Source organism: Acinetobacter sp. PK01, from assembly GCF_022819285.1.
Lineage (GTDB): Bacteria > Pseudomonadota > Gammaproteobacteria > Pseudomonadales > Moraxellaceae > Acinetobacter > Acinetobacter tandoii.
The window spans coordinates 3,229,601-3,287,271 of the sequence record NZ_CP094643.1 but is presented as its reverse complement, the minus strand read 5'-3'; the positions used below and the strand labels follow the sequence as shown (position 1 = coordinate 3,287,271).

Annotated in this window: 44 protein-coding genes, 2 tRNA genes and 1 pseudogene (2 of these 47 running past the window's edge); 13 read left to right on the top strand and 34 right to left on the bottom strand. The window is 41.0% G+C overall.

What is annotated here, in order from left to right; translation table 11 throughout:
- On the top strand, window positions 1-863 hold the 3' portion of the coding sequence (locus MP622_RS15485) for a decaprenyl-phosphate phosphoribosyltransferase (protein WP_243791701.1). 16 nt of this gene lie to the left of the window's left edge; the window shows 863 of its 879 coding nt (coding positions 17-879); its start codon lies off the left edge, out of view; its stop codon occupies window positions 861-863.
- A 16-nt stretch (window positions 864-879) separates the two neighbouring features.
- A complete protein-coding gene (locus MP622_RS15480) occupies window positions 880-1,290 on the top strand; it encodes a divergent PAP2 family protein (RefSeq protein ID WP_243791699.1) in 411 nt (136 codons plus the stop codon).
- 1,000 nt (window positions 1,291-2,290) lie between these two features.
- On the opposite strand, the gene MP622_RS15475 is transcribed toward MP622_RS15480, so the two are convergent.
- The 18 genes from MP622_RS15475 to MP622_RS15390 form a co-directional block, all read right to left on the bottom strand.
- A complete protein-coding gene (locus tag MP622_RS15475) occupies window positions 2,291-2,728 on the bottom strand; it encodes a pilin (RefSeq protein ID WP_243791697.1) in 438 nt (145 codons plus the stop codon).
- A 133-nt stretch (window positions 2,729-2,861) separates the two neighbouring features.
- Window positions 2,862-3,653 (bottom strand): TfpX/TfpZ family type IV pilin accessory protein, encoded by a 792-nt coding sequence (gene tfpZ, locus MP622_RS15470; protein ID WP_243791695.1) that lies wholly within the window; start codon window positions 3,651-3,653, stop codon window positions 2,862-2,864.
- Between the two features lie 21 nt (window positions 3,654-3,674).
- Window positions 3,675-5,531, bottom strand: a complete 1,857-nt coding sequence (locus tag MP622_RS15465) for a hypothetical protein (protein WP_243791693.1) — start codon at window positions 5,529-5,531, stop codon at window positions 3,675-3,677.
- Between the two features lie 77 nt (window positions 5,532-5,608).
- Window positions 5,609-6,079: a pilin gene (locus tag MP622_RS15460; protein WP_243791691.1), complete on the bottom strand. Its 471-nt coding sequence runs from the start codon at window positions 6,077-6,079 to the stop codon at window positions 5,609-5,611.
- Between the two features lie 262 nt (window positions 6,080-6,341).
- A complete protein-coding gene (locus tag MP622_RS15455; protein WP_243791690.1) occupies window positions 6,342-6,902 on the bottom strand; it encodes a TPM domain-containing protein in 561 nt (186 codons plus the stop codon).
- Complete coding sequence (locus tag MP622_RS15450; RefSeq protein WP_243791688.1) at window positions 6,896-7,945, bottom strand: TPM domain-containing protein; 1,050 nt, start codon at window positions 7,943-7,945, stop codon at window positions 6,896-6,898. The genes MP622_RS15455 and MP622_RS15450 overlap by 7 nt, the downstream gene beginning before the upstream one ends.
- A gap of 26 nt (window positions 7,946-7,971) precedes the next feature.
- Window positions 7,972-8,562 (bottom strand): LemA family protein, encoded by a 591-nt coding sequence (locus MP622_RS15445; RefSeq protein WP_044739688.1) that lies wholly within the window; start codon window positions 8,560-8,562, stop codon window positions 7,972-7,974.
- A 142-nt stretch (window positions 8,563-8,704) separates the two neighbouring features.
- Entirely contained in the window at window positions 8,705-9,583 is an 879-nt protein-coding gene (locus MP622_RS15440; RefSeq protein ID WP_044739689.1) for a metal-dependent hydrolase, read from the bottom strand.
- A gap of 192 nt (window positions 9,584-9,775) precedes the next feature.
- Complete coding sequence (locus MP622_RS15435; protein ID WP_044739690.1) at window positions 9,776-11,197, bottom strand: FAD-dependent oxidoreductase; 1,422 nt, start codon at window positions 11,195-11,197, stop codon at window positions 9,776-9,778.
- 69 nt (window positions 11,198-11,266) lie between these two features.
- Complete coding sequence (gltB, locus tag MP622_RS15430) at window positions 11,267-15,742, bottom strand: glutamate synthase large subunit (RefSeq protein WP_243793562.1); 4,476 nt, start codon at window positions 15,740-15,742, stop codon at window positions 11,267-11,269.
- A gap of 446 nt (window positions 15,743-16,188) precedes the next feature.
- Window positions 16,189-17,061 (bottom strand): hypothetical protein, encoded by an 873-nt coding sequence (locus MP622_RS15425; RefSeq protein ID WP_243791687.1) that lies wholly within the window; start codon window positions 17,059-17,061, stop codon window positions 16,189-16,191.
- Between the two features lie 10 nt (window positions 17,062-17,071).
- Window positions 17,072-18,154: a 3-dehydroquinate synthase gene (gene aroB / locus MP622_RS15420; RefSeq protein WP_243791685.1), complete on the bottom strand. Its 1,083-nt coding sequence runs from the start codon at window positions 18,152-18,154 to the stop codon at window positions 17,072-17,074.
- 20 nt (window positions 18,155-18,174) lie between these two features.
- Window positions 18,175-18,717 (bottom strand): shikimate kinase AroK, encoded by a 543-nt coding sequence (gene aroK, locus MP622_RS15415; protein ID WP_016168704.1) that lies wholly within the window; start codon window positions 18,715-18,717, stop codon window positions 18,175-18,177.
- A gap of 37 nt (window positions 18,718-18,754) precedes the next feature.
- Window positions 18,755-20,869 carry a type IV pilus secretin PilQ family protein gene (locus MP622_RS15410; RefSeq protein ID WP_171284997.1) on the bottom strand — a complete coding sequence of 705 codons (2,115 nt, stop codon included), beginning with the start codon at window positions 20,867-20,869 and terminating at the stop codon, window positions 18,755-18,757.
- Window positions 20,870-20,929: 60 nt separating this feature from the next.
- On the bottom strand, window positions 20,930-21,457 hold the full coding sequence (locus tag MP622_RS15405; RefSeq protein ID WP_016168706.1) for a pilus assembly protein PilP: 528 nt from the start codon (window positions 21,455-21,457) through the stop codon (window positions 20,930-20,932).
- Entirely contained in the window at window positions 21,454-22,200 is a 747-nt protein-coding gene (locus MP622_RS15400; protein ID WP_243791683.1) for a type 4a pilus biogenesis protein PilO, read from the bottom strand. The genes MP622_RS15405 and MP622_RS15400 overlap by 4 nt, the downstream gene beginning before the upstream one ends.
- A complete protein-coding gene (locus MP622_RS15395) occupies window positions 22,197-22,874 on the bottom strand; it encodes a PilN domain-containing protein (protein WP_044739695.1) in 678 nt (225 codons plus the stop codon). The genes MP622_RS15400 and MP622_RS15395 overlap by 4 nt, the downstream gene beginning before the upstream one ends.
- Entirely contained in the window at window positions 22,874-23,932 is a 1,059-nt protein-coding gene (locus MP622_RS15390) for a pilus assembly protein PilM (RefSeq protein ID WP_243791682.1), read from the bottom strand. The genes MP622_RS15395 and MP622_RS15390 overlap by 1 nt, the downstream gene beginning before the upstream one ends.
- Before the next feature lie 165 nt (window positions 23,933-24,097).
- Between MP622_RS15390 and ponA the strand changes: the two genes are divergently transcribed.
- Window positions 24,098-26,623, top strand: a complete 2,526-nt coding sequence (gene ponA / locus MP622_RS15385; RefSeq protein WP_243791680.1) for a penicillin-binding protein PBP1a — start codon at window positions 24,098-24,100, stop codon at window positions 26,621-26,623.
- A gap of 50 nt (window positions 26,624-26,673) precedes the next feature.
- On the opposite strand, the gene MP622_RS15380 is transcribed toward ponA, so the two are convergent.
- From MP622_RS15380 to MP622_RS15345, 8 genes are all read right to left on the bottom strand, one after another.
- Window positions 26,674-27,477, bottom strand: a complete 804-nt coding sequence (locus tag MP622_RS15380; RefSeq protein WP_243791678.1) for a putative RNA methyltransferase — start codon at window positions 27,475-27,477, stop codon at window positions 26,674-26,676.
- A 72-nt stretch (window positions 27,478-27,549) separates the two neighbouring features.
- Window positions 27,550-28,668 (bottom strand): phospho-N-acetylmuramoyl-pentapeptide-transferase, encoded by a 1,119-nt coding sequence (mraY, locus tag MP622_RS15375; RefSeq protein WP_243791676.1) that lies wholly within the window; start codon window positions 28,666-28,668, stop codon window positions 27,550-27,552.
- Between the two features lies 1 nt (window position 28,669).
- Window positions 28,670-30,079 carry a UDP-N-acetylmuramoyl-tripeptide--D-alanyl-D-alanine ligase gene (gene murF / locus MP622_RS15370; RefSeq protein WP_044739700.1) on the bottom strand — a complete coding sequence of 470 codons (1,410 nt, stop codon included), beginning with the start codon at window positions 30,077-30,079 and terminating at the stop codon, window positions 28,670-28,672.
- A gap of 9 nt (window positions 30,080-30,088) precedes the next feature.
- Window positions 30,089-31,585 carry a UDP-N-acetylmuramoyl-L-alanyl-D-glutamate--2,6-diaminopimelate ligase gene (locus tag MP622_RS15365; RefSeq protein WP_044739701.1) on the bottom strand — a complete coding sequence of 499 codons (1,497 nt, stop codon included), beginning with the start codon at window positions 31,583-31,585 and terminating at the stop codon, window positions 30,089-30,091.
- Between the two features lie 10 nt (window positions 31,586-31,595).
- Entirely contained in the window at window positions 31,596-33,419 is a 1,824-nt protein-coding gene (gene ftsI, locus MP622_RS15360) for a penicillin-binding protein PBP3 (protein ID WP_044739702.1), read from the bottom strand.
- A gap of 12 nt (window positions 33,420-33,431) precedes the next feature.
- Window positions 33,432-33,764, bottom strand: a complete 333-nt coding sequence (gene ftsL, locus MP622_RS15355; RefSeq protein WP_016168716.1) for a cell division protein FtsL — start codon at window positions 33,762-33,764, stop codon at window positions 33,432-33,434.
- 10 nt (window positions 33,765-33,774) lie between these two features.
- Window positions 33,775-34,686, bottom strand: a complete 912-nt coding sequence (rsmH, locus tag MP622_RS15350; RefSeq protein WP_104441385.1) for a 16S rRNA (cytosine(1402)-N(4))-methyltransferase RsmH — start codon at window positions 34,684-34,686, stop codon at window positions 33,775-33,777.
- Window positions 34,687-34,861: 175 nt separating this feature from the next.
- A complete protein-coding gene (locus MP622_RS15345) occupies window positions 34,862-35,863 on the bottom strand; it encodes a sulfate ABC transporter substrate-binding protein (RefSeq protein ID WP_104441384.1) in 1,002 nt (333 codons plus the stop codon).
- A 401-nt stretch (window positions 35,864-36,264) separates the two neighbouring features.
- Here MP622_RS15345 and MP622_RS15340 point away from each other — a divergent pair, with 401 nt between their 5' ends.
- The 5 genes from MP622_RS15340 (at window position 36,265) to MP622_RS15320 (ending at window position 38,902) form a co-directional block, all read left to right on the top strand.
- Entirely contained in the window at window positions 36,265-36,561 is a 297-nt protein-coding gene (locus MP622_RS15340; protein ID WP_016168719.1) for a hypothetical protein, read from the top strand.
- A 124-nt stretch (window positions 36,562-36,685) separates the two neighbouring features.
- Window positions 36,686-38,194, top strand: coding sequence for a glutamate--tRNA ligase (gene gltX, locus MP622_RS15335; protein ID WP_104442317.1), 1,509 nt, complete (start codon window positions 36,686-36,688; stop codon window positions 38,192-38,194).
- 57 nt (window positions 38,195-38,251) lie between these two features.
- Window positions 38,252-38,327, top strand: a tRNA-Ala gene (locus tag MP622_RS15330).
- A gap of 29 nt (window positions 38,328-38,356) precedes the next feature.
- A tRNA-Glu gene (locus MP622_RS15325) sits at window positions 38,357-38,432 on the top strand.
- A gap of 128 nt (window positions 38,433-38,560) precedes the next feature.
- Complete coding sequence (locus MP622_RS15320) at window positions 38,561-38,902, top strand: hypothetical protein (protein ID WP_016168721.1); 342 nt, start codon at window positions 38,561-38,563, stop codon at window positions 38,900-38,902.
- Between the two features lie 28 nt (window positions 38,903-38,930).
- On the opposite strand, the gene MP622_RS15315 is transcribed toward MP622_RS15320, so the two are convergent.
- Window positions 38,931-39,902 carry a cation diffusion facilitator family transporter gene (locus MP622_RS15315; protein ID WP_243791674.1) on the bottom strand — a complete coding sequence of 324 codons (972 nt, stop codon included), beginning with the start codon at window positions 39,900-39,902 and terminating at the stop codon, window positions 38,931-38,933.
- A 166-nt stretch (window positions 39,903-40,068) separates the two neighbouring features.
- Between MP622_RS15315 and MP622_RS15310 the strand changes: the two genes are divergently transcribed.
- Window positions 40,069-40,872, top strand: coding sequence for a DUF4198 domain-containing protein (locus MP622_RS15310; RefSeq protein ID WP_243791673.1), 804 nt, complete (start codon window positions 40,069-40,071; stop codon window positions 40,870-40,872).
- A gap of 45 nt (window positions 40,873-40,917) precedes the next feature.
- Here MP622_RS15310 and MP622_RS15305 read toward each other — a convergent pair whose 3' ends face one another.
- From MP622_RS15305 to MP622_RS15285, 4 genes and pseudogenes are all read right to left on the bottom strand, one after another.
- Window positions 40,918-44,100 (bottom strand): CusA/CzcA family heavy metal efflux RND transporter, encoded by a 3,183-nt coding sequence (locus tag MP622_RS15305; RefSeq protein ID WP_279577665.1) that lies wholly within the window; start codon window positions 44,098-44,100, stop codon window positions 40,918-40,920.
- Window positions 44,090-45,337: an efflux RND transporter periplasmic adaptor subunit gene (locus MP622_RS15300; protein WP_104441380.1), complete on the bottom strand. Its 1,248-nt coding sequence runs from the start codon at window positions 45,335-45,337 to the stop codon at window positions 44,090-44,092. Before MP622_RS15300 ends, MP622_RS15305 begins: the two co-directional genes overlap by 11 nt.
- Window position 45,338: 1 nt before the next feature.
- A pseudogene (locus MP622_RS17435) lies at window positions 45,339-46,654 on the bottom strand (TolC family protein).
- Window positions 46,655-46,762: 108 nt separating this feature from the next.
- Window positions 46,763-47,125, bottom strand: a complete 363-nt coding sequence (locus MP622_RS15285; protein ID WP_044737334.1) for a cation efflux protein, CzcI-like — start codon at window positions 47,123-47,125, stop codon at window positions 46,763-46,765.
- Window positions 47,126-47,371: 246 nt separating this feature from the next.
- Here MP622_RS15285 and MP622_RS15280 point away from each other — a divergent pair, with 246 nt between their 5' ends.
- The gene (locus tag MP622_RS15280) at window positions 47,372-47,809 is read left to right on the top strand and encodes an SEL1-like repeat protein (RefSeq protein ID WP_044737335.1); all 438 of its coding nucleotides are present in this window, start codon (window positions 47,372-47,374) and stop codon (window positions 47,807-47,809) included.
- Window positions 47,810-47,860: 51 nt separating this feature from the next.
- On the opposite strand, the gene ettA is transcribed toward MP622_RS15280, so the two are convergent.
- Complete coding sequence (gene ettA / locus MP622_RS15275) at window positions 47,861-49,522, bottom strand: energy-dependent translational throttle protein EttA (RefSeq protein WP_044737336.1); 1,662 nt, start codon at window positions 49,520-49,522, stop codon at window positions 47,861-47,863.
- 293 nt (window positions 49,523-49,815) lie between these two features.
- Here ettA and MP622_RS15270 point away from each other — a divergent pair, with 293 nt between their 5' ends.
- Together MP622_RS15270 and MP622_RS15265 are read left to right on the top strand one after the other, a co-directional pair.
- Window positions 49,816-51,093 carry an aminotransferase class I/II-fold pyridoxal phosphate-dependent enzyme gene (locus MP622_RS15270; protein ID WP_243791669.1) on the top strand — a complete coding sequence of 426 codons (1,278 nt, stop codon included), beginning with the start codon at window positions 49,816-49,818 and terminating at the stop codon, window positions 51,091-51,093.
- Between the two features lie 284 nt (window positions 51,094-51,377).
- Window positions 51,378-52,265, top strand: coding sequence for an SDR family NAD(P)-dependent oxidoreductase (locus MP622_RS15265; RefSeq protein ID WP_044737338.1), 888 nt, complete (start codon window positions 51,378-51,380; stop codon window positions 52,263-52,265).
- A 109-nt stretch (window positions 52,266-52,374) separates the two neighbouring features.
- Here the strand turns inward: MP622_RS15265 and MP622_RS15260 are convergent, their stop codons facing one another.
- Both MP622_RS15260 and MP622_RS15255 read right to left on the bottom strand, forming a co-directional pair.
- Window positions 52,375-54,564: a SulP family inorganic anion transporter gene (locus MP622_RS15260; RefSeq protein ID WP_104441378.1), complete on the bottom strand. Its 2,190-nt coding sequence runs from the start codon at window positions 54,562-54,564 to the stop codon at window positions 52,375-52,377.
- A gap of 280 nt (window positions 54,565-54,844) precedes the next feature.
- Window positions 54,845-57,211, bottom strand: a complete 2,367-nt coding sequence (locus MP622_RS15255) for a Tex family protein (RefSeq protein ID WP_243791667.1) — start codon at window positions 57,209-57,211, stop codon at window positions 54,845-54,847.
- 337 nt (window positions 57,212-57,548) lie between these two features.
- On the opposite strand from MP622_RS15255, the gene ompR reads away from it, so the two are divergent.
- Window positions 57,549-57,671, top strand: the start of a protein-coding gene (gene ompR, locus MP622_RS15250) for a two-component system response regulator OmpR (RefSeq protein ID WP_016168735.1). It continues 642 nt past the right edge of the window; the window shows 123 of its 765 coding nt (coding positions 1-123); the start codon lies at window positions 57,549-57,551; the stop codon falls past the right edge of the window.

The following is a 57,671-nucleotide window of genomic DNA, read 5'->3' as shown; positions in this document are numbered from 1 at the left end:
AAAAAAGGACATTTCTAGGGGAAATGCAAGGACTGATTAAGCTAATCAGACCAAAGCAATGGGTTAAGAATAGTTTTGTTTTCGCACCATTAATTTTTGCGGGTGAGTTTTTACATCTTGATTCCATTTATTCTACTTTATTAGCAGCATTTTTATTTTGTTTAGCTTCATCTGCCGTCTATATTGTAAATGATCTTAAAGACATAGAAAAAGATCGAATACATCCAGAGAAATCAAAGAAACGACCTTTGGCTTCTAATCAAGTTAGTTCTCACAGTGCAATAATTTTACTCATATTACTTTACATTTTTCTTATCAGTTTTTGGTGCGTAGTTACAAATGTCATTTATGTGATTTTCATTTATTTAGGCTTAAATTGGGCCTATACATTCAAATTAAAACATGAACCAGTAATCGAAATTTTTATTGTAGCTTTTGGTTTTGTGCTGAGAGTTTATGCTGGTGCAGTCGCACTTACCGTTCCTGTTTCACATTGGATGTTTATTACAACACTAAGTATTTCATTATATTTAGCCTCTATTAAAAGGCGCCAAGAAATATTACAAAATGGATCACAAAGTCGAGGAGTTCTAGCCCATTATTCAGTAACGTTAATCGATCGCTTTGCTGAAATGTCAGCGGTCACAGCTGTAGTCTTTTATAGTCTATATGTAATGGAATTTCAACCCAAATTAGTTATAACCGTTCCATTGGTCATTTTTGGCTTATTCCGCTATTGGTATATTGTCGAAACACTGAAAGGTGGTGAATCACCAACAGATGTAATTATTCAAGATAAACAAATATTATTGACTATATTACTTTGGATAGGATTCTGCATCTGGGTTTTACTCCCAACTTGATTTTCGAAGGTTTCATATGCATTACTACATTTATTTAATTACCCCATTTTTCGCATGGTTAATATGTGGAATAACGAAATTTATAGTCAATTGCTTAAAAGAAAAACGATTAGCTTTTGATTTAATCGGTTACGGTGGAATGCCAAGTAATCATAGTGCCATCGTAAGTAGTATGGCAAGTTTGATCGCGCTTAAGGAAGGTATTAATACACCTTCATTCGGTGTTGCATTAACATTAGCTTTTATTGTTATATTAGATGCAAACGGTTTGCGAAAAAAAATGGGGCAACATGCTCAAGTGATTAATCAATTTTGTGGCTTTCAAGATCAAAAATTAAGAGAACGGGTTGGGCATAGTAAATTTGAAATCCTTATCGGAATCATATTAGGTTCTTGTATAGGATTAATATTTGGGTTATTAAAGTGAAATTTTTATAAAAATTACAATTACTTTAAATAATCAACTAAATTTATATAAAAATCCACTCACAACCATTTTATGCAATACCAATATTTTTTAATTAATCATATTCTTAATATAAACCCACAATTAAATTAAAAAACCACCCAGATAAGATTGATTAAATATATAGGAACCTCTAAATATTTTTATTTTATTATTCTACAAATCTAGTATAGTTTTATTGTACATTAAATTTAGATAAATATAAAAATACTAGCAATATATAAAAATCAGGTTATTCAAAATTATTCAATTTATTAATAGCTTTATAAAAAATATTCATAAATTCTTATTCTGTACAATAATTATCAAAATACTGAAAATTGAATCTATTTCAACAGCAATTGAACTTATTCTAATCAAACTCAGATCAATAAAAGGAAGCTCGCTATATAGTTTGATCAAAAAAACAAATAATATGTTAGAAAAGATGAATATTATTAAAATAAAAATTATTAATACATAAGCACTTAATTCCATTTGATAAATATTTATTCAAATTACCTTAAGTGCAATTATAGACTTCAATTAGTATATTATTTTTTGTATTAAATTGAATAGCTCAGATTTTAAAATTACTGTATTAAAAAAATAAAATATCAACTTAAATATTAAAGGTCATAGTGCACCTTGATGTTATTTTAGATTTTAAAAAAAACTTATAAGTATAAGCAGTTAAATTCATCACAAATAATATTAACGATTAAAAATATAACTAGTTCAACTCTTTGTATACTAATCAAGTTCATGCTAAAAAAGCAACTAACAAATTATATCAAACATGCTGATTCCGCAATTTTAGCTAGGAAAAATGTGAAGCTTTAGAAAGATATAAAAAATAGTTCGATAGAACAGAAAATGAATCGCCTCCAAAAATGGTTTCAACATTATCTTATTTCTAATAAAATATAATTCAAATCCAAATAATTGACAGTTCTCTAATATTTTTAGAAATCATCTACACTTAACGACAAGCGTTTGGTCTATATCTTGCATCCAAAGTGCCGGGAGTACAAGTCCAAGTAGATGCCCCATCCGTTGTTTCAAAAAAAATAGTCTGACCACTTGCTTTACCAGTAGTCATAGTCATAGTTAGAGAACCACTTGGATAAGTACCTATAATAGTCGATGACATTTGAGAATATTTACCTGTTAAATTCACACTAATTTCACCAGAACTTGGTATGGTAGTAGGCGACACCAATGCTGTAGGCCATGTTGCATGATTCCAACCATAATCACCTAATGCTGACTTCATACCTGATCCCAATATAATTGCTTCTGATACCTGAGCACGAGTAATATAGTCTTGATAAGCTGGCACAGCAATAACTGCTAACAATCCAATGATTGCCACCACTATCATCAATTCAACAAGGGAAAAACCTTTAGATATTTTCATAATTTTGTTCTCTACAGTTTAAATAGCGCAATATATTGATAATAGCAAAAATCACACCAATATTTTTATCAAATAAAAACAATTGTTTAAGCCGATATAAAAACAATATTATTTGTCACATTTTTACTATATTTCACAACCATGGTCTTAAATTGACAATTGCTATTGGTTCACCATCAGAATTAAAAAGAGCAACCATATCCACATTAAAAGCCTTTACAGGTAACCACCCATAAATGCCATTATAAGATTGTAATACTGACCGAATATTATTTTCAGAATTAAACTTTTTTAATTCCCCAATAGTTTTCAATTTTGCAACTATATATCTCCTACGATAATTAAGTAAATGATAGGTTTCTGGCCTAGTTGCCAAACTAACCCCTTCAAACATTTCATCTTCTTTTTGACTTTTACGGATTTCAGGGTCTTCTGAATAAACTGCTGACACCCACAGAGGACTACTAAAAAAACTACCTTTGAGTTTATGCTCATTAAGCCCTGCAATTGGTGTGTTAATATCAATAGGACTTACCAATTCAATATCATCAACTACAAAAACCTGCCATAGAGGTCTACCTTGAGCAACAATATATAAGCCAAAGGTATATGCACTTAATTGTAAAATTAATATTATTATTAGGTCAAATCTAAGTTTTCGTTTATTCTCTTTATATACAATAAATGTAAGTAAAGGCCCAATTATTAAATCCACTATCAATAGTAATACATATATATTATTAACTCCCATCGCAATATTTAAGGGGTATGGATACCAAAGCTTAAAAACAAGAAACAATGCTATACACAAAAGTACTACAGAAAATAAAAAGTGCAACAATGCAATTTTTAGACGAGGCTTGGTGGAGTTTATTAAGCTATAAAACACAAAACACCTAGATGACTTACCAATAAAAGAATTCACAACATTTTACCAATATGCTATTCATCTAATTAAATAATTTATAAAAGTAGCACGCTCCTTACTACAGGTATCACCACTATTTATTTTGCTATTTAAGCAAGCTATTTTAACAATATCAAGCATATTATAAATATAATGATCTTTATTATATGAATTTACTTCTAACAAATAATTATATATTTTTCTAGCCTCCTCTACTCTTCCACTCTGATATAAATATGCAATATTATTATAATCATAAGGTACTCTCTCATCAGCTTCTAGATACCACGATGCAATTTTATTTAATTCCAAAGATTTTTGGGGATTCTTATCAAAAACACTTACAGCTAAAGCATAAGCTCCATAAAAACTAGCAATGTTAGCATTTGGGATATCTCCCATTTTATATTCTGATTTGTTTTTATACAATAAATGATACTTAGGTAATGCCATTTCTACACCTTTAGCATATTCTAACGCCTCACTATTGTTTAATGATATAAGTGCATTTACATAAATTATCTGATCTTGCACAGTTAATCCAATATCATATTTATGTTGATAATTCTTTATAACATAAACAATTTCATTAAATTTCTTTTCCTGATATAAGCCATATAGATATGAGTTCCTTGCTAACTCATTATCTGGCTGCATAGTATAAGTCCATTTCCATAAAGTAAAATCTGATTTCCAAAATGGAACGATAGATTTAGTAACTAGAATAGAAGAAAACAACCATACTAAAATAATAGAACAGGCTAGTTTATAAAAAAAAGGGGAGAGTTTTTGATAGGGCAAAACACTTACTAATATTGAAAAAAAAGCAGCACCCAATGTCATGAATCTATTATGAGCTATATTATTGGATATAGTAATCGGGACAATATAAACAACCAGTGATATAGTTAAAAGCACACTAAAAACCAACCACACATATTTATTTTTTTTAACAACACCAAAAACTAAGAAAATAGAAAATAGAAATATAATAAAAAATTTAAATATTAATACATTAAAATTATCATTCAAATGATTATAAGACAATAAAGGAGTAAGAGACTGAAAAGGAAAAATAAACTGCTTTAAATAAAAATAAATACTATGGATTGGTAAATATTCTTGAAGGTAAGCAAATTTAATATACTCATCGTTAATTTTCTGATGATAAACCCCCCCCATAGCATCAATTCTAAGTATAAAATAAAAAACTAAAGTTGAAAAAAAACAAAAAATCAATCTAAAGTTATTATAAATAAAATTCTTGGTATTAATAATATAAGAATTCTCTTTTTCAATATTTAAGAACATATACATAAAATAAGTTAAGACAGGAATAATAATTCCTAATTCTTTACTTAATAAAGCCAGAAAGAAAAAAGAAGAAATAGCTATACTGCCATACCATGTATTAGGTTTTAATTTAATAAAAAGATAAATACTTATAAGCGTAAAAGTAGTAACCAATAAGTCAAATCTACCTGAAATCCAAGCAGTAGCTTCAACTAAAACAGGATTAACCACATATACTAAACCAGCAAGCAAACTCAACGAAAAAAAATTTTTCCTTTTATTTAATTTCAAAATAGAATATGTTATTAGACTAACCAAATATGAATTTATAATTAAAATTACTAAGTTAATAATATGCGAACTTACAGGTGTTTGACCAAATAAATTAAACTCCATATACATTGTTAAAAAAATTAAAGGCCTAAAGTATGTTGTGCCTGGCAACACTGGTTCTGTTAAGATATCCCAACTTAGAGGCTCATTAACTAATTTAATCTTCTGTACAAAAAGTAAATTATCATCCCACACATAGCCAGCATTAATGACTGGATAATAAAGAAATATTGCGACTAATGGAATTAAAAAATAATATATTCTTTTCATTTATAAACTCAATACAAATAAAAACAAGACCATAATTTATGATCTTGTTTTTATTTTAATAATAATTAGGTTATAAATTATGGTTTACATGCATTAGGCAAGTATTTTGCATCAATTGTAGTACCAGCACCTGTATAACCATCAACAGTCGTATTACCACATGACCATGCAGATCCACCATTATTAGTAGAATAAGTTAAAACACCACCAGATGCTTTACCTGTATTCATTGTAACTGTCACTCGACCTGTTGGGTAAGTGCCTGTTATTGTATTTGTTACTGTCGCATATTTACCAACTAATGTAGCATTTAACTGCCCAGAAGTCGGAGTAGCAGTAGGAGCAACCAATGTTGTAGGCCAAGCATTTTTATCAGCACCATACTCCGAAAGTGGAGACTTCAAACCACCACCTAAAGATACAGCTTCAGATACTTGACCACGTGTAATGTAATCTTGATAAGCAGGAATCGCGATTGCAGCCAAAATACCGATAATGGCAACTACGATCATTAATTCAATAAGAGTGAAACCCTTTTGAGCGTTCATAACATTCTCCACAAATGTTTGTTTAGTTTTTTTTAAGCTTTGTAAAGCAAGAAGCGCTTTTGTATGCTTTGTTTATAATGAGCACGGAATGTGCCAAGATTTATTATAGTTAAATCCAACAAAAAAACAGCATCTTAGCCATGTTTTTTTTAAATAAATTTCACTCATTATTCTTTCAAATTTGACACAAATTAAACATAAGTGACAATAATTGTTAACTAGTGGTTAAATAACAATCACATCCAAACTCCTGTTCTCATGCTCAATCTAAAATAATTGGTTCATTAGGTAATTCATTGCTTTGATCAATTTCCTTTTCAACATAAAATTGCTGTAGCAATTTTCCGATACTAGAAATTGCTTGTATAACAGCTTCATCATATTGATGTCGACTAAATTGCTGCACCAAGTTCTGACAAATTGAATTCCACACCTCTTGTCCCGTCATTTGCTGCAATCCACGATCAAAAACTAACTCCACCTTTCGTTCACACAAATTTAAGTAAAATAATACTCCACTGTTGTGTTCCGTATCCCAAACACCCAATTCCGCAAATAACTGCTCTGCACGTTTTCGTGTATTTTGCCGATAGGCTTGCAAACATGGTAAATGTCCTTCAATTACCACTTGAATCTCACCAACATGCCCCTGTTCTGCATGCTGTACAGCAACTGCTATTTTCTTCAAATCGGCAGATTTAAAATAGCGTCGTGTATTTGAAAAATAAAAACAATGCTTGAGCCAACGCTTAAAACTAGGTTGAACATGTTCTTGTAATTTCGGTGTCGTGACTATCTGAGTTGAATCTGTTTTTGTTACCATGAGCCTGAAGCACCTCCTCCACCAAAACCCCCACCACCGCCTCGATAGCCACCACCTCCACCAAAGCCGCCACCACCTGAACCTCGTCCAGAACCTGAAGCCAGTATTTGTAAGATCAACTGTGCCAATGAGGTCACGAGCAGTAAGAAAATACCCAATCCAACTAAGAGGCTGGTCAATAAACCCACACCACTGACCAAGCCCGCAACCACACCAGCTACACCCGCAGTCGCAGCACTAAGGCGTTTACCCATCATCATCGATGCAAAAGCCCCAACCACAATAATAATTAAGGCATAGGTCCAGAATTGTGATCGTGCGTTTTGTTCATGTAATGCCTGAGCTTGTTGCTCTTGTAATTCTTGCGCTGCTTGCTGGGCAATTTCAGGGTCTAGATTCAGAATTCGCTCAATCTCACTGAGTCCAGATTGAATACCTTGAGCATATTGGGCTTGTTTAAAATATGGCGTGATCTGATTACGAATAATGCGCCCAGCCACAATATCAGGTAATACCCCTTCTAAACCGTAACCCGTTAAGATCTGAATTTTACGATCATTGATCGCAATGACCATGAGTAAGCCATTATCGCGCTTGGCCGTTCCCAACTGCCATTGTTCAGCCACTCGCATCGCATAATCAAAAATAGCTTCCTGCCCTGTGGTCGGCACAATCACTACACCAATTTGTGCCTTACCTTGCTCATACAATTTTAAAATGTGTTGGCTTAAGACCTGTTTATCTAAATCAGACAAGATATTGGCTTGATCAATCACAGGTGTATTCAAGCTTGGCAATTGGCGCATTTGCCCATCAGCCAAATCATTTGCTACTTGTACTGAAGATGCTGCCATTTGTTCAGCATCTAAAGGTTGCATGCCTTTTTTTGCCTGCTGAATAACCTGACCAATCACCACAGCATCTTCTGCATCATTGACCGTGGAAGATGCTTCAGCCCAGCAGATTGAACAGAAAATTAAAGACAGCAAAGCACCTAACAGGAACCGTACAGCCTGTTGGATGGGGTACTTTAAGCAATACATTCACTTATTCCAGTTAAGTTAAATGTTTAATCAAAAGAAACTTTGGGGGCAGTTTGCGCACTTTGTTCCGCACTAAAGTTTGGCTTGGTGTGCATGCCAATGACTTTTGCAGTCATCACCTGCGGGAATTGTCGTACATAGGCATTGTAATCTTGCACCGTGGTGATATAGCGATTACGCGCCACAGCAATCCGATTTTCAGTACCTTCCAGTTGCACTTGTAAATCACGGAATTGCTCATTGGCTTTTAAATCAGGATAATTTTCGGATACCGCAATTAAACGTGATAATGCACCTGTTAGCTGACCTTGTGCTTCTTGATACTTTTGAAAGAGTGCTGGATCTTCCAAAACTTCTTTATCGACTTTTAAACCTGCCACGTTGGCTCTGGCTTGTGTGACTTCAGTGAGCACTTGCTCTTCATGTTTGGCGTAGCCCTTAACCACATTCACCAAATTCGGTACCAAGTCTGCACGACGTTGATACTGGTTTTGTACTTCTGACCAAGATGCAGTCACAGCTTCATCTTTAACTTGTAAAGTATTATAGCCACAGCCTGTCAACATCAAGCTCCCGCTCAACAACACAACTAGCGTACTCTTTTTAATCCACAGCATCGTTCAATCCTCATCTTTTTCTTGGCATGTCATTTCTTATTGAATGCAAATATTGTAGACCGAATTGATTTTCGTTGTGTTTGATTTATTTAATCGCCCATCGAACAAAAAAGTCGAGAAAATTCCCGACTTTGATCTTTAATCATGACACAGCTTCCGTCTCAATCAAGAATTCTTGCATCTGATAATCCTCTACCAAACGCTGCTTCCAGTAATTCACAATTTGACTATAGTCATGTGCCGCAGGATGGAATTCCTTTCGGTAATAGCTCAAATATTCAGGTGCTAATTGAATCAGCATTTTCAGTAACAAATAGCCGCCAAAAAGATTCCCTCTCAGTTTCAGTAAACTTTTATTACGATCTTGCCAAAACAAACGACTAGCCGAATAAAAAGTTAAACTGGCAAAACCTGTAGTGACACTGCGCATTATCATGCGACGGATTGCATCATCCCCATAAACATGCTGATAAACATCAAATGCTACTGACCGATGTTCAATTTCTTCTATGGCATGCCAGACCCATAATTTTTGCGCATCTTCCTCCAAAGTACTGAGAACTTCAGGATGACGTAAAATATATCCTCCCAATAGCGCGGTAAAATGCTCAAAGGCACAGGTAATTGCCAACTGGATTTTGGGATGTAAGTTTTTGACATGGTGATCTTTGCGTGCCAACCAATCTTGAAAACGATCTAAATTATAGTCTTCACGTCGCCACGCTTGATTAAACTCCATGTGTGCTTTGGAATGCATAGCTTCTTGTCCAATAAATGCAGCAATTTGGGCTTGCAACTGTGCATCGGTTACCTGATCCCTAACATTACGCACGCTATGTACAAAAAATTGCTCGCCTATTGGAAAGGTGGAAGACAACGCGGTCAGTAAATGCGACATGACGGGTGAGTTGGCAAAATAATGGCGACGAATGGCTTTGGGATTAAACTGCAATTTTCGAACAGTAATTCCGTGCGCTTTAGGACGATTTAAGTATGATTTTTCTGTCGTCTGTTTCAGCATGATGAATTCTCAACATTAGCAAAGTTCAGATACTCAGTATCTAAAGGTCATGTCCTTCACTAAATGGCAAAAATGCTTAGCTGATTAACCAAAAGAGTCAACCTGACCACTGGTAAGCGATTTATAAACCAACAAAAAACCCACCGAAGTGGGTTTTTATAAATCTAGAATGTTGAACGAAGTAAATCCTTCTTACACATCTAGGTAATCTAAAATACCTTCTGCGGCTTGACGACCTTCCCAGATAGCGGTTACAACCAAGTCAGAACCACGCACCATGTCGCCACCTGCGAAGATTTTCGGGTTAGACGTTTGGAATTTATATTGTTGTTTTTCAATAGCAACAACTCGACCCGAACCATCTAAACCAATATTCGCCCCTGCAAACCAGTCAGCAGGACTCGGACGGAAACCAAATGCAAGTAATACTGCATCTGCTGGTAAAATTTCTTCAGAACCTGGAACAGGTTCTGGGCTACGACGACCACGACTATCTGGCTCACCCATTTGTGTGGTTACAAATTTCACACCAGTCACTTTTCCATTTTCACCAACAATTTCAATTGGTTGACGGTTGAATAGGAACTTTACACCTTCTTCATAGGCATTTTTCACTTCACGCGCAGAACCTGGCATGTTGCTTTCGTCACGGCGGTATGCGCAGGTTACATCATGCGCGCCCTGACGCAATGAGGTACGGTTACAATCCATCGCAGTATCGCCACCACCCAGCACAACCACTTTTTTACCATCAACACTGATGTATTCGCTTGGATCTTTTTCCCAGCCTTGGCAACGGTTCACATTGGCAATCAGAAAGTCCAGAGCATCATAAACACCATCCAGATCTTCCCCTGGGAAGCCACCCTTCATGTAGGTATAAGTCCCCATACCCATGAACACAGCATCATAATCTGCAAGTAACTGTTCGATGGTAATGTCCGTACCAATTTCAGTATTTAAACGGAACTCAACGCCCATCCCCGTGAAAATTTCACGACGACGTTTCATCACGTCTTTTTCCATTTTAAATTCAGGAATACCAAAGGTTAATAAACCACCAATTTCAGGACGTTTATCAAATACTACTGGTTTTACCCCGTTACGCACCAAAATATCAGCACAACCTAAACCCGCAGGTCCAGCACCAATAATCGCAACTTTTTTGTTGGTCCATTTCACATGGGACATGTCTGGACGCCAGCCCAAAGCAAAAGCTGTATCATTGATATATTTTTCGGCATTACCAATCGTTACTGCACCAAAACCATCATTTAAGGTACATGCCCCTTCACACAAACGGTCTTGAGGACAAACTCGACCACACACCTCTGGTAAGGTATTGGTTTGATGGCAAAGCTCTGCTGCTTGGAAAATACGACCTTCAGCAATCAATTTTAACCAGTTTGGAATGTAGTTATGGACTGGACATTTCCATTCACAATATGGGTTACCACAGCCTAAACAACGGTGGGTCTGATTGGCAGCCACTTCCGCAGTAAAGGGTTTATAAATTTCCACAAACTCTGCTTTGCGGACAGTAATATCTTTTTTCTCTGGGTCTTGGCGTGCGACATCCAGGAATTGAAAGTCATTATTTAGGCGCTCTGCCATGTCTCTCTCCGTGGGTAGGTGCAGTCCTTTTTCTCTGCTGCACCTGCCTATATATCTGCAGTAGTGGAATTATTGTGGATCAGCTTTGGTCGTTTTCAAAAGCGTAAGCAAGTTAGCAGCTTTTGGTTTTACAAGCCAGAATTTACGGCTGTAAAAATCGAACTCGTTGCGGATCTTGTACGCCCACGCACTACCTGTTTCAGCAATATGCTCATCTAGAATACGCAATAAGAACTCTTTATGCTCTTCCATCGATTCTGTTGAGATACGGTTCAACTCAATTAACTCGTGGTTGTAGTAGTCGACAAAGTCATTATCCAAGTCAAGTACATAAGCAAAACCACCTGTCATACCCGCACCGAAATTGTGGCCAACTTTGCCCAGTACCGTCACTACACCGCCTGTCATATATTCACAGCAGTGGTCACCTGCACCTTCAATGACAGCAAAGGCACCTGAGTTGCGTACTGCGAAACGCTCGCCCGCAGTACCCGCAGCAAATAACTTACCGCCTGTCGCACCGTATAAACAAGTGTTACCAATAATCGCAGTTTCTTGCGTTTGGAACGGCGAACCTTTTGGTGGGAAAATCGATACGCGACCACCCGCCATGCCTTTACCGACATAGTCGTTCGCATCACCTTCAAGCTTGATATGCAAACCACCTGCGTTCCACACCCCTAAAGACTGACCCGCAGTACCTTTCAGGTTCATCACAACAGGATGCGCTTCCATATCTAAATTGCCGTAACGACGCGCAATTTCACCAGAGATACGTGCACCAATTGAACGGTCACAGTTACCAACCGTGAAGCTATATTCACCGCCCGTACCAGCTTCAATTGCTGGCAACATTTCTGTCACCATCTGCTCTGCTAACACACCTTTATCGAATGGTGCATTGCCTTCAACTTGACAATATTGTGCCTTACCTTCAGCCGCAGGATGTGACTCAAGCAGTGCACTTAAATCTAAGTGAGCGTGCTTTTCAGTTTCACCTGGCAATACTTCGAGCAAGTCAGTACGACCAATCAAATCTTTCAAGCTAGCTACACCCAATGCCGCTAACCATTCACGTGTTTCTTCCGCAATAAAGTGGAAGAAATTGATTAACATTTCAGGTTCACCAATGTAGTGTTCCTGACGTAAATGATCTTGTTGTGTTGCAACACCAGTTGCACAGTTGTTCAAGTGGCAAATACGTAGGTATTTACAACCTAAAGCAATCATTGGTGTTGAACCAAAGCCGAAGCTTTCCGCACCTAAAATCGCAGCTTTAACCACGTCTAAACCAGTTTTTAAACCACCATCGGTTTGTACACGAACTTTCCCACGCAGGTCATTCACACGAAGCGCTTGATGTGCTTCAGAAAGACCCAACTCCCATGGTGAACCCGCATGGTGAATTGATGAAAGTGGAGATGCTGCTGTACCGCCGTCATAACCTGAAATGGTAATGAAATCGGCATAGGCTTTTGCAACACCTGCGGCAATTGTACCTACACCTGGCTCAGAAACCAGTTTTACAGAAACCATCGCTTTTGGATTGACTTGTTTCAAGTCAAAGATCAATTGCGACAAGTCTTCAATCGAATAAATATCGTGGTGCGGAGGTGGTGAAATCAATGTCACACCTGGCACCGAGTAACGTAAACGTGCAATTAAGCCATTCACTTTACCACCTGGCAACTGACCACCTTCACCTGGTTTTGCACCTTGCGCCACTTTAATCTGCAACACTTCAGCAGAAGTTAAGTACGCTGGTGTTACACCAAAACGACCAGATGCAATCTGTTTGATTTTTGAGTTACGAATCGTACCGTAACGTGCAGGATCTTCACCGCCCTCACCTGAGTTCGAGCGACCACCAATCGTATTCATAGCAATTGCAATTGCTTCATGCGCTTCAGGAGACAATGCACCCAAAGACATACCCGCAGAGTCAAAACGTGGCAAAATTGATTCAACCGACTCAACTTGCTCTAAAGCAATCGAGTTATCTGTTTTTAACTTAAATAAGTCACGGATGGTTGCAATCGGGCGATGATTTACCAACTCAGCATATTCTTTAAAGTCAGCATAGTTACCTGAACGTACTGCTTTATGCAACGCATTAATCACATCAGGGTTAAATGCATGGTATTCCTTGTCGAATACAAACTTCAATAAACCGCCCTGATCGATTGGCTTACGTGATTTCCAAGCAGTATCAGCCAATTTTTTCTGATCATTTTCAAGGTCAACAAAAGTTGCACCTTTAATACGGCTTGGCACACCAGTAAAGCATTTGCCTACAACTTCTTCAGACAAACCTACTGCCTCAAACAACTGACCACCGCGGTAAGATGCTACTGTTGAAATCCCCATTTTTGATAGGACTTTAAGTAGACCTTTATCAATACCTTTACGGAAATTTGCTTGTGCATGAATTGGATCACCCAATAACTCGCCTTTTGCAATCAAGTCATTGATTACATCGTAAGCTAAATATGGATAAATTGCTGTTGCACCAAAACCTAAAATCACTGCAAATTGATGTGGGTCACGAGCAAAACCCGTTTCCACAATAATGTTGGCATCAGTACGTAAACCGACATTAATCAAGTGATGATGTACTGCCCCTGTTGCCATTACAGCATTTGCAGGTAAATAGCCTTCACGGATTTTCTTATCCGAAAGTAATAATAAAGTTTTGCCATCACGAATTGCTTGTGCAGATTCTTCACAGATACGCGTGATTGCTGCCTCTAAACCTTCACTCTCAGCGTAGTTCAAATCGATATCTGCAATTTCATAACCCTTACGACCTAAAGTACGGATTTGATGCATTTTCGAGTTTGACAGTACAGGACTTGAGACAATTAAACGATCTGCATGTTCTGGACCTTGTTCAAATACATTTTGCTCACGACCAAAGCATGTTTCCAATGACATCACAATTGATTCACGTAATGGATCGATTGGCGGATTTGTTACTTGCGCAAACTGTTGACGGAAGTAATCCGATACATGACGTACTTGACGCGACAACACCGCCATAGGGGTATCATCACCCATTGAACCTACAGCTTCCTGACCACTTTCAGCAATCGGACGCAGTAGTTGATCACGCTCTTCAAAGGTCACCATAAACATTTTTTGCGCTGCTTTCAGGTCATCACCTTTTAAGCCTTGCTCACACAAATATTCTTCAAGTTCTGGGCTGCCTTGCAGGCGAATTGAATTTTCACGCAACCATTCACGATATGGACGCATTTTTTTCAAGTGGTTGCTGACATCTTTAGTATCAAGCAATTTACCAGTAAAGGTATCTACTACAAGAATTTGACCAGGACCAACACGACCTTTAGAAATTACATCTTCAGGCTGATAATCCCAAACACCAATTTCAGAGGCTAAAGTAATGTAACCATTTTTGGTAATCACCCAACGCGCTGGACGTAAACCATTACGGTCTAGCATACAGATCGCATGACGACCATCTTGAATTACTAAACCAGCAGGGCCATCCCATGCTTCCATGTGCTTCGAGTTAAACTCATAGAATGCACGTAAGTCAGCATCTAAAGTTTCAACGTTTTGCCAAGCTGGTGGAACCAACATCCGTAGAGCACGGAATAGATCCATACCGCCACCGACCAGTATTTCAAGCATGTTATCCAAGCTTGAAGAGTCTGAACCTGTACGGTTTACAATCGGCTTAAGCTCAGTTAAACCTGGCAATAATGGATTTTCAAACTTCGGTGTACGCGCCATTGCCCAGTTACGGTTTGCCGTAATGGTATTGATCTCACCATTGTGTGCAAGGTAACGGAATGGTTGAGCCAATGGCCAACGCGGTAAAGTATTGGTTGAGAAACGTTGGTGGAATACCACGATATGTGATGCTAAACGCTCATCTGCAAGATCTGTATAGAAGTCTGCAATTGCAGCAGGCATCATCAAACCTTTATAACTGATGACTGTTGAACACAGTGTTGTTACATAGAATGATGGATCATTACTAAGTTGCTGCTCTGCACGACGACGTGCCAAGAATAACTTACGGTTAAATTCAACCTCAGTAACTCCCATAGGGCAGTTCACAATAATTTGTTCAAAGGCTGGCAAAGATTGCATCGCAATTTCACCGAGTGCTGCATTGTTTGTCGGCACTACACGCCAAGCAAGAACGCGCAAACCTTCGTCTTCAATTTCTTTGCTCAGAATTTGCTTTGAATACGCAGCGATTGCTGGGTCCAAGTTAAGGAAAACTGTACCAACAGCGAAAATTTCACTGAGAGTAATATCGCTCAGTTTTTTTGCTTCTTCGCGGAAGAACTGTTTCGGCATCGCCAATAATAAACCACACCCATCTCCGGTCTTACCATCGGCGGCAATACCACCACGGTGGGTCATACAGCTCAAGCTATGAATGGCGGTCTTGACCAGATCATGACTCTCGTCCCCTTGCATATGAGCAATAAGGCCGAAACCACAGTTATCTTTAAACTCATCCGGTTGGTATAAACCTTGAGCGGGAGCTACAGTATTAGGCGATGGCATGTGCATAGCGTACCCTTCTTTCTACTTGGCCCTGAATCGGGCGCTGACTATCTAACTTCTTTGCGACTTAGTCTAACTTTCTCACACTAAGATCAATTTAATGCAATGATCTTGCACTCTCATGTCAAAGATAGACTGATTTTATCTTTTGTACATGACCGAAATGCAAAAAACTATTGCGACTTTTGCGCACTCTTTTAAAGCAAGCAATCTTGATGTTTTCGCACACTCTTTGAATCTTTTCGCGCCAAAATAGTGACATCAACTCAAATCATGCACCATTTAAGCAAAAAATATGCCAACTTAAGATTATTAAATCTAATTCTTTTAAATACAGAAATATCAAGTGTTCGACCTGAATTAGAGCATTTGAAGTCTTATATTAATTGCACCATTTTTGCGCATTTAATTATTGGTATAGCACAATGTGCTCTATTTTAGAACGATTAATTAAATGGATCTGCAATTTCTTGGCGCACAGATGAATTTGAGTTGGTCGGTGAAGTGGCTGATTTGGTTCCTGTCTCTGCATGCGATTGAGATTTTTGCACATCAATCACATTGCCTTCAGCATCTCGACGAGTCACAGTTGTACTGGTAGATACATTACCTGTATCTGAGCTATTCACTGTTGTACCTGCAGCTTTCGGTTTACTTAAATCCATTAAAGCTGTATCTGGTTTTGGCAAAGCTGCAGGACTTAATTTAACTTGATACAAAACTGAGGAACCTTGTAACTCCTCCATCCCCATATCATTGACTTGTGATACATAATCTTCCAAGGCTATCACTTTAGGGTGGACAGAAGCAGGCAATTTAAAATTGAGTTGCTCGCGTGCTTGATTCGCTTCTCTTTCACTCGAATATAAACCGTAAAATAAAACATATCGCTCTTGTTGTTGATCCCCAGCCAATCGCAAATAAAAATAATTTTTTCGATCACCCTGTTTATTTAAAAAACTTTTAATAATGTCTTCTTCAGTCACACTAAATAATTCTAAGCTTGACTTATTTTTCTGTTCCTCAATGAATTTACTTCCTCGGAATTCATTCGCATGATTTCCCGTAGCAATAACTCGAGTAGTCTGTGTAATAGGGCGAACTTCTTCTTGTAAAGTGCCTAAATTGGTTGTGGCTGTGACACGGGCTGGTTGGATTTGCAGCTCAGCATCAGACTCCACCTTTTTATTGACTTCGACCAGCTCTTCACTACTGTCCGATCCCGCCCAAAATATCAATGCCACAAAAAGACATAACACTCCGCCCACAAGCCAGATATAACCCTGTGTATTTTTCCAATATTTGCGGAGTGTTGTCATAATTTCACCTTTATATTGTTTGATTGGCTAGAATCGCCTGTTTCATCAGTTCAACATCAAACTCTTTGGTAATGATTGCTTGACCCAACTGTTTTAACAGCACCAATCTAAGCTGACCATTCAGTACTTTCTTGTCATGTGCCATATAACCCAAGAAGTCATCCAATGGAATTGCCGGACATACTATCGGCAAACCTGCACGCTGTATGATTTTTTTTGTACGCTCTAAGTCTGCTACAGAAATCCAACCCATGCGTTGTGATAAATCTGCAGCCATGACCATTCCCGTTGCAACAGCTTCACCATGCAACCACACCCCATATCCTAGATAGGATTCAATCGCATGACCAAAGGTATGACCCAAATTCAACAATGCACGCTCGCCTTGCTCTTTTTCATCATTTGCCACTATACGTGCCTTATGTGCACAAGAACGATAGACTGCTTCAGCCAATAAATGAGGATCACGTGCGACCAAGCCATCCATATTTGTTTCAAGCCAGACTAAAAAATCCTCATCTCCGAGCAAGGCATACTTAATCACTTCAGCTAAACCAGCAGACAGTTCACGATCAGGCAAGCTTTTCAATTGAGACATATCTGCCAGTACCACTTGTGGTTGCTGAAATGCTCCAATCATATTTTTACCCAAAGGATGATTGATCCCTGTCTTGCCACCAACACTAGAATCTACTTGTGATAATAATGTCGTTGGGACTTGGATAAAATATACACCACGCTGGAAACATGCTGATGCAAAGCCCGCCATATCACCAATCACTCCACCACCCAAAGCCAATACTGTACAATCGCGGTTAAAACCTGCTTCAAGCAAAGCATCAAAAATCAAATTCAGATGTTGAATATCTTTATATTTTTCACCATCAGGCAAAACACAAGTAGCAACCTTTTTACCCAATGCGTCAACAGCTTTTACATAATGCTCTAAATACAAAGGCTGAACGGTGGTATTGGTCACAATCATGACTTGCTGCCCGAGAATATACGGCGCCAGTAAATCATGAGGGTTTAAATCACTACCAATGAAGATAGGGTAACGGCGTTCACCGAGTTCTACATATAAAGTTTGCATGAGTTCAATTACTTCGGTATTCAATCAATAGGTTGTGTGGTAATCATCGTTAAGATTTTATGTGCAAGATCTCGTGCGGCACCTTGATTGGTTTCAATAATATAATGAGCCACATCCCGATATAAAGGATCACGAATCGCAAGTAAATCACGCAGTTTTTGCTCAGGATTTTCAACCTGTAGGAGAGGACGGTTTTTATCGCGATAAGTACGCTGAAGTTGAATTTCAACAGGAGTATAGAGATAAACAACAATACCACGTTGTTTTAGAAAATTACGGTTAGGAGCCTGAGTCACTGCACCACCACCAGTCGCTAAGACTAAATGTGGTCGGGCAGTCAACTCATCAATCACAATAGTTTCACGAGTACGAAATCCTGTTTCACCTTCTTTCTCAAAGATCCAAGGAATGGTTGCACCTGTTTTTCGTTCAATCTCATGATCACTATCGAGAAATTCACGGCCCAACAATTCTGCCAAATGCCGTCCGACTGTTGTTTTTCCTGCCCCCATTGGCCCTACCAAATAGATATTTGGTAGGGAATTAAACTCTTTGCTTGGCAAGGAGTCACCTATTAATTTTGTTTAAATTGAAAATATATTAATGATTTCTTGAAACACTGTCATTAACAATTCGTGGTGTCACAAAAATCAACAGCTCTTGCTTGTCATCCGACTTGGTATCTTTTCTAAACAATCTTCCGATATAAGGAATATCCCCCAAGAACGGCACCTTAGTTTGCGAGTTACTGGTTGTCTGCTCAAATACACCACCCAAAATCACTGTTTCGCCATTATTGACCAAAACATTGGTCGTAATTGTGTTTTTGTTTAATATCAACTCACCATTTGGCGCTTCGCCTGCAATCGAGTCTTTCGCAATATCAAGCTGCATTTGCACTTTACCGTCTGGGGTAATACTTGGCGTAACTTCCAAACTGAGCAGCGCTTCTTTGAATGAGGTAGTTGCTGTTGAGCCAGAAGCAGAGTTCGTTGTGGTTTGATAAGGTACTTCTTGACCTGTCGCTACCTTGGCCTTTTGTTTATCTCCAGTCAAAACTTTTGGTGTTGAGATCACCTCGCCATAGCCATCTGCTTGTAAAGCTGAGAGTTCAAGATCCAACATAAAATCGGACAGGCTAATCAAGCTAAAGGCAATCTGACCCGCAGGATTGGTCACCCCCAAATCAACGTTTAAATTATCTGGACGCTGAATAGTGTATTTTCCATCATCATCTGGGGTTTTTAAATCCCATAAAGTTTGATCACTACCACCCACTAAGAGATCGTTATTGCTATTAATCCCTTGTGAAAGAATCCCCCACTTCACTCCCATCTCTTTAGTAAATGAAGTAGATGCTCGTACGATGCGTGCTTCAACCATAACCTGCTGTACTTGTACATCCAGCAAATCAACCATTTTTCTAATTTTGTCTATGTTTTGCGCTGTATCATTTACGATTAACGTATTCGTACGATCATCTGAAACAATACTTCCTCTTGAACTTAATAAACTTTCTAAAGCTAAAGAGTCTTGATTATTTACACCTGTATTTTTACCAGCTTCCTTTCTAGAATCTGTTACAAGTTTAAAAACATCCGCTGCTTTAGCATAACTTAAACGTAAATATTCAGTTTGAATTGGTGCTAACTTAACACTCTGCGCTATCGCTTTGGCTTCATCTTCTTCAGACTTGATCAATTCAGCAACTGGTGCAATCCAAATCACATTCCCATTACGACGCTTGTCTAAGTTTTTTGTTTTTAAAATAATATCAAGAGCTTGGTCCCATGGCACATCTTTCAGACGCAAGGTGATATTGCCTTGTACCGTATCGGCAGCCACCATATTAATACCAGTAAAATCTGCCAATAATTGCAATACACGACGTACCTCAATATCTTGGAAATCCAATGAAATCTTCTTACCCGTGTAGTTATTAGCTGTACGCGGTTTCATTGGATTCTTATCGACAGGACGCTTTAAGCTGATCGTTAACTTATTCTCAGCTTGGTAAGCCATGTACTCATAGCTACCAGAGGACTGAATAGTAATTACACCACTATTACCATCATTATAAGCATCTACTGTTGCTACAGGTGTTGCAAAATCATTGACATTGAGGCGGCGAGTCAAATGTGCCGGAATTTTACTTCCCAACATACGCACCACAATTTTACTCCCTTGTTGCTGCACATCTGCTGGCGTATTGCTGCCGAGCAAATCAATAACAACCTGACCTTCACCTTCTGAACCACGTTGAAAACCAATATTGGAAACACCTTGTGATGGCGCTTTAGCCGTTGTTGCTACAGGAGTCGCAAAACTATTATCAGTCGCATTTATTTTAAGAATAAAGGTATTACCTTCAACACGGGTAGTGAAAGCACCTGCATCTGCAAGATTAATAGTTAATCGAGAACGCTGCGCGTCTGAAGATACATCGACAGAACTGGCTTCTTTTGTCGCAACCTGAATATTATTTTGCTTTAGTGTTTGTTGCGCTTTATCAAAATCTAAAATCAGTCTTGATGGTTGTTCAAGTTGGTAAGCTTGAGGCTGTGGTGGTATTCCGTTAAACATCACACGAATTTCAGTCCCTTGTCCAGGTACTTGCATAGGTACGACATTCGTGATGCTAACTTGTGCACTGGCAGCTTGCATGACAGCCATGGCAACCGCACCCATAGAGAATTGACGGAAAATATGATTCATTGTATTACCATCCCCAAATATAAAATCTTGAATACTGTTTTTCATTTTTATTCCTTTGAATTAAGGCGCGGGTCCAATTAAGACAAGGCTACGCGGGCGCTCAACATACCCCTCTCGACCATCGGGAATAATTTCCACAAGATCAATCTGTGTAGGCGTAATTTTCACAATTCGCCCTTGATTCATCCCCATGTAATTTCCGACTTGCACACGCTCAATTTCACCATCAGGCGTTTGGATTAACCCCAAAATTTGCCCAGACTGATTACGCATACTCCCCTTCATATTTAAGGATTCTAAAGCATAACTTTCCAATGGCTGCGACTGACGCGAAAAATTCGGATACACTCGCTTACCCGACATAATTTTTAATTCTGCTGCCAAAGAACTTGGCATAAACGGACTTTTCAATTGATGCGCTGCATAATTGAATGTCGGTACAGGTGGGAAAACAGGCGCTGGTTCAATCGGCAAAGGTTGCTGATTACGAATATTTACCATTTCCATGTTTACCGCATCAATACGTGAATCACACCCCACCAAAACCAGCCCGAACATCAAAGCAAATGCTATTTTCTCAAATTTCATTTCTTCGCTCCTTCTGGAGTAACTTGAGCAGGAGGAGTTGTAGCATTCGCACCAGCTGCCACATTTTGATTCTCTGTATTACCGATATAGCGATAGGTACGTGCCTTCGCAACATAAGTCACTTGTGGAATTTCAGATTTTTTATCCGTACTAATTGAAGAACTGATATCAAAATCATGTAAGGTCACAATTCGAGGTAATGCTGCAATGCCACTCGCAAAAGAACCAAAGGCATGATAATCGCCTGTCGCTTCAATACTAATTGGCTGCTCAACAAAAAACTCTTGTTTGACTTCAGGCTCTAAACGAATATTTTTAAATTTAAGCCCAGAATTCACACCTGTCACGTTAATGTCTTCAACCAGACCTGGAATTTCAGTTTCCTTTGGCAATTGCTCCAATTGCTGATTAAAGTTCGCCTCCATTTCCTGCAACTGAGCTTGATATTGTTGCAAATTACGTAACTTAGAATCCTTTTCTCTGAATTCATTTAGCAAGTTTTGCTCTTGCGCATGTGCGCTAGAAATCGCATCTAATTGCGGCTTGATCACAACAAAATAGCCAACCGCACAAATTAAAAAGACAATAAAAATCCAGCAGGTAATTTTGACTGATAATGGCCAACTGCCGTAATTATTCGGGTCCAACGTGTTAAATTGTTGAAAAAACTTATCTACTGTCATTTTTTTCTTAGTTTTAACAACGGCTTCTTGATTTAGATCATCAAACTCATCACGACTCATTGTGCTGCCCCCGCTGTTGAACTAGCTGCTGCATTTGCATCATTTGCCGCTACCGCCATAGAACCTGCAGCTTCATTCGCTGCATCCGTCGGCATAGCAATCTCATCCAAATCTGCAGTTACCACAAAGCTGCCATAACTATCCTCAACACGAGGAACAATTGAACTCGGCGCTTTATTTTTATTATCTTCCACAGCCACGAAGGAATCCATAAAGGCATTACGATACCAAGCTGAAGCTTCTAAATTACGTAAAAATTCAGCTACTGCATTTGGACTTTCTGCCTTACCTTCAATAGTAAATTTATCGCCAATACGACTGAACTTAGTAATATATAAGTTCGCAGGGACGACACGCGCCATTTCATCAATTAAACGCACGGCAATTGGACGTTGACTTTGCAGACCCTGGATCAACTTCATACGTTCTACAATTGCATTACGTTGCTCTTGTAAACCTTCTAAAGATTTTAGTTGTACATCCAAGTTTTGATTGGTACTGATAATAAGCTGATTCGCTTGTTCTTGGTCTTCAAGCTTATAGTTGTAATAGAACCAGGCCCCTACAACCAATAACACCCCAATTAAAGCCGCCCCAATACAAATCGCAATAAATTCTTTTTTTCGTTTCTCTCTCAGCTCATCACGCCAAGGGAGCAGGTTAATTTTTGCCATTAATCAAAACTCCTCAATGCTAGACCACACGCCACCAAGAGAGAGGAAGCATCATTTTCAATTTTTTTAATATCTATTTTTGGAGAGAAACCCATTTGCAAAAATGGGTTCGCAATCGTGACGCGGTAACCGAGTTTTTGTTGCAATAATTTAGCCAAACCAGGAATATTGGCATTTCCGCCCGCCAATAAAATATGATCGATTTCATTAAACTGCGAAGATGAAAAGAAAAACTGTAAAGAACGGGCAGCCTGTTGCACCACCGCTTCAAGAAACGGCTCTAGCACTTCTACATCATAATCATCAGGAAGCGTACGACTTTTTTTGGCACGTCCCGCTTCTTCAAATGACAGTCCATAACGATTCTGGATTTCTTGGGTCAGTTGCTTTCCACCAAAAACCTGCTCGCGGGTATAGATAATTTTGTCATTTTGCATGACCGATAAAGTGGTCATGGTATGCCCAATATCTAAAATACCGACAGTATTCACGCCCATCGGCATGGTGTCAGAGAAGACTTTATAAACGTTTTCCATTGCGAAGCTTTCAACATCCGCAATTTTAGGTGTGATTCCAGCCAGTTCTAGCACCTCTGAACGCGCTTCCACATTTTCCAGACGTGTTGCCACCAAAAGCACATTGACCCGATTCGGGTTAGCTAAACGATCGGGTAAAACTTCAAAGTCAAGGCTGACTTCATCTAAAGGGAACGGAATATATTGTTCAGCATCCATACGGATTTGGACTTCACGCTCATCATCCGTCATATCCGCATCCATCTCGATGATTTTACTGATCACCATAGACGTCGGAATGGCAATTGCTGCTGCATGTGATTGAACATTTGCTAAATTTAAAGCGCGCTCCAAAGCCTCCCCAATAGCTTCAGGATTCAAAATGTTCTTTTCAACAACGCTGCCTTCTGGTAACGGGACCAAAGCATAGCTTTCTACCCAATAGCGACCGTTTTTTACAGACAGCTCTAATAACTTAACAGAAGTGGAACTAATATCTACTCCTATTAACCCCTTACTTGGCTTACGATATAACCTGAGCACAATACTATTCCTATTATTTTTTTATCCCCAATAGAAGTAACTAACCAACTGGCTGCGGTCTATAATTTTATACGGATACAATAACTCATTAACAATCCGTATCGGTAAACGGCTATACTGACCACCAATTAGTTTGCCATTAGCTCCTATTAAAACTTACTTGTTATGAAAAAGCTATCTTGTTCGGGCCGTGTTCATCCATTTTTTTTGATCATAATTATAGTTTTGGTCGCAATTCCTATGGGGTTTTATGGCATGTATCTCTATATTGCCCCCTCTTTGCCTGAAATGAGCATCTTAAAAAAGGCTCCTTTATTAAAACCATTACAAGTTTATAGTGCAGATCAGCAACTTATTGCAGAATACGGTGGCAAACTTTCTGTTCCAGTTGAATATGATCAAATCCCAACTACCTTTATTCATGCTTTCTTAGCTGCTGAAGATTCAGCCTTTTTTGAACACAGTGGGATTAGTTTTAAAGGCTTAGGACGAGCAGTGAGTGAGAGCATTACAGGCTCGAATGTGCAAACAGGTGGCTCGACCATTACCATGCAAGTGGCAAAAAACTATTATCTGAGTCCTGAACGCACACTCAAACGCAAACTGACCGAAGTTTTCCTCGCCCGAAAGATTGAACAAAATCTGAGTAAAGAAGAAATTCTAACGCTGTATGTGAACAAGATTTTTTTGGGTAAAAATGCCTACGGCATTGCGGCTGCTGCAAAAATTTACTACAACAAAAATTTAGAAGATTTAAGCATCGCCCAAATGGCCATGATTGCAGGTCTTCCTAAAGCCCCTTCAAAATATAATCCCGTTGCTAATCCTGAGCGTGCATTAGAACGTCGCAACTGGATTTTAGGTCGTATGCTTCAATTGGGTTATATCAATCAAGAACAATATCAAAATGCGATTGCTGAACCCATCAATCTCGATATGCCTGAACGCGGTATCAGCAATCAATTTCCCTATGTTGGTGAAATGGTCCGCGCAGAACTGGTCAGTAAATTTGGCGAACAAGCGATAGATTCTGGCTATAAGGTCTACACCACGATTAATAGCCAGCGCCAATTATTTGCTGAACAATCTGTACAAGATGGTTTAGAAGCCTATGATAGACGCCATGGTTGGCGTGGTGCTGAAGCACACGATAAAGATTTAAAACAATTTACCGCTTATGCCAATACCTATCCTGCCAAAGTCAGCAAAGTAAATGACAACTCTTTTGAAGCCTTTATGCAAGATGGCTCTACGGTAACTGTTCCTTGGTCAGGAATGTCTTGGGCACGCCCTTATCGCAATGCCAACAGCGTTGGTCCAGCACCCAGTCGTGCTTCTCAAATTGTTAAGGTCAAAGATATTGTTCGCTTAAGACCGAATGCAGACAAAACCTCATGGTCGCTGGTACAAATCCCGAAAGTCCAAGGACAACTGATTGCATTAAATCCAAATAATGGTGCAATTGAGGCTGTCGTCGGAGGATATAATTTTTATCAATCTAAATTTAACCGAGCTTTACAAGGCTGGCGTCAACCTGGTTCGACCATTAAACCCTTTGTCTATGCTTTGGCTCTAGAACGCGGTATGACGCCTTTTACCATGGTTAATGATAGTCCTATTACTATTGGCAAATGGTCACCCCGAAATTCAGATGGGCGCTATCTGGGCATGATCCCATTGCGTCGTGCTTTATATTTATCTCGAAATACAGTCTCAGTACGTTTACTTCAAGCCGTTGGTATTGAGCGTACTCGCCAATTGTTTATGGATTTTGGTTTGCAAGAAGATCAAATTCCAAATAACTACACCATTGCCTTAGGTACACCACAAGTCCTGCCAATTCAAATGGCGACAGGCTATGCCACATTTGCAAATGGCGGTTACCGCATTCAACCACATTTTATTGACCGCATTGAAGATGCTTATGGCAAAGTTATTTATCAAGCCAATCCTGAATATGCCTGCATTGAATGTATCAATGAACCTAGTAATGAGCCTTCAGAAATTGCACCTGTTACACCTGATGATGAAGTGATTAATGTTACCAATCAAAGTGCCGAAGCGAAGATCACAGAACCTCATGTAGCCAATGCGGAATACCGTCAAGCACAACGAATTTTAAAATCTAGCTCTGCCTTCGATATGGCAAACATCCTTAAAGATGTAATCCAACATGGTACAGGGCGTGCCGCACTCAAAATTGGCCGTGATGATTTAGGTGGTAAAACAGGAACCACCAACGATGCGAAAGATGCTTGGTTCGCAGGCTTTAATGGTAAATTAGTTACGGTCGCGTGGGTTGGATTTGACCAGCCTGCAACCTTGGGTCGACGTGAATATGGTGGCGTTGCCGCATTACCCATTTGGACCAACTTTATGGACAATGCTTTAAAAGGCACACCATCGGCGTGGGTACATTTTGACAAAGATGCTAAAGCGCCTACATTGCATAACGACACCCAATTTATTGAGGGCGAGACCAAAAAAGATTACCGCGCTTCACCACCATTAGCTCAGCCCTTATATCGCCCTAAACCAGCAGCACCTGCACGTGCTCCTGAGCGCGATTTTGATGATCTACCTGATGATGAAGCCTTGGTTCCAAGTAATCAAGCTCCACCTGCCATGCAGCCGAACGCTCCAAGTAAGAAATCAGATGCGATTGAACATCTCATTGATCAATTTCAATAACAGACTCACGCAATAAAAAAGCCCTTTTCAAAAAGGGCTTTTTTATTGCTTTATTTCTTTTGGAATAAATAGAGTTGGAATTGCGCAGTCACTTTAAACTCAACTAAAGCTTCTAGGGCATTTCTTCGCTCTACTTTCGCTTTGTAAGCGTAAGGGGTCATTGCAATCAAATTTTTAAGCTGCTGTTGCGGCAGTGTTAAATCTGCACTCACCACTTGCGAATCAACCAAGTCGAAGTCCTGCGCCAACTGCTGCACAAACTTATTCGGCTCATGTGGCTTCACCTCTTCAAATAGAGCCTCTCGAATAGCAAATAAGTGTTCAGGTGCTGGTGTGACCACCAACAAATAGCCTTTATCCTTCAGTACACGTAATATTTCTTGCTGAGGAATTGGACTAAATAAACTGCTACACAAATCAATAGATTGATCTAATACAGGCAAAGTCGCCCCCGTACCCACCACCCATGTCACCTCCGAATTCAATTTAGCTGCGACTTGCACTGCATTTTTCGCAATATCGACACCAACACATTGCAACACCTCTGTCTGCATCGCATCAGTGTAATAACCTTCACCGCAACCAATATCCAAAAGATTTTCAATGTGCAGTTGACGTAGTTTTTCAACCACGGCTTGCTGTAAGGGTGCATAAAACCCTGCACTTAAAAATGCACGTCGCGCTTGTACAGATTCAACTGTATCTCCAGGGGTTTTACTGTGCTTGTGTTGCACCACATGTAAATTCACATAACCCTGTTTAGCCACATCGTAACTATGACGATTCTCACATTGCCACGTCTTTTCGACCAAACTTAATTTCTCACGACATACAGGGCACATGAGTAGATTCATCATATTCTCCAAAAATTGCCCATAAAAATAAAAAAGGTCGGCATATGCCGACCTGATTTTCACGGATTTTGCTTAACGCAATTTTAAAGTCATTAGACCCAAAACCACCAGCATAATTGTGATAATCCAGAAACGAATCACCACTTGGGTTTCACGCCAGCCTTTCTTTTCATAATGATGATGTAAAGGTGCCATCAAGAAAACGCGTTTATTTCGCATTCGTAACGAACCGATTTGCAGGAACACTGAAATCGCTTCCACCACAAAGACACCGCCCATAATCGCAAATACGATTTCTTGACGTACCATGACCGCAATGGTACCTAGCATCGCTCCAAGTGATAAGGCACCAACATCCCCCATGAAGACTTGTGCAGGATGTGCGTTATACCAGAGGAAGGCCAAGCCTGCGCCAATCATAGCAGCACAAATCACCACCAATTCAGACGAATATTTTACATAAGGAATATGCAAATAATTGGCAAAACGAACATCACCCGCCAAGTAAGCAAATACACCCAAACCTGCAGCAACCAAGACAATTGGCATAATCGCCAAACCGTCCAGACCATCCGTTAAGTTGACTGCATTAGAGGCTCCATTAATCACCAAATAGGTAAAGAGAATAAATCCAATTCCTAAAGGAATAACCGACAATGGAATACTGAGATTCTTAAAGAATGGGATGAGAAGATCCAGCATATTTGCAGTATGAATTGGATTATCTTGTTGCTTGGCAATTATATACAATGCAATTCCCGCACCTAAAGAGGCAACTGACGTCCAGAAAAATTTCTTCCGTGCTGGCAAACCCGCATTGTCTTTATAACGGATTTTAATCCAGTCATCTGCCCAACCCACAGCACCAAAAATCACCATCACGCCCAAGACAATCCAGACATAAGGATTCGATAGATCTGCCCAAAGTAAAGTGGAAATCCCAATCGAAAGTAGAATCAGTACCCCACCCATGGTTGGCGTACCCATCTTTTTGGCATGGTTTTCAGGAGCAAACGTACTCACCGCCTGACCATATTTTAACGCTTGCAACTTACGAATCATTACAGGTCCAAGCACCAGCCCAATGGAAAGTGCGGTCAAAACACTGAGTAATGAACGTAATGTTAAATAGCGTACTACTTGGAATGAGCTGTGATAGCCCGCAAGCTGTTCAAATAACCATAACAGCATTTTAGAGTTTCTCCATCAAGTCAGTCATTAAGGTTTCCATATGGGTATAACGAGAACCTTTAAACAGGAAACTCATCGACTGGGGTTGATGTGTTTCGACTAAACTAATTAAAAACGGTAAGGCTTGTTCTTGACTCAAGAATGCCTGTAATTTTTTACCATATTGGGTACTGCGTGCACCTTCTTGCGTTGCAGGCGAGAATTCACCGACTGCGACAACAAAGTTAATCCCCTTGATCGAGACCAAGTCGCGCCCCAGCATATAATGTTGCTGTGCCGCACTTTGACCAAGCTCACCAATATCACCAATCACCATCACACGTATACCCTCTTGCTGTGCAAGCACTTCACCTGCTGCACGCATCGAAGTAGGATTGGCATTGTAGGTATCATCAATGAATAAATAAGGTGCTTTCTGAATAAAATTCAGGCGACCTTTAGCACCTTGTGCTTGCTCAAGACCAAGCACGATGTCATCTAAATCAATACCAATCGCGAGCGCAAAGGCAACAGCGGCTGTCGCATTCTGCACATTATGCTCACCGGCAAAGGGTAAATTCACGACTCGTTCACCTTGTGGTGTATGCAAATTAAAACGTGCAGATTGCGGTTGTAACTCTACATCTGAAGCATAGACATCGCCGCCCTGACCAAAACTCAACACATGCTCAGTTTGTATGACTTGGCGAATCTGATCGGTAAAATCGTCAGCTGCGGGTACAATGGCAGTACCTGTCGGTGCAATATGGGCATAAATTTCAGATTTGGCACGGCAAATGCCTTCACGTCCGCCAAACTCGCCTAAGTGCGCTGTGCCAATATTTAGAATACCTGCTACATGAGGTTGAACCAATTGTGAAGTGTAATCAATTTCGCCTTGGTGGCTTGCACCCAACTCCATAACAGCGTAACGATGCTCTGCACGTAACTCCAACAACATCATCGGAACACCCAAATCATTGTTCAAATTACCGCGTGTAATTAAAGTTGGCGCAAGACGCGATAAAATACTACCAAGCATTTCTTTGGTCGTGGTTTTACCACTACTGCCTGTCAAAGCAATCACTTTTAAGTCTTGCTGTTGCGAACGTCGATAAGCTCCCAAATGCCCTAAAGCCAAACGCGTATCAGGCACGACCAACTGACAAATATCAGCATCTACAGGATGACTGACAATTGCTACCTCGCAGCCCTGCTGCACAACTTTCACAACAAAATCATGTGCATCAAAACGCTCACCCTTGAGCGCCAAAAATGCATCACCGTGTTCCGCATGACGTGAATCAGTCAAAATTCGTTTAATTTCACCACTTGGCTGCCGATCATGCAGCCAATAGCCTTGAGTTGCTTCTAGTAATTCTGTCGCAGTCCAAGGTTCTAAAGGAACCGTACTGGTGGTTGAAGTATGCATCTTAATTTCCTATTGCGCGGGATATGCTGAATTTGTGGCGAGATGTTGTGCATCAATCGCCGCCTGTACTTCAACCACATCATCAAACCAGTGACGAACACCTTCAATTTCTTGATAGTTCTCGTGCCCCTTGCCCGCGATTACGACAATATCACCTGCTTGTGCAGTTTTTACCGCAAATTTAATTGCTTCACGACGGTCATGTATCTCATGTACCACATGGCCAGAGAAATCAATACCTGCCTTCATATCGGCAAAAATCTGTTCAGGATTTTCCGTCCGTGGGTTATCTGAGGTTAACAGCACCACATCTGCACCATTTAAAGCTGCTTGAGTCATCAGTGGGCGTTTCCCCCGATCTCGATCACCACCACAGCCAAACACCGCCCATAAATTCTGCTCTACATGACGTTTTAGAGTAGTTAAGACTTGTACCAAGGCATCTGGTGTATGCGCATAATCCACCACAAATAGGCGTGCATCATCACGAATCACCTGCATACGTCCTGGTGCACCCTTGAGCTGAGGGACTGTTGCAATCAACTGCGCCAAATCAAAGCCTGCTTGTTGTGCCACAATCAAACTCGCCACTAAATTTTCGATATTAAAATGTCCAAGCAATGGGCTTTGTACTGTGAACTGGCCTTGAGTGGTCATCAAACTAAAGTGCGCGCCAGACAAACTATATTCAATATCTTGAACTTGATAATCTGCGGCTTGCGTCATGGAATACGTCAAAATCTGCGGTTTTGCTGGATTAGCTTGTGCGGCGGCGAGCATGATAGGCGCATATTCATCATCAAGATTAATGACGGCTACTTTTAATGAGGTGAATTGGAATAGTCGAGCCTTCGCCTCGGCATAAGCCTCGAGCGTACCGTGATAATCCAAATGATCACGACTTAAATTGCTATACGCTGCTATTTCAATTGCACAACCCGTTAAACGACCTTGCTCTAAACCATGCGAACTTGCTTCAATCGAAGCAAATTTTGCACCTTGTTTCGCATAACCATGCAAAGCATTTTGCAACTGCAAGGCATCCAAGGTGGTATGTGAAGAGCTTTCCAGATGTGGAAGTATGCCATTGCCTGTAGTACCCATCACTGCGCAAGGTTGTCCTTGCAACATCAACAATTCTGCAACCAAACGTGAAATTGTCGTTTTGCCATTTGTACCAGTCACTGCCAAAATTTGTAGTGCCGCGGTTGGCGATACTGCTTGCAAATATTGTTTTTGCCATGTACCCATTAAATGACGGACATCAGGCACAACTAAACTTGGAGAAAGCCCCAGCTCAGTTTCACTAATAATAGCCACAGCACCTTTGTCCAATGCTGCTTGAGCAAATTGCACAGTTTTTTCAGGCTGGCTCAAGCTATTAAGGGCAATAAAAATTTGCCCTGCTTGCACATAACGGCTGTCTAAACAAAAGCCTTGGAAAGGTTGATTCATCCATCCAGCGATCTGATCAGAAGGATGCAGTTCTTGAAATGTAATTGACATTTAGCACCTATTACTGGATTTTTGGTGTGTCTAAAGGCTTATCTAAAGGCACATTCATTAAACGGAGTGACTCTTGCATCACTCGAGCAAAGACAGGTGCAGCAACTAAGCCACCATAATATTGACCTTGCGGATTTTCCACGACCACAAAAATCGCGAGACGTGGATCACTCACAGGCGCAACCCCTGAAAATAATGCACGATATTCTTTTTCCGAATAACCTTTACGGTCCGCACGTAATTTATGTGCAGTCCCTGTTTTACCCGCTACACGATAACCCGGTATATTGGCTTGACGTGCTGTACCACCTGGTAGCGTCACCGCTTCCATCATCAACAACACTTGATCGGCAATTTTCGGATCAATCATTTGTTGACCTTTAGGGGGTTCTTCTAGCTTATACAGACTCAGAGGAACTTTTACCCCATGATTGGCTAACATGGCATACGCATCGACCATTTGCAGTACAGTTGCGTTAATCCCATAACCATACGCCATGGTCGCAACCTCAGATACATTCCACTTGCTTGGTGGAAGCACCATACCTGAACTTTCACCCGGAAATTTGACTGCTGAACGCTGACCAAAACCCACTCGCTTTAAAAAAGTCGGTAAAGTTGCATAAGGTAAAGATAAGGCAATTTTCGCCACACCCACGTTAGACGATTTCTGAATAATCCCTGCCAAAGTTAGTTGTCCGTAGTTATGAGTATCACGAATAGTATGGTTACCTACTCGCATAGACCCTGGCGATGTGTTCACTACGGTTGTTGGCATGTATTTCCCTGTTTCCAATGCCATAGCCACTGTTAATGGTTTCATGGTTGAACCTGGTTCAAACATGTCTGTTGCACCACGGTTACGCATGGCATCCTTGTTTGCCAAACCATTTTTATCATTTGGGTTATATGATGGCCAACTGGTCATCGCCAAAATTTCACCCGTTTTTACATCTACAGCAATTGCTGATGCCGAACGTGCATTGTTCGCCACACCCGCGGCAGTCAGTTCACGGTATAAAATATATTGCAGGCGTGAATCGATACTCAGGGTAATATTTTCCCCTGACTCCACTTCTTTCACGATCTCTGGGTCTTTTACACGGTTACCCTTCTTATCACGTACCACTTGCTGCTCGCCATCCACACCCGCAAGGCGTTTGTTGAGCTGCATTTCCAAACCTTCAATACCCACGCCTTCACTATTGGTCAGGCCGATAATTTGTGCATTCGGCTGTGGCTGCGGATAATATCGCTTATAATTTTTTTCGGTATAGACGCCTTGGAATTCGCGCTTTTCAATCAACTCAGCCTGCTGTGGCGGAATTTCTTTTTGTAGCACTAGATAGCGAGAGCGAGGACGTTCATATAGTTTTTTCTTAAGCTCTGCCCGATCCATCCCAACAGCATCAGCCAACTCATCCAGATTAAGGTTCTTTTCTGGCAATTGGCGCTTTAATTTTCGGTTATGCGGATCTTTCGCCAATTCAGCAGTAATGTCATCAAATAATTTTTTATTATCAAAATAGTCACGTGGATCAATCACGACTTTCATTACAGGGGTACTGATTGCCAAAGGCACACCATGACGATCATAAATCACGCCACGCATTGCTTTGAGTTTTTCAGTCCGTAAAATATTGGCATTGGCTTTATTTTGTAAAAAGTCACGGTTAATCACTTGCACATAGAATGCACGACCGACCAATGCCAAAAAGCACAGTAACACCACGGCCCACATCAGATAAAAACGCCACATCTCTACACTAATGGCATTTTTACCCGTAATTGACTGCTGTTTTTTACGTGGTTGCTTAGTCTGCTTGTCTACCATATACAGCTAGCCTTATTTATTTTCATCTGAAGTCATTGGTAAAGAAATCACAACCGTTTGTGCGGCAGGCGGAGAATACATACGTAACTGAGTCACTGCACGAGTTCCAATTTGTGCGGTTGCACCAAAGGTCTGCTGCTCAATTAACAATCGCCCCCACTCGGCATTTAAGTCATCGCGCTCGCGCATAAATGAACTTAGCTCACGATAGTCATGTCGATATTCAAATACCTGAAAGACCACCATAATTGCACTAATGAAAACCAAAATTAACAGGCAAGCATAAGTGATATATTTTTTCGTCCGAAATTTTTCCGCTTTCTTTTCGACTGCTTCAGTTTTCATTGTTTGCCTTTTAAACTAAGCGTTCCGCAACACGAAGCCAAGCACTTCGTGAACGTGGATTGGCTTTCACTTCTTCTTCACTCGCACGCACACGTGCAATTTTTTTCAAACGACGGGTATCTTGCTGTTGTTGTGGTAGACCCCATCCTGTGTCTTCTGCCAAAGTCGATTCTTTTTGAATAAATTGTTTAATCAGTCGATCTTCTAGGGAATGGAAACTAATGACTGCTAAACGACCTTCTGGTTTTAACACCTCAACCGCTTGAGGTAGGAAAGCTTCAATATCTTCTAATTCTTTATTAATCGCAATACGTATTGCCTGAAATGTACGCGTTGCAGCATGTTTATTTTTTTCCCACTTTGGATGTGCTACTTTTACAATTTCTGCCAACTGACGCGTGGTATCAATTTGACCTGCTGCTTTAATTGCTTTAGCGATGCGACGGCTATAACGCTCTTCACCATATTGGAAAATCACATTCGCTAAAGCTTCTTCCTCAATCTGCATCAGCCATTCTGCCGCAGTCGGTCCTTGCGAGTTGTCCATACGCATGTCCAAAGGACCATCCTGCATAAAGCTAAAACCACGTTCAGCCTGATCTAACTGCGGTGAAGAAACCCCCAAGTCTGCCATGACACCGTCGACTTGCGTTAACCCTAAAGTGGCAAGCTCTGGTTGTAAATCTGCAAAACTAGCATGAATAATGTGAAAACGAGAATCTTCTGCTGCCAATTCAGCCGCCACTGCAAGCGCTTGTGGATCTTTGTCGAAAGCATAAACTTTCGCATTAGCGTCGAGTTTTGAAAGCAATAATCGGGTATGTCCCCCTCGACCAAAGGTGCCATCGACGTAAATTCCTGTATTTCGGCCTGCCAATAAGGCATCCACAGTTTCATGAAGTAATACAGAAATATGAGACATAACAGTGCAATCAAAGTACCAAAAATTTAACTGCACATTATTACCTTGTTTTAGTAAAGCTCCAAACGTCTTTTTGTAGGGAAATATTACTTTCTATAGAGAAAACCGTTTCTATTGTATTCACCAAGCAAAAAAAGCCTCTGGTCGAGACTTTTTTATACAGTTTTAAGCTATCTTAATTGTTTTGATTATAAATCTGATCAAAGATCGCACCATTTACAAAATGTGTTTGTTGCGCTTTTGCCCAACCACCAAATACATCACCAATCGTGAATAATTTGATTTTTGGAAATTGGGCTGCATACTTGGCTGCTGCCTGTGCATTGCGTGGACGGAAATAGTATTTTGCTGCTAAATCTTGCCCCTTCGGGGAATACAAATAATTTAAATACCCCTTGGCTAAGTTGCGATTGCCATCTTTATCAACGGTTCGATCAACAATCGCGACTGAAGGTTCCGCCAAAATAGAAATCGAAGGATAAACGATTTCAAACTCGCCTTTACCCAAACCTTTCGTTGCCAACAAAGCTTCGTTTTCCCAAGACAGCAACACATCACCTATGCCACGTTCAGCAAAGGTGGTTAAAGAACCTCGCGCGCCTGAATCTAAGACTTTGACATTGTGATACAGGTTTTTGACCAACTCACGTGCTTTGGCATCATTGCCTCCAGGTTGTTTCAAGGCATAACCCCATGCCGCCAAATAAATCCAACGTGGTGCTCCTCCTGTTTTTGGGTTAGGCGTAATAATTTCTACGCCCGGCTTTACCAAATCATTCCAGTCTTTAATATGCTTAGGATTGCCCTTACGCACCAAAAAAACGACAGTTGAAGTATAGGGAGCCGAATTGTTTGGAAATTCTTTTTGCCAATTTTTGTCGATATAACCCACCTTCACAATTTCATCGATATCATTGGCCAAGGCCAAAGTTACGACATCGGCTTCTAAACCTGTTGCCACAGCGCGTGCCTGCTTGCCAGAGCCCCCATGAGATTGTTTAAATTCAATGTCCTGACCCGTGCGCTGCTTCCAGTATTGACCAAATTCCTTGTTGTACTCTTGATAAAATTCGCGGGTCGGATCATAAGATACATTCAAGAAACTTTTTGCTGCAAAGACGTGCCCCGAAACCCCAGCTAAAAACGCAATTCCTAATGCAAAGAGAGATTTATTCATTTTTGGACTCTAATGACTGTTTTTTGCACTATATTTTTAATAAACAGTTTTCACAATCATGTGGCTATAAGCATTTATTCATAGTTTTTCTAATTTTCAGATATACCAAATGTTGCAATATATACAAAGAAAGATGCTGAAATTATTTCATGAAATGGTCTAAAATTTGTCACAATATTACAATCTTCATGATGTCTTCATATTTATTTGTTAAAACAGCAAGACATCGACATTACTGTAACAATGATGCGTAGAATCGCTTAGATTTTCTTATCTTTTTGTAAAAAGTGTGACGTAAGTCTACTTTTTTGTTTCTAAAGATGTTTAAATTGTAGCTATAGTATGTAGAACACTATTTTATAAAAAAGTTCTCAACATATTGAGTTAAAGGGGAATTCGAGATGAACTTACACTATTTTCAAGCTATTTGCCTCAGCCTTGGCTTAGGTCTGATGGCACAGACTGGTCATACGGCTGCCATTAAAGCAACCATGAATAAAAGCGTTGCCTCTGAAAAAGTCTCTTTGATTGAGAAAGCTCTCAATCAGCAAAAGCAAGGTGACAATTATTTGCAGACAGACAATAACTTGAAGATGTTGACCGCAATTAAAGTTGCACCGACCCAAAGTTTCTTTGCCACACAGAACGAACGCTTCTCTCGTTTCTTACAATCAATTTTCCCACAAAATAATTCCTAATCTGAACTACCAATTTTCCCCCTTAAAAATTGGTGTAAAGCTCAATCACAAATGTTGAATTTAGCATTAAGTGATTGGGCTTTTTCGTTATAATAGCCTCAGTTTATCTTTTGAAAATATTGTTATGACTATTCGTACCCGTATTGCACCCTCCCCTACAGGGTTTCCTCATGTAGGAACTGCCTACATCGCATTATTTAACATGTGTTTTGCTAAAAAACACGGCGGCGAATTTATCTTACGTATTGAAGATACCGACCAACTTCGCTCAACACCTGAATCTGAAAAAATGATTTTAGATTCTTTACGCTGGTTAGGTTTGAATTGGTCTGAGGGACCAGACGTGGGCGGACCTCACGCACCTTATCGCCAATCGGAGCGTATGCATATCTATAAACAATATGCTTTAGATTTGGTCGAAAAAGGTCATGCATTCTACTGCTTCGCAACGGCTGAAGAACTAGATCAAATGCGTGAAGAACAACAAGCACGCGGCGAAACACAAAAATATGATGGCCGTGGCTTAAAACTCACCCAAGAAGAAGTGCAACGTCGCCTTGCAGCGGGTGAACCACACGTAATTCGTATGAAAGTACCTGAAGAAGGCGTGTGTAAAATTAATGACTTATTGCGCGGTGAGGTTGAAATTCCTTGGGCACAAGTCGACATGCAAGTGTTATTAAAAACCGACGGTTTGCCAACTTATCATTTGGCAAACGTGGTTGATGATCACTTAATGGAAATCACCCATGTTCTTCGTGGTGAAGAGTGGTTGCCATCTGCACCAAAACATCAGTTACTTTACCAATATTTTGGTTGGGAGATGCCAACTCTGTGCCACATGCCATTGTTGCGTAACCCAGACAAATCAAAACTGTCTAAACGTAAAAACCCAACCTCAATCAACTACTACCGTGACATCGGTGTATTGCCTGAAGCACTCTTGAACTACTTGGGTCGTATGGGCTGGTCAATGCCTGACGAACGTGAAGTCTTTACCTTAAATGACATGGTTGAACACTTTGATGTGAAACGTGTGTCTTTAGGTGGTCCAATTTTTGATGTGGAAAAACTTAATTGGCTGAATGGTCAATGGATTAAATCCCTCACTCCTGGTCAGTTACTCGATCGTCTGTTGAGCTGGAAAAGTGACCGTAATACCTTAGAAGATATTGCAGCTGCAATTCAGCCACGTATTCACTTGCTCTCTGAAGCTGTAAATTGGGCAGGTTTCTATTTCAATCATATGCCTCAAATTAGCAAGGAACAGTTTGAAAGCAAGAAATTGACTGAAGAACAAGTGCGTCAAAGTTTACAGTTTGCCATTTGGCGTTTAGAAAGCCAGTTCACATGGAACAATGACACGGTGAGCCAAATCCTGATGGATTTAGCCAACCAGATGAACATTAAGCTCCGTGACTTCATGCCGACTTTCTTTATTGCGATTGCAGGTTCAACTTCTTCGACTCCAGTCATGCAATCGATGGTGACTTTAGGTCCAGACTTGACCTTCGCTCGTTTACGTCATGCACTAGAAATTGTGGGTGCACCGAGCAAAAAAGAAGCAAAAGTATGGGAAAAACTGAATGAAAGCCTGAAATTGCCGAAAAATGATGCAATTGAACAAGCCTAATTAAATTAGCTGTTGACGTGTGAGCAGAATATCCCTAATATTGCGCTCACACAGACTGGGGTCATAGCTCAGTTGGTAGAGCGCTACAATGGCATTGTAGAGGTCAGCGGTTCGATCCCGCTTGACTCCACCAAAAATCGTTTTACCTGTGTTGCCTCATAAGTCCCTATCGTCTAGAGGCCTAGGACATCGCCCTTTCACGGCGGTAACCGGGGTTCGAATCCCCGTAGGGACGCCAAATTCAAAAAAGCCACTGTTGAACAGTGGCTTTTTTATTGCCTCAACACAACATAAAATTGCCTGAATTATTTTGGCTATGTGCAACATTCCGCTAAAATAAACCCAGATAAAAATGATGGAGCTGAAATGCAATACCGTTGCCCAAAATGCCAAAGTCCGAAGATTATGCCTGTTGCCCAAGCCAATGCACCTGCGGCACGTCCAGTTGTCCCTAAAAGTTTAGTATTTCTTGTTCCTTCCATTTTTGTCTTGTTGCTTTTGGTATTAATCAGCATCGCTATGTGGTTATTTGGTGATGGTGCAGGCTCAACCCTGCAAATTGCAACGGTTGTGGTATTTGTGATCTGTGCCGTTGCAGGTTTTCTATTTTATCGTGATTTACCTGATTTTAAAATTTCAATGCAAGCCTTCATGCAGTCACAGAAAAAATGGAAATGCCGCGAATGCGAGCATGAGTGGGAAATCTAACTATTCATCCACAGCACTTCACATCAGCTTAATGCTGATGTGAAGGATCCTCTACTTCGTGTTCCGTGTGAACATGCTCATGCGACTGATGCGTATGTGGCTGGCTGTGTGCATGTGCCAGACATTCATCATCTTCAATCTGTAAGGTCATTTCGGCAATGCCATGTTGCTGATGCAGCATCGCGGAAGCTACCTGATACAACTGCTTTTGATCGGCTAGTGGGGCGTAAAGGTGTACAGTAAGATGAATATTTTTAGAACTGATGGCCCAGACCTTGAGTTGATGAATACTTTCAACGTTAGGCAATTGCAGCAAATCTTGGCGTAATTGCTCTATATCAATTTCTTCAGGTACCCCTTCCAATAAAATATTAATGCTCTGTTTGAGTAAAATCCATGTCCGTGGCAGAACCCAAAAACCAATCAAGACCGCAATCAGCGTATCCACCCAATACCATTGGGTAAAATAAATCACAATTGCCCCGATAATCACGCCGACTGAACCCAAGGCATCACTCAAAACCTCCAAATAAGCACCTTTCACATTCAGACTTTCCTGCGCACTGGAAAACAAGATGCGCATGGAAATTAAATTAATGATCAAACCAATGACGGCCACGACCAGCATCCCCATACTTTGAATTTCTGGAGGATGACTAAAACGCTGATAGGCTTCGTATAAAATATACATGGCAACCAGAAACAACATCAGCGCATTAAATAAAGCTGCTAAAATTTCGAAACGCTGATAACCAAAGGTCCGTTTGTTATCTGCAGGCAATTTGCCAATTTTAATAGCAACCAAAGCAATCGCGAGTGCTGCTGCATCGGTAAACATATGTGCCGCATCCGAGAGCAATGCCAGACTCTGCGTGATAAAACCCGCAATGACTTCGATAATTAAAAAAATACTGGTCAGCGCTAAAGCAAAACTTAACTTCTTTGCATTTTTTTCAGTCACGGTTGCATGTGTATGATCATGCCCATGCGATCCACTCATATTGTTGCCTCTATTCATTCTTATTTCAGTCAACGTGGCCAGCTTCGACCTACACCCTATATTTTACTTTGCAAAATATATGAAAATAATTATCATTTGCATATTTAATTTATTGGCTACATCTTCATTTATCTTCTCGCATCATTTTTGAAATTGGAATTCTGTTATGAAAAAAATTGTTATTCTTTCTGCGGTAATGCTGAGCAGCTATAGTTTTGCACATGAACCTTATGTCGCTCCATTGGCCTTTATCACGGACAACACCCAAATTCCTATTATTGCAGCTTATGCAGAGCAAGCCTTACATGCAGAATATGCACTCCAAGATCCACAATTTACCATTATTCAACCCGACCAAAAGCAAGCCACCTTACAGCCCACAACGACCTTAAAATCGGCCACTATCTTTGATTTACCTCTACCCGAAAAAGGCACCTATACAGTTTTTGCCAAAACCAGTTACCCGATCCAATATGTTCAGCATAATAAACAATGGAAAATTTTAGCCGATGCTACAACAGATCAAGTCCCGCCTTTAAGTGAGCGTGATTATGTGATTGCTAGCGACTTTAAGGGCAAATTACCCAAAAAAGTAGACACCGTTCGTGAATGGACCTTGCAGACTTATATCAGTAAACAATCGACTTCTGCGATTGCTGCGAGTTCAGCACCGATTCAAGTCAATTTTTCTACCCATCCAAATCAACTCATCGCACAGCAAGCGGTTCAGCTCCAAATTCATAAAGCCAACAAACCTTTAGCTCAGGCTGAGTTAATGGTTCGTGCTCAAGGTGCTACTGAAGCTCAAGCACTCAATATTCCTGTACAAAATAATGGCAGTGCCAATATTACTTTTCCACATGCAGGAAATTACTTGATTGAAGTGTCTGAAAAATTCGATAACAAAGCGACGCCGAAAAATCAGTACGCAACTATTATCAGTGTCCATGTTGCTCAAGCAAATTCTTAAGACTCAACAATGCCTTGATTCAAAACGAATCAAGGCATCTTTCATTTAAGGTGCTTTGGTTTCATGCATCCAACGATATAAAATTGGCAACAGCACCAAGGTCAGCATCGTCGAAGATAAAATCCCACCAATCACGACTGTTGCTAAAGGTCGTTGTACTTCCGCCCCTGTTCCTGTCGCCAAAGCCATGGGAATGAACCCCAATGAAGCAACACAAGCCGTCATCAACACGGGGCGTAAACGCAAAATTGCACCTTGCCATGTAGCAGGGTAAATATCTAAATGCTGTCGTAGCTCTTTAATAAAGGTCAGCATGACCAGACCATTCAAGACGGCAACACCTGATAAAGCAATAAAACCTACACCTGCTGACATTGAAAGTGGAATATCACGCAACCATAAAGCAATCAAACCACCGCACAGCGCAAATGGCACCCCAGTAAACACCAACAAACTCTCTTTGATGTTATGAAACACGGCCATGAGCAGAATAAAAATCGCAATTAAGGCCAAAGGCACAACCCAGAGCATACGGTTTTTAGCCGAGATTAAATTTTCGAACTGCCCACCATAATCTAACCAATAACCTTCAGGTAAAGGCTGCTTTGCCAGCGTCGTTTGCAGCTCCTGTACAAATGAACCCAAATCACGCCCTTCGACATTGGCGGTCACCACCATACGGCGTTTACCATCTTCACGACTCACTTGATTAATCCCCAAAATGGTTTCGACTTTAGCCACATCTTGCAGTTGAATGAGACCTCCATTGGCGGTTTGTAGCGGTAATACGGCTAAATGTTCTGGCGTGCGCTGTGGGCCATCTAAACGAATGACAAAATCAAAGCGTCGATCACCTTGTAAAATTTGTCCAATATTTTGACCACCCACACTGGTTGCCACCAAATCTTGAATCGCTTTGACCGACAAACCATATTGTGCCGCTAAGGCAGGATTCACCTCTACATTCAATAAAGGAAGACCACTGGTTTGTTCAATATTGACCGCGGTTGCGCCTGAAATCCGCTGAATTTTTTCTGCAATCTGTGTCGCCTGCTGATTCAACACCTGCATATCATCGCCAAAAATCTTGACGCCAACATCGCTGCGTACTCCCGAAATCAGCTCATTAAAACGCAGTTCAATCGGTTGAGAAAACTCGCTGTTATTGCCTGGTAAAGTCGCCAGAAAAGCGATCATTCGTTGACGTAACTCATCGAGGCTTTCTTTGGCGTCTGGCCATTGCTCCCGTGGCTTTAACAATACAATCGCATCGGAAATATTGGGGGGCATCACATCTGTTGCGACCTCTGCGGTTCCTGTACGCGCAAAAATTGCCTTAATCTCTGGAAATTCTTTTAACAGTAACTTTTCAGTATTTTCCTGCATACGCAAAGACTGTTCTAAACCTGTACTCGGTGAACGCATTTGTTGTACCGCAAAATCCCCTTCACTCAACTGCGGTGCGAATTCACTCCCGACCTGTGTGGCAAGTACACCTGTAAAAAATAAAATACACAAGGCAAGGGTCAGCACCAAAGCTTTGAATTCATACGCCCAATTCAGTAATCGTGTGTACTGCTGCTTGAGCCAGAGCATCCAGCGACTTTCCTTCTCCTTGATCTCTCCTGTGACCCATAATGCTACCGCAGCAGGGACAAAACTGATCGAGAGAAGAATGGCACCGATCAGGGCTAACACAACCGTCATTGCCATGGGGTGAAACAGTTTGGCTTCTACGCCTGACAGCGCAAAGATCGGGAAATACACCACCAAAATAATCAGTTGCCCAAAAATTAATGGTCGTCGTGCCTGTTTCGCTGCTAAAAACACTTCTCGGAAACGTTCAGAACGGGTGAGTAAACGTCGATGTCGATGCTGGGCTTCTGCTAATCTGCGAATACAGTTTTCCACAATCACCACAGCACCATCTACGATGATGCCGAAATCCAGTGCACCTAAACTCATCAAATTGGCACTAATGTTCTGTTGAGCCATTCCTGTTAAAGTAAATAGCATCGAAAGTGGAATCACACAGGCGGTGATCAATGCAGCGCGGAAATTCCCCAGAAATAAAAACAGAATCACAATAACCAGTATTGCACCTTCGACCAAATTTTTCTGTACGGTGCGTATCGCACGATCGACTAGACTGGTACGGTCATAGACGGTTTCAATGACCACACCTTGAGGTAAAGACTGTTGAACCTGTTTCAATTTGGCATCTACAGCTTGGGCGACGGTGCGGCTATTTTCGCCCATCATCATCATGGCGATGCCCAATACAGTTTCTTCTCCGTTATAGGTTGCTGCACCTGTACGTAAATCATGCCCAATGGACACTGTTGCAACATCAGCCACTCGAATTGGAAAACCATTTTTATTGCTAATGCTGACATTTTGAATCGCTTTGATATCAGTGAGTGTACCTGGCACCCGTACCGTAAGCTGCTGCCCATTCTGTTCAATAAAACCCGCACCACGGTTTTCATTATTTTCAGTCAGCGCAGTTTGTAACTCACTGAGTGGAATTTGCAATTGCTGTAAGCGTTGCAAATCTGGAGTGACCACATAGGTTTTGTTATACCCACCAATTGAGTTGACCTCCGCAACACCTGCGACACGTTGCAATTGTGGACGAACAATCCAGTCCTGAATTTCACGTAAATCCATCGCACTATACGCTGTACCGTCTGCCTTACGCGCATTCGGTTCCGCCTTAATTACCCATTGATAAATTTCCCCCAATCCAGTGGAAATAGGCGACATGGTCGGAATAATGGCTTCAGGAAGTTCTGCCTGTGCTTCTTGTAGACGCTGATTAATCAACTGCCTTGCCCAGTAAATATCGGTGCCATCCTGAAAAATAATGGTGACCTGAGACAAACCATAACGTGAAATGGAACGGGTTTGCTGTAACTCAGGCAAACCTGCCATGGCATTTTCTATGGGATAGGTAATTCGTTGTTCGACCTCTAATGCGGTAAAACCTGTGGCTTGGGTATTAATTTGCACCTGCGTATTGGTAATATCGGGCACAGCATCAATTGGCAATTGTTGATAGCTGTAAATCCCAACCCCAATCCAAGTCAATACAAAGAGCATGACCCAAATGGCATTGCGAATAGAAAACTGGATAATACGGTCAAACCATCCTTCTGGCGGAGGTAAACCGTCTGAAGTAAGCTGTGCCGTTTCAACCTCTGGCGGAAGCGGTGGTTTAGTGTGCATGGCTCGCCTCTCCTTTTTCTAATTCAGACTTGAGTAAGAAACTGCCTTGTGCTGCGTATTGTTGCCCCTTATTTAAACCAGATTGCACTTCTATCCATTGACCATCACTAGAGCGAGCGCCTAAAGTCACAGCTTGAGGCATAAATTCAAGCTTTTGTTCATGCTGCGTTGCCACAAACACCGCATCTTTCCCTTCCACTTGCTGTACCGCACTAGCAAGAATACGTAATCCCTGCTGCACTTGTTGCTGTTGTAACTGCACATTCACCATTAAATTTGGACGTAATTCTGCTGCATTGGACAAGACTTTTGCACGGACTTGTAGACGCCCCGTTTGCGCATCAGCTTGACTATTTAAGCTTTGAATTTGTGCCTTAAATACATTCCCTGTTTGTAAGGATTTAAACTCAATATTTTGATTTGGCACAATTGTGGCAAATTCACTACTTGGCGCAATAAATTCCAGCCACAATTGATCCAACTGGTCAATCACAAACAATTGATCTGCCAATTGGACATTCTCGCCCACCACCAGATCTTTCTGACTAATCATTCCTGCGATGGGTGCCTTGAGTACATAACGCCCTTGGCTATTTACCTGAGCACCAAAAGCAGATAAACGAGAGCGTGTTGCCTTAACTTGAATCTGCGCTTGCTGATAAGCGTTATAGGCACGTTGATAATCCTGCTTGGCAGAAATACCTTCTGACCATAACTTTTTCTCGCGCTCGTAGTCTTGACGTGCCAATTCCAAATTGGCTTGTTCCACTTGTAAACTGGCTTGCTGATCCACCAAATCTGGGACCAATAAACTGGCGAGTGCTTGTCCTTTCGCGACCTGCTGCCCCAATTCGACATAGACGGCTTCGACATGCCCAGCAAATGCAGGTGCTACATGTGCTTGGTAGTCAGTATTTACCACCAACTTGGCAGGATAGGCTGCCGATTTCACGACAGGACCCAACTCTGCAACAGCCAGTTGAATCCCTTGTTCAGTCACCTGTTTAACCGTTAAGGCAATTGCGGCTTCATGTTCCTCCGATTCTTCATGACCTTTTTCATCTGCATGTTCTTCTGCTTCAGCGTGTCCGTGCTCATCTTCCTTCGTAGATGACTTTTGTGTAAAGAACAACACCGCTATGGACACTACTGCCGTAATCATAACGACCAATATCATTAACAGTTTTTGGGAGATTTTTCCCTGTTGATTCAATCTCTTATTTTTAAAATTCAACATGTTAATTTCCCCCACCAATATCTGATAATGCCTGTGTGTCTTGCCACAGGCTTTGATTTAATTGTGCAATCGCATCTTTGTTCATGACCTGACTAGGATCAATACCTAAACTGAGGCTTTCTGCTGCAAGGGCGCACTGCCAAGCATCTTTCAACAACTGAACTTTACGCATACGAACTTCTTGCAACTGTAAAGTGGCTTGCTGCACATCCAAAAGTGCAAATTTACCGACCTTAAACCCTTGCAACGTCTTTTGTTGAACTGTTTGAGCCAAAGGCAATTGCGTCTGTTGCAATGCACGAAACTGTACGTCTAGACCTTGCAATTCCGTCAATAAATTCCCAACCTGCAAGGCATTTTGCTTCAGATAAAATTCCTGTTGCTGCTCTAGCTGAGTTTGCTGCGCCTGTGCGATTTCCTTGCTATATTGCTGACGGTCAAAGAGATTTAAAGGAATGGAAACACCGACCACTAATGCATTGTCCGCATTCGTTTCTACTGATCGACTGCGATTCACACCCACATTCACAGTAGGGCTAGGACGTGCTTGGGCTTTCAATTGCTCAATTTTGGCATGTGAATCAAGCAACAATAATTGTCGATTTTTTTCCATTAAATTGGCGGCTAAATGCTGCTGGACTTGCTGAGCTGTCGTTGTAGGCCATAAGTGTGACGGATTGAGAGCAACAGCCACCGACTGATCCCGCTCTCCCCAAGCACTCGATAAATACTGTTTTGCCAGTTGGACTTGTAAATCAGCCTGTCGGAATAAATGCAAACTTTCGGCATGACTTAATCGAGCACGATCAACATCAACCTGCGCTACACTCCCTGCCTGATAACGCTTTGTAATGGCATTTAGATTTCTTCACTGACCTGTAATTGCTCTTGAATAACCTGACGTTCCAATTCATAGATCGCCAATTGTGACCATAAATATTTAACAGCCAACTCTAACTGTGCTAAATAGATTTGCTGTTTTAGTCCGATTTGCTGTTCAGCAATTTTGGCGCGTTTCTGATTCGCTTTGCGTTCGCCAAAAATATCCAGACGCTGAGAAAGACCCAATGCCAGTTCCCGATCTTGATCGGAATTAAAGCCCGTTTGCTCTATGGACAACTCTGGATTTATCCACAGCTTTGCCTGTTTTATATGCGCAGTCGCAATTTGTTGTTGCGTTTTCCACACACCTTGAGTCTGTTGATAATCTGTTGAACGTTGTATGGCTTGTGACAAAGTGAGTAATTGTGGCTGCTCACCTGCCCATACAGGCGAACTGCAAAGTGCTACGCTCAGTACCAAGCCTATTGCACGCATAGACACACGTATAGGATCGAAATCTGGAACTTTCGAAGTTTTAAAAGACATGTTGATGCCCCACTAAAGTTAAAAATTAGTGGTGGGCAATATTTTCGGCTACCCCACCTATAGCGGGGTTAAAACAGGAGGTGGGTTAGTGAGGGATAAATGGGGCGATTGATACAGATTTTGCCAGTTAAACTGAACCTGAACCAATTTGGGAATAAAGACAGGAGATAAAGCTGAATGCTGTGCTTCTGTCAGCATGATATGTGCAAAAGAAGGTAAATGATCACTATGATCATCTTGCGTAAAGTCAGCTAAATCGAAGGAAGATGTAGGTTGTGTCGTACTTTTCTTTGCCATTCCATGCGATTTTGACTCGCAACTGGCAGTAACATGATGTCCAAAATGTGGCATCACTCTCACGCTCTTTGACTCTTCATGCACACAAAATGCCGCTGCCACGTTCCAAAGACTTTGAAACATGAACAAACTCAGCAATAAGGTGATAAAAACATGAGAGCGTTTCACAAGATAAAATACGATCATTACAACTTGCCGACACTATAGCAGCTTCATGGATGTAATAAAATTACACCACCAATATTCATCATGCTATTCACAGCACACACCAATAAAAACCATTTTGTTACAATAATTTAATACATCTGAGTGCCAAAACGTTTAAATTAAATAATGACCACTAATGTTGTCAGTAACAAGGAGGCGAAGATGAATATGGAATACCTCAAAACAGTATGGACACTGTTATTTCACACTTCCTATCACGACTTGGTAACACCTGTATTTGATCATGCAGGTGAACACGAATATCAATGTGGATTGCATTTTGAGCAACTGGCATTATGTGAACATTACCATGTGTTCATGCAAAAAAATGTCTTGCAAATGGCAGCCCCTATACAGATCGACCATAGCCCAATGTCGTCCAGTAACAGCCGTAATGCGATGTGGTATTTTCTCCGCTCTGCTTTACGCGGTCACCCCGAAGCTGAATTTAAAATGGGGATTGGCTATTTAAATGGTCAACTGGGTTTAGATCGTAATTATGATAAAGCCGAGCAGTGGTTAAAAAAAGCCGCACAAGATGGTCATCCTGACGCAAAACGCTGTTTGTATGATGCCTATAGTGAATTGGCTTTTTCTTAAAACACATGCATAAAAAAACCAGCCCGAAGGCTGGTTTTTTATTAGTGGAAATTAACCACCAATCTTTTTGTATTTGGTGCGTTTTTGTACCGCATCTTCACCTAAACGAGCCAAACGGTATGCTTCATATTCAGCATAGTTACCTGTGAAGAATTCAGGCTGTTCATTTTCAAATGACAAGATGTGTGTCGCAATACGGTCAAGGAACCAACGGTCATGCGATACCACCATTACCGTACCAGGGAATACAAGAATTGCATCTTCAAGCGCACGTAAAGTTTCAATATCCAAGTCGTTCGATGGTTCATCCAGTAAGATTACGTTCGCACCCATTTGCAGGATTTTCGCCAATTGTAAACGGTTACGCTCACCACCAGACAACTCACCTACACGTTTTTGCTGATCTTGGCCTTTAAAGTTAAAACGACCAATATAAGCACGTGATGCAATTTCGTATTCGCCAATTCTTAAGATATCTAAACCGCCAGACACTTCTTCCCAAACAGTTTTGTTGTTATCCAAAGTATCACGGATCTGACCCACATAAGCGACTTTAACCGATTCACCTAAAGTCACAGTACCCGTATCAGGCTGCTGTTCGCCCGTCATCATACGGAACAAAGTCGTTTTACCTGCACCGTTTGGACCCACAATACCGACAATTGCCGCTGGTGGAACCGTGAAGGTTAAATCTTTATACAACAAACGACCATCAAATGATTTGCTGATGCCTTCTACTTCAACCACTTTATTGCCTAGGCGTGGACCAGGTGGAATATAGATTTCTGAAGTTTCGTTACGTTGTTGGAACTCACGCGAGTTAAGTTCTTCAAAACGTTCCATACGCGCTTTGTTTTTCTTTTGCTGGCCTTTGGCATTTGAACGAACCCATTCAAGTTCTTTTTTCAATGCTTTCGCAAAAGATTCTTCTTGTTTCTGTTCTTGCTCTAAACGGGCATTCTTTTGCTCTAACCAAGCAGAATAGTTGCCTTGATATGGAATACCCATACCACGGTCAAGTTCAAGAATCCATTCAGCAACGTTATCCAAGAAGTAACGGTCATGCGTAATCGCCACAATCGTACCTGGAAAGTCTTTCAAGAAACGTTCTAACCAAGATACAGACTCTGCATCCAAGTGGTTCGTCGGTTCGTCGAGAAGCAACATGTCTGGTTTAGACAATAATAAACGGCAAAGTGCAACACGGCGACGTTCACCACCTGAAAGCAACGTTACATCTGCATCCCAAGCTGGAAGGTTCAAGGCTGCTGCTGCTTGATCCATTTGGTTACTGAGGTTGTGCGCATCCCATGAATGGATAATGGCTTCTAATTTTTCTTGCTCTTTTGCAAGCTTATCGAAGTCTGCATCTTCAGCTGCATATTCAGCAAATACTTCATCCAAACGCGCCAAGGCATCCAATGGTTCACGTAAACCATCTTCGACGTTGCCACGTACATCTTTATTTGGATCGAGCGGTGGTTCTTGCTCTAAATAACCGATTTTGATACCCGGTTGAGCACGCGCTTCACCAGAGAAATCTTTGTCTACGCCCGCCATAATACGAAGCAAGGTCGATTTACCTGCACCGTTTAAACCAAGTACACCAATTTTTGCACCTGGGAAAAATGACAAAGAGATGTCTTTTAAGATTTCGCGCTTAGGCGGAACCATTTTAGACACTCGGTTCATCGTATAAATATATTGGGCCACGTAGGACTCCTCAATAGAAAAACCAAAAAATCGCCAGAAGCGAAAAATATTTGCGGGCATTATACGATGAATACGTTGAAAAAATAAGGCATCAAACCGATCTTCAATGCAATGTTACAACTTTGATCACGCTGATTTTTTAAACACTGCCTTTATCCCACTCTTCTATAGATAAACAGCGACTTAAAGCTCATCTTTATGAATTTTTTAGATAAATATTCATTATTTTCACGCTTTCCATCATATTCATTAATGATAGACTGTGCAAAATTTAACTCACATAGATGAAGTTCATGACCTATAAAGACGAAACTTTAGCCATTCATGCAGGTTATAGCCCTGAAGCCACTACTAAAGCTGTGGCCGTACCGATTTATCAAACGACTTCTTATGCCTTTGATAATACACAACATGGTGCAGATTTATTTGACCTTAAAGTCCAAGGCAATATTTACACCCGAATTATGAATCCAACCACGGCAGTGCTGGAACAGCGTTTGGCCGCACTCGAAGGTGGTATTGGTGCATTGGCGTTAGCTTCTGGTATGGCTGCCATTACCTATGCGATACAAACCATTACCGAAGCGGGGGACAATATCGCCTCAGTTTCTACCCTCTATGGTGGTACTTATAACCTGTTTGCGCATACCTTGCCGAAACAAGGTATTGAAGTCCGTTTCTTTGATTATCAAAACCCAGAAGCTTTACGCGGTTTAATTGATAAAAAAACCAAACTGGTCTTTGTTGAATCGATTGGTAATCCACTGGGCAATATTATTGACCTAGAAGCCATTGCCAAAATCGCGCATGAATATGGTGTGCCTGTTGTTGTCGATAATACCGTTGCGACTCCTGCACTGCTGAAACCATTTGAATATGGTGCGGATATTGTGATTCATTCACTCACCAAATATATTGGCGGGCATGGCAACTCGATTGGCGGTGCAATTGTCGACAGTGGCAAGTTCCCTTGGGGTAAATATCCTGAACGCTTTAAAGTGCTGAATACGCCAGATCCAAGTTATCACGGCGTGAACTATGTCGAAGCTTTAGGTGAAGCCGCTTATATCGCTCGTGCGCGTGTGGTACCACTACGCAATACAGGTGCCGCCATCAGTCCACTCAGTGTGTTTTTGATTCTACAAGGCTTAGAAACGCTGAACCTACGTATGGAACGTCATACGTACAATGCACAGAAAGTGGCAGAATATTTGCAGAATCATCCAAAAGTGAAATGGGTCAACTACGCAGGCTTGAAAGATCATCCTCAACACGGCTTGGCGCAAAAATATGTCAAAGGTCAGCCCTCTGCGATTTTATCCTTTGGGGTACTAGATGGCCGTGAAGGTGGGACGCGTTTTATTGATGCACTACAACTCTTCACACGCTTAGTCAATATTGGTGATGCAAAAAGCTTAGCCTGCCATCCTGCAACGACCACACATCGTCAACTCAATGAAGATGAGCTGAAAGCAGCAGGTGTCAGTCTCGATATGGTTCGTTTATCTGTTGGGATTGAGCATATTGATGATCTACTTGCCGATCTAGAGCAAGCTTTGGCAAAAGTTTAAAGAACCGATCAAGACCTCAAAAGTGGTCTTGATTTTTCAGCGTTATCTCTTGGAATTTAAATAAAATCGTGTTAATAATTAAGAAAAGATAGATTTAAAATAGAGCAATTACTCTAATTTTATTTGTAAATTCAAAGACTTATTTATAGCTTTTTTCATTATATTCGCTATCATTATGCGTGTGAGTTTTAGTCAACTCATGGAATAATGTGAACTAAGTTCTCCAATAAAATAAAGACAATTTAGGATTTAAGTGAACTAAATTCTAATCAGGGAAACACAGCGTGAAAGCAAAATTAGAGAAACTCTTTCAGGACCGTATCCACGGTAAAACCGTCCTCATTACAGGCGCATCTAGCGGCATTGGCTTAACTACAGCACATCGTCTTGCCGATGCAGGGGCACATGTCCTCCTCGTCTCACGTACCAAAGAAACTTTAGATGAAGTCAAGGCCGAAATTGAAGCCAAAGGTGGCAAGGCGTCAGTATTCCCATGTGACCTGAATGACATGGAAGCCATTGATGCTGTCTCTAAAGAAATCTTAGCGTCTGTGGAACATATTGATATTTTAATTAATAATGCAGGCCGTTCTATTCGTCGTGCCGTCCACGAATCACTTGATCGCTTTCATGATTTTGAACGTACCATGCAATTGAATTATTTTGGTGCTGTCCGTTTGGTGCTGAACTTACTTCCTCATATGATGGATCGTAAAGGCGGTCAAATCATTAATATCAGCTCGATTGGTGTATTAGCCAATGCAACTCGTTTCTCGGCGTATGTCGCCTCTAAAGCAGCTCTAGATGCATTTAGTCGCTGTCTGTCTGCAGAAGCACATGCACATAAAATTGCTATTACTTCAATTTATATGCCATTGGTTCGCACACCGATGATTGCACCAACCAAAATTTATAAATATGTGCCTACGCTGTCTCCTGAACAAGCGGCTGACCTAATTGCTTATGCGATTGTGAAGCGTCCGAAGAAAATTGCGACAAATCTTGGTCGTTTAGCATCGATTACCTATGCCATTGCCCCTGATATTAACAATATGTTTATGTCGATTGGCTATAACTTGTTCCCAAGCTCTTCTGCTTCTGTAGGCAAACAAGAACGCCTCAATTGGGTACAAAAAGCGTATGCCCGTCTGTTCCCAGGTGAACATTGGTAAGTTCAAATATTCAAAAAGCCTGTCCAATGACAGGCTTTTTTATGGCTGTATTTAGATTTCAAACTGCATACATTCTGTAATTCATCTCCCTTAAACGCTTAATACGCCTTTAGGTTTCCAGAAAATTGACCCGACCCGTTTGCACATCATAAATTGCACCGACAATTGCAATTTGTCCTTGCTCTAACATCTCCGCCAACACGCTACTGTGTTGCTGAATATATTGCATGTTGTACAACACATTCAGTGCCGTAACTTGATCCAAGAAAGCTTTATTCAGCTCACGTGGCTGCATAATCTGATACACACTGTTAACCGATTGCATTAAAGGCCCCAACACATATTGAATGTGCGGCATCTCTTTCACCTCTGCAATTTGTTTCTGCTGTAAGCGTAATTGGCAAGCACTGCTGACTGCACCACAGTCGGTATGCCCTAGTACCACAATCACTTTAGAGCCTTTGGCCTGACAGGCGAATTCGAGCGAGCCTAATACCTTTTGTCCTGCGATATTCCCTGCAATCCGTAAACTAAACAGATCTCCAATCCCGACATCAAACAACATTTCTGTTGGCGCACGCGAATCCATACACCCCAATACTGCTGCAATCGGGTGCTGACCTTGATCAGCCGTGACACGGAGCTGACGGTAGATATCCCGTTGCAAACGGTCATTCTGAACGAAACGCTCATTCCCTGCTTTAAGTAAATCAATCACTTGCGCTGGACTCAATTGACGCTGTAATTCAGCAGTGCTGATATCAATATCGAGGGCCGCATCATCCAGTTCTTGATAATGTTGTTTAAAGCCAATCAATTTCACATCAACTTGACGTTTCAGTGCTGTTTCAGCTTGATAATCTTGAATGACCTGATAGATATCTGCATCAATCGATTCCGACTGTGTGGCGTCAATAATTAACTGTTCACCTGCATGAATATGCTCCAGCGCTGAAATGAGGGCTGAACGATTCAAAAAAGTGACTTGAGACGGTAGTTCAATACGAGTCACGACACCATGCAAATGATGCTCTTTATAAATTCTGACACCTTTATAAAAGTTTCCGTACAGAATAAAAGCCGCACTACAGAATAACCCGACCAGAATCCCCATCAACAAATCAGTCAGTAAAATCGCTATCAGGGTAATAATAAATGGCACAAACTGCTTCCAACCCTTTTGATATAGCTGTTGGAACAACTTTGGATGCGTGAGTTTAAAGCCCGTCACTAATAAAATGGCAGCCAATGCCGATAAGGGAATCATATTCATCAACGGCACAAAACATAGCACGGCCAACAACAGCAATAGCCCATGAATCACACTGGAATACTTACTCCGCGCTCCTGAATTGGCATTAACCGAACTACGAACAATCACCGAAGTCAATGGCATCCCCCCAACAGCGCCCGAAACCACATTGCCAATGCCTTGTGCCCACAATTCACGATTTGGAGGTGACGAGCGTTTATATGGGTCTAACTTGTCCGCCGCCTCCAGATTGAGCAAAGTTTCCAAAGAAGCGACCACGGCTAAAGTCAGTGCTCCTGTATAAATTAAGGGTTCAGTTAAATAACGCCAGTCAGGTCCCATCAATACCTGCTCAGGTGCCTGCCAAATGTTGGGTAATTGAATTAAATTTGACGTACTCACTGCCCAAGGAGATTGAGTAGCAACTAACAGATAATTGATTCCTGCTGCCAAAACGACAGCCATCAATGCGGAAGGAATATTGTATTTTTTGAGCGGGCTACAATCCCACATCAAGATCAGCAATAAGCTGAATAAGCCAATCAGTGCCGCACCAGCATCGACTGTGGTAAACACAGTGTGAATTTGACCTCCCCAGAGCTGTTGCCATGAGAAATTGGAAAAACCCAACAGATAGGGCAATTGGCTGAGAATTAGAATGATTCCAATAGCCGCCAATAACCCCAAAATGACATTGTTGGGAATAAAGTTGGCAAAGAAACCGAGCCTGAGTAAACCAAAACCAATTTGCAGTAGACCTGCAAAAATAATACACAATAAAAAAGCGGCATAATTGCCGCCTAATTGATCCAATTGCACCAGAATCACTGCCGTTAGCCCCGCTGCTGGACCTGCAACGCTAATGTGTGAGCCACTCAAAAGCCCAACAACTATACCACCAATAATTCCTGAGATAATCCCTGAAATAATGGGAGCACCTGATGCAAGAGCAATACCTAAACACAGCGGTAATGCCACCAAAAACACCACTAAACCCGACAAAGCATCCCTGATATGGAATCGGTTTTTTCTTTCTAAAGTCAACATAGTTAAACCGTTTATAATGATTAAATAGCAAAAAGTTTACGTCTGTATATTAATATCCAGACGCTCTCAATCTTGTCGGACAATCTGCTGGGTGAAAAGTGAAGTTCTGCTGTGCTGTTGTGAAGGTTTAACAGCTTTTAATATTATTTTTGTTGATCTTCAGATTCGGCTCATCTTGAAATTAAAAATGCCACTACATATCAGTTCAAAATATATCTCGATATATTTTAAGCATAAAAAAACCTCCCGATTGGGAGGTTTTTCTTAGTTGAACTCAGGCTTATTTCGAGCCTTTAATACCTGCTTGTAATAACAATGCACCTAAACCACCGATCTTGTTCTCTTGGGGTTTATTGGCTTGCGGTTTTTGACCACCTTGACGCTGTGGACGGTCACCTTGTGGACGCATCTGCTGTGGGCGTTTACCCTGTGGCTTACGTTCAGCGCGCTGTTCTTGATTTTGCTCACGACGTGGTTGACGCGGTGCTTTAGCTGGAGCTTCAGAACCTTCTGGACGCATTGACAAGTTCACACGGTTACGCTCTGCATCAACTTGTAGTACACGCACCTGAACAATTTGACCAGGTTTCACTACTTTGTGCGGATCAGAAACAAACTCATTCGCCAATTCAGAAATGTGTACCAAACCATCCTGATGTACACCCACATCAACGAAAGCACCGAAGTTCGTCACATTGGTCACGACACCTTCAAGCTGCATGCCTTCAGTGAGTTGCGCAACTTCTGTAATGTCTTCACGGAATTTAGCAGTACGGAATTCTGGACGTGGGTCACGGCCTGGTTTTTCCAATTCGCTTAAAACGTCTTGAATCGTTGGCAAACCAAATTGTTCATCAGCAAAATCTTCTGCCTTAATTTGACGAATAATTTCGCTGTTGCCAATTAAGTCTTTTACGGTAGTCGCTTTGGCAGTCACCATTTTTTCGACTAAACCATAACTCTCAGGATGCACCGCAGAAGCATCTAGTGGTTCGCTACCATTTTGAATACGTAAGAAACCTGCCGCTTGTTCAAAAGTACGATCGCCTAAACGAGGCACTTTTTTCAGGTCTTGACGGTTGTCGAAACGACCATTTTCTTTACGGAATTCCACGATTTGTTGTGCAATCGCTTTATTCAAACCTGCGATATAACCCAAAATTGCAGCAGAAGCAGTGTTTACATCTACACCCACTGCGTTCACACAGTCTTCAACCACAGCATCTAGGGTTTTAGCTAAACCAGTTTGGTTCACATCATGTTGATATTGACCTACGCCAATTGATTTTGGATCAATTTTGACTAATTCAGCCAATGGGTCTTGTAAGCGACGCGCAATTGAAACCGCACCACGAATCGACACATCCAACTCTGGCAATTCAGCCGAAGCCAATTCAGATGCTGAATAAACCGATGCACCAGCTTCACTGACGGTCACACGGGTAACCTTAAGTTCAGGGTGTTGTGCCATCATTTCAGCAACGACAGCTTCTGTTTCACGGCTAGCTGTACCATTACCAATCGCGATTAAATCGACCTTAAATTCTTGGCACAAACGCGCTAATTCAGCAATTGAACCTGCTTTGTCTTCTTTCGGTGCAAATGGATAAATGGTGCTATGTGCAACCACATCACCTGATTCATTGACCACAGCCAATTTCACGCCTGTACGAATACCAGGGTCGACACCAAGCGTACAACGGCTGCCTGCTGGTGCTGAAAGCAATAAGTGGCGTAGGTTTTCTGCAAACACTTGCATCGCTTCAGCTTCGGCATTCAAACGCTTTTCTGTCAATAATGAATGTTCGATGCTTGGACGAACTTTACCTAACCAGAACAGTTTTGCAGTTTGCTTTAAAAAGTCTTGACGTGCTTGTGGCTGAACTTGATCTAAGTTGTATTCAACTTCAATACGTGCCAATGGTGCGTTATCGTCACCATCAACCTTTAAGCCCAAGACATTTTCTTGACGGCCACGTAACATCGCCAATAAACGATGTGAAGGGACTTTATTCAAGTTTTCAGAGAAGTCGAAGTAATCACGGAATTTTTTACCGACTTCTTTTTTCTCTTCACTTGCGACTAAACTTTTTAATACGGCTGTTTTGGCAAAAGTACTTTTTAACTCGGTGGTTAACGCAATATTTTGTGCCCAGTCATCTATCAAAATGTGCTGGATTGCATCAAGCTGGCTTTCCACATCTGGGTATTCTTCATGACTAAATCCCGCCAATGCTTCACTTGGCTCAACTGCTTCTTGAAAGATTTTTTCTGCAATTGGACCCAAGCCCGCTTCTTTCGCTTTAAATGATTTACTGGTGCGCTTTGGACGATAAGGCGCGTAAATTTCTTCTAAAGCATTTTTGGTTTCAGCAGCATTCACGCGTGCCAATAAATCATCTGACAATTTATTTTGTTCTTTCAATGATTCAATGACTTTGTCACGACGCTCGTATAAGTCTCTTAAATAAGCTAAACGTGTATCGAGCTGACGTAACTGAGTGTCGTCTAGACCTTGCGTCACTTCTTTACGGTAACGTGCGATAAATGGAACGCTTGCGCCCTCATCGATTAGTTTAATCGCAGCTTCGACTTGATTTGAACGTACGGCAAGCTCTGTTGCCAACTGCTGAACTAAGTCAGTCATCGTGTTTGATCCCACAAGGATAAGTTCTAAAAGCCATGATTATAAAGACCAAGACCATAAAATCCACAATTGTTTTATTAAATTTCATTCTGGTCGAATTTGCCAATTTTCGATTTTTTCATCAATCGCACACTTTTTTTTCATAATTAAGCAAAGAACTACAGTAAATCAGTCATTAATCCGTTATTTTAGATGTATATATTTGGTATCTATGCCTTGATTTTATCTGCAATATTTGTTGCTTTAGAACATAGCAAATCGATATAAATGAATCGTATACTCCTTGTGATCTCTTGACCCCGTATACGATGACAATAAAGAATAAGGAGCACACATCATGAGTTTAGTTGTACCTGCGGAACATGGCGATGTTGTACATGCAGACACTGACCGCGTTGAACGCATTCTCGTCGTAGATGATGATGTGCGTTTACGTACGCTATTACAGCGATTCTTGGAA

Coding starts and splice junctions, on each gene's coding strand:
- MP622_RS15400 (WP_243791683.1), bottom strand. CDS start 22,200: ATGAGTCGTGATGAGTTTGATGATCTAAATCAAGAAGCCGTTGTTAAA.
- ftsI (WP_044739702.1), bottom strand. CDS start 33,419: ATGGTAGACAAGCAGACTAAGCAACCACGTAAAAAACAGCAGTCAATT.
- MP622_RS15345 (WP_104441384.1), bottom strand. CDS start 35,863: ATGAATAAATCTCTCTTTGCATTAGGAATTGCGTTTTTAGCTGGGGTT.
- MP622_RS15260 (WP_104441378.1), bottom strand. CDS start 54,564: ATGTTGACTTTAGAAAGAAAAAACCGATTCCATATCAGGGATGCTTTG.
- MP622_RS15405 (WP_016168706.1), bottom strand. CDS start 21,457: ATGAAATTTGAGAAAATAGCATTTGCTTTGATGTTCGGGCTGGTTTTG.
- MP622_RS15445 (WP_044739688.1), bottom strand. CDS start 8,562: ATGCTGTGGATTAAAAAGAGTACGCTAGTTGTGTTGTTGAGCGGGAGC.
- MP622_RS15340 (WP_016168719.1), top strand. CDS start 36,265: ATGAACTTACACTATTTTCAAGCTATTTGCCTCAGCCTTGGCTTAGGT.
- mraY (WP_243791676.1), bottom strand. CDS start 28,668: ATGCTGTTATGGTTATTTGAACAGCTTGCGGGCTATCACAGCTCATTC.
- aroB (WP_243791685.1), bottom strand. CDS start 18,154: ATGCAAACTTTATATGTAGAACTCGGTGAACGCCGTTACCCTATCTTC.
- MP622_RS15365 (WP_044739701.1), bottom strand. CDS start 31,585: ATGTCAATTACATTTCAAGAACTGCATCCTTCTGATCAGATCGCTGGA.
- MP622_RS15305 (WP_279577665.1), bottom strand. CDS start 44,100: ATGCACACTAAACCACCGCTTCCGCCAGAGGTTGAAACGGCACAGCTT.
- MP622_RS15450 (WP_243791688.1), bottom strand. CDS start 7,945: ATGTATTGCTTAAAGTACCCCATCCAACAGGCTGTACGGTTCCTGTTA.
- MP622_RS15270 (WP_243791669.1), top strand. CDS start 49,816: ATGACCTATAAAGACGAAACTTTAGCCATTCATGCAGGTTATAGCCCT.
- gltX (WP_104442317.1), top strand. CDS start 36,686: ATGACTATTCGTACCCGTATTGCACCCTCCCCTACAGGGTTTCCTCAT.
- MP622_RS15425 (WP_243791687.1), bottom strand. CDS start 17,061: ATGACAACACTCCGCAAATATTGGAAAAATACACAGGGTTATATCTGG.
- MP622_RS15460 (WP_243791691.1), bottom strand. CDS start 6,079: ATGAACGCTCAAAAGGGTTTCACTCTTATTGAATTAATGATCGTAGTT.
- MP622_RS15480 (WP_243791699.1), top strand. CDS start 880: ATGCATTACTACATTTATTTAATTACCCCATTTTTCGCATGGTTAATA.
- ftsL (WP_016168716.1), bottom strand. CDS start 33,764: ATGAAAACTGAAGCAGTCGAAAAGAAAGCGGAAAAATTTCGGACGAAA.
- murF (WP_044739700.1), bottom strand. CDS start 30,079: ATGCATACTTCAACCACCAGTACGGTTCCTTTAGAACCTTGGACTGCG.
- MP622_RS15455 (WP_243791690.1), bottom strand. CDS start 6,902: ATGGTAACAAAAACAGATTCAACTCAGATAGTCACGACACCGAAATTA.
- MP622_RS15380 (WP_243791678.1), bottom strand. CDS start 27,477: ATGAATCTACTCATGTGCCCTGTATGTCGTGAGAAATTAAGTTTGGTC.
- MP622_RS15435 (WP_044739690.1), bottom strand. CDS start 11,197: ATGGCAGAGCGCCTAAATAATGACTTTCAATTCCTGGATGTCGCACGC.
- MP622_RS15410 (WP_171284997.1), bottom strand. CDS start 20,869: ATGAATCATATTTTCCGTCAATTCTCTATGGGTGCGGTTGCCATGGCT.
- rsmH (WP_104441385.1), bottom strand. CDS start 34,686: ATGTCTCATATTTCTGTATTACTTCATGAAACTGTGGATGCCTTATTG.
- MP622_RS15320 (WP_016168721.1), top strand. CDS start 38,561: ATGCAATACCGTTGCCCAAAATGCCAAAGTCCGAAGATTATGCCTGTT.
- MP622_RS15465 (WP_243791693.1), bottom strand. CDS start 5,531: ATGAAAAGAATATATTATTTTTTAATTCCATTAGTCGCAATATTTCTT.
- MP622_RS15285 (WP_044737334.1), bottom strand. CDS start 47,125: ATGTTTCAAAGTCTTTGGAACGTGGCAGCGGCATTTTGTGTGCATGAA.
- MP622_RS15255 (WP_243791667.1), bottom strand. CDS start 57,211: ATGACTGACTTAGTTCAGCAGTTGGCAACAGAGCTTGCCGTACGTTCA.
- MP622_RS15475 (WP_243791697.1), bottom strand. CDS start 2,728: ATGAAAATATCTAAAGGTTTTTCCCTTGTTGAATTGATGATAGTGGTG.
- MP622_RS15300 (WP_104441380.1), bottom strand. CDS start 45,337: ATGTTGAATTTTAAAAATAAGAGATTGAATCAACAGGGAAAAATCTCC.
- MP622_RS15280 (WP_044737335.1), top strand. CDS start 47,372: ATGAATATGGAATACCTCAAAACAGTATGGACACTGTTATTTCACACT.
- MP622_RS15440 (WP_044739689.1), bottom strand. CDS start 9,583: ATGCTGAAACAGACGACAGAAAAATCATACTTAAATCGTCCTAAAGCG.
- ponA (WP_243791680.1), top strand. CDS start 24,098: ATGAAAAAGCTATCTTGTTCGGGCCGTGTTCATCCATTTTTTTTGATC.
- gltB (WP_243793562.1), bottom strand. CDS start 15,742: ATGCCATCGCCTAATACTGTAGCTCCCGCTCAAGGTTTATACCAACCG.
- MP622_RS15315 (WP_243791674.1), bottom strand. CDS start 39,902: ATGAGTGGATCGCATGGGCATGATCATACACATGCAACCGTGACTGAA.
- MP622_RS15310 (WP_243791673.1), top strand. CDS start 40,069: ATGAAAAAAATTGTTATTCTTTCTGCGGTAATGCTGAGCAGCTATAGT.
- MP622_RS15395 (WP_044739695.1), bottom strand. CDS start 22,874: ATGGCAAAAATTAACCTGCTCCCTTGGCGTGATGAGCTGAGAGAGAAA.